The organism is Streptomyces sp. TRM68416 (assembly GCF_014596915.1).
Taxonomy (GTDB): Bacteria; Actinomycetota; Actinomycetes; order Streptomycetales; family Streptomycetaceae; genus Streptomyces.
The window spans coordinates 1-55,710 of record NZ_JACVWU010000039.1; the positions used below are offsets into that span (position 1 = coordinate 1).

Consider the following 55,710-nt stretch of genomic DNA (forward strand, 5'->3'; position numbering starts at 1 on the left):
CTGGGGCGACAGGGGCGACTGGGGACGGCCTACGACGGCTGAGGCGCGCCGGGGTGCCAGAGGTAGCGCACGTCCGGCTCCCGCTCCTCGTTCCCGCTGCCGTCCGTGTGCTCCACGGCGACGAAGCCGTGCCGCTCGTAGAAGCGGTGGGCCGGCTTGTTGACCTGGAAGGTCCACAGGTCGAGACCGTCGGGGCTGTGCCGCTTGGCGAGTTCGACGAAGCGGTCCCCGATGCCCCGGCCGCGCCAGGCGGGGTCGAGGTAGAGCTGGGAGAGGTGACCGCCGTCGAGCACCATCAGCCCGACGACACGGCCCGCGGCCTCGGCGACCCAGGTATCCCGCAGCGGCACCACCACCTCCCGGAAGTACGCCCGCACCTCGTCGTCGGTACGGGGCCGCACGACCGTGGGCAGCGCGGCCTCGAACGAGCGGAGCCAGACGTCGGCCGTGGCACCGGCGTCGGTCGCCGTGGCGCGGCGGAGGGCTACGGAGGTCATGAGCGCTCGTCCGGTACGGCCGCCGTCGCCGTGATCTCCACCAGCTGCCCGCGGTAACCGAGGCAGGCCACCCCCAGCAGGGTCGACGAGTGCGGACCCGCGCTGAGCCCGGAGGACTCGACCACCTCCCAGACGGCGGACAGCACCGAGGACTCGCCGCTCACGACGTACACCTCCGTCGTCAGCACATGCGCCAAGTCGCTGCCCACCGCCCGCAGTTGCTCCTCAAGGTTGGCGACCACCTGCTCGGCCTGCCGTACGGGGTCGCCTTCCCCGACGAGATTCCCCTCGGCGTCGAGCGGCACCGCCCCGGCGAGGAAGGCGATCCTGGTGCCGGCCTCGACGACGGAGGCGTGGGAGTAGGTCGGGGGAGGGAAGAGGGCGGGGCTGGTGACGCGGCGGATCACGGGGCCTCCCGAGCGCTGGACGGACGGACAACCTACTGATCATCCGGTCCCGCCCCCGGGGTCCGCATCCGAATATCCCCCGCGCCTACCACCCCCCGCGCCTACCACCCCCCGCTCCTGTCGCCTCCCGACCCGGCCGCCTTCACACCAGGGAGAGGCCGCCGTACGGGCTCTCCACGCGCCAGCCGCTCTCCCGTGCCACCCGTTCGAAGGCGCCGATCCGGTACGCGAGTCCTTCCGGCTCCCCGATGTCGCACGACCAGTGCGCCCGTGCCCATTCCTCCTTCCCGCGCACCAACGGCCGCCCGCGCACGGCCAGATGCAACGCCAGCGTCGCCCGTACATACACGCCTACGGCACCACCCTCCTCCGTCATACGTCCGTACCACTCCGTCTCCTTCAGCCGCAGCCGTCCGCCGCCGCTCCCGGCGACGAGGAGCGGCACCAACTCCCCCTCGCCGTCGGCCACCAGGAACGTCACCTCGTCCGCCGCGGTCTCCCGGACCTCGTACCGCGGCAGGTACGACAGCCGGGCGAACCCCAGGGCGTGCTTCCAGGACGTGACCCACAACCGGCGGCCGAGGTAGTAGCGGACGGTCGGCTGCCAGGTCCAGTGCGTCTCGAGGCGGAAGCCGTGCAGCCCCTCGGCGCGGCAGGCGTCGTGGACCAGGTCCAGCGCGGCCGAGGCGAGGCCCTGGCGCCGGGCGACGGGATGGACGTAGAGCGAGGAGACGCGCAGCGCGCCCGTGCCCGTCGGGCAGGTGTCGACGGCGACGGTTCCCAGGGGCCTGCCGCCGCCTCGGCCGTCCGGTGACCGGATCCAGTACCTCCTGCGCATGTCGTCGGCGTGCCCGTGCTCACGCCCGCTGTCGCGTCCGTCGGAGCCCAGCCGGAGCCGCCACCGCTTCTCGCTCGACACGGTGAGCGAGTCCGGGTCGAGGCACTCGCCGAGGGCGCCCTCGGCGAGTGCGGCGAGGTCCCAGAGGCGGAACCGGCGGCCCTCGCCGAAGGCGACGGGACGCAGTGCGGGGTGAGCCGCCAGGCGTTCGTGCACGCCGGTGACTTGATCATCCATCATGCGCCCGGAGCGTAGGGAGGCGTACGCGTGCCGGCCCGGCGTTCGGCGGCCTTCGCCCGGGCCTGTCATCCCGGGGGCGGACCGCACTGTTGTTCACTCAATCGACGTTCGCACTCCCGTGCGAGGTCGGGGTATGCCTTGGTGACGGCCGTGTAGATCCGGCGTCGCAGCAGTTCCTCGGCCGCCGCGCGTCCGGTGCGCCCGTGCAGTTCGTCGAGGATCTCGTCGTAGCGCGTGAGTCGGTGCCGCAGGTAGTCGACCTTCCAGCGGTCGAGCGCGCCCGGCTCGGCACCGTCGACCGTGGCCGGATCCGGGACATGACCCGGCCGCCGCAGTGCCCGCTCCGCGTCCAGCCGGTTGCGGTGCTCGACCGCCAGCTCCGCGAGCCTGTCCGGAGCCAGTCGCGGCACGTCGATGGGCTCCGCGGCGATCCGCGCCAGTACCTCCCGCCGCCGACGCAGAGCGGCGGCCCGTCCCACGGCGGACCGCCGTGCGGCAGCCGCCGCCACAGCCCGGAACTCCTCGCCCTGCTCGGCGGCCTCGACGCGCGCGACGAGATAGAGCCGGGCCCGCGGAGCGGACCGGAAGACCGGGTTCGTGCGCAACAGATCGGGCTCCCCCAGCAGTCGGCGCATCATGGCCGGAGTCCAGCCGCGCGCACGCAGACCGGCGGCGGAGAGGTACGTGTGTCCCGGCGGAGACTCTCCGCGCCCCGGGTCCTCCTGGTGCCGCCCATGCTTGATCGCCATCACTGATTCCCCCGTCGTCATTACTCTGAGTGACGACTTCATTGATAGCGCACGGCACTGACAATGCGGATCCTGCGGCACGGCGAGGACCGACGGTCCACGCGCCGTCAGCTCACGGCTGCGAGTCTCCGTAGCGGCGTGTCAGCCTTCACTGTCCCTCTGGGGCCGCGGGGGGGGGGGTGCCCCTTCCGGCGCCCTCGGCGGCCGAGGTGCGGGCAGGTCGATCAGATCGCTGACGTTCGCCACCTCCTGCAAGGTGCGGGCCAGGGACACGAGCGTCCGTCGGACCTCCGTGAGCTGCGCGCGCAGGATGTCGGCCTGCTCCCACTCCCGTTCCCATGCCACCGGGTCGTGCCCCTCCGGCCGCTGCGACTCGTAGGCCGTCAGCCGAGGGTGCCACTGGGCGAGCAGCGGGCGCAGGACGCGGTTGAGGACGGTCACCGCGAGGACGCCGAAGCTGACGTGGCCGGGGGAGAGGGGCGGGGCCACGTCGGGGCCGTAGCGGCGCAGGATCTCGCGGGTGGTGGTGAAGAAGGTGTAGAGGGAGGAGAGCGCCTCGCGCAGGAAGCCCTCCTCGGGGTCGAGCTCCTCGACCGACACGCGGGTGACGAGTTCGAGGTACAGCTCCCAGGCCGCACTGCGCTCCGCGTCGGCCGGCTCCCACGTACCCGTGAGGTCGCCGACGAACGGGATCGCCAGTCTGGCCGTGACCTGAGTCGGACCGCTCGGTCGACGCCGCCTGCGCTGCCTGTGTGCCATGATCGCCCTCCCCGGTACCCACAGTAGGGTAAGTCGCCGTGTGGGACGTCTTCCTCAGCTACAGCCGCGGTGATGTGGAGCGGGTCCGTCCGCTCGCGCGGGCGCTGCGCGACGGCGGTCTCCGGGTCTTCACCGACGAGACCGGCGTGGTGTCCTTCACCGGCATCAGCGCCACGATCCGGCGCGAACTGGCGCGTTCCAAGGCCCTGCTGGCCTTCTACTCCACCGGCTACCCGGAGCGCGAGGCCTGCCAGTGGGAGCTGACCACCGCCTATCTGGCCGGGCTCGGGGAGGGCGACCCGCGGCGACGGGTCATGGTGGTCAATCCCGAGCGGACGACGGACCACATCCATCCCGTGGAGCTGCGCGACGCCCGGCACGCCTCGGCCGAGAACCCCGCCGCCCTCGTCGCGGACGTCCGCGAGCACCTGGCCGGCCTCGACGCCCCGATGGCCATCGCGGAACCAGGCGCACGACGCTGGCGGCTCGGCACCCCGCGGCCGCGCCCGGAGTTCCTCGGCCGGCTCTCCGAACTCTGGCAGGTGCACTCCGCCCTGCACGCCCACACGGCCCCGCTGGTGACCGGCCGCGTCGTCGCGCAGGCCGTCCAGATCCGCGGCATGGCGGGCATCGGCAAGACGGCGCTGGCACAGGAGTACGCCCTCCGCTTCGAGGCCGCCTACCCCGGAGGCGTGTACTGGGTGAACGGGGAGGCCTACGACGCCGCCGTGCGTGCCCTGAGCACGGCGGCCGCGTCCGACGAACCGTTCCTCTGGATCGTCGACGCCGCCCCCACCGAACGCTTCTCCGCCCGCGAGATCGCCGCGCTCGCGGCACCGCACCCGCACGGCCACACCGTGTTCACCCTGCGCGGCCGCGCCCACGGCACGCTCGGCACGCCGATCGACCTGGGACCGCTCGACGCGCCCCACGCGCGCGTGCTGGCCGGCGGGGACGACGCCCTGGCCGAGGCGGTGGGCGGTCATCCGCTCGCCCTCGCCCTGCTGGGCAGGGCCGTCCGCGCGGGCCACCACCCCGCCGCCCTATACGACCGGCTGCACGCGCGCGGGAGGTCCCTCCTCGACATGCTCGCCGAGGAGGACGTGACGGGCGCGGTCGTCCGGGACGTGGACACGGAGGACGCCGCCGACGTGCTGCGCTGCGCTGCCGCGCTGCATCCGCTGCCCCTGACGGTGCAGGACGCGGAGAGCGTCCTCACCGCGGCCGACGCCGTTCCCCGCATCGTCGCGGCCCGGCGCGCGGCGAACGGCTTCCGCGAGCTGAGCGCCCGCGGCCTGCTGACACCGGCCGCCGACGAGCACTGGTCCCTGCACCCGGTGACCCTCCACGCCTGGCACCACCACGACCGGGCCCCGGCCCGCACCGAGACCCTGCGCCGCGCGAGCCTGCGCACCCTGTGCAGCCGCCGCGACCCGGTTACGCTGGCCTTCCCCGGCAGCCGGAGGGAGGCACCCATGGCAGCAACCAGCGAGTCGGAACGCATGGCCGCCTACGACATCCAGGTCGAACTGGTCACGCGGATCGGGGTGCAGGAGCTGGCGCCGGGGACAGGGAGCCTGCGCGAGGCCCTCACCTCGCTGAAGGCGCTGATCGACTTCACACGGGAGACGTTGCACACGTACAACATCGCCCTGGACGGGGGCGCCGACGCCCCGACGGTCCAGAAGCTCGCCTACGCCCTGATCAACGAGTCCATCCGCCCCTTCACGAGCACATGGCACCCGCGGCTGGCCGCCTACGAGGCGCGCTGTCCGGCGGACACGCCCCCGCTCGACCACGAGGCGGCCTGGCCGGAGGCGGACCAGATGCGCTCCGAACTGGCGGCCTTGCGCGGGCCGTTGCTGCGCATCGCGGAGGCGCTGGGCGGCATCTCGGGGGCGGACTTCGGGGTGGCGACAGGAGCTTAATCGCGTGGAAGCGCCGCATACGACTCCGTACCCTGCGCCCATGCCCTCCGCGTTCCTCGACCGCATCGCCGACCGCCTGGCCGCCCTCCCCACCGTCCGGGCCGTCGCCCTCGGCGGCTCCCGCGCCCAGGGCACCCACCGCCCCGACAGCGACTGGGACCTGGCGATCTACTACCGCGGCCCCTTCGACCCCGCCGACCTCCGCGCCCTCGGCTGGGACGGCGAGGTGTCCGAGATCGGCGGCTGGGGCGGCGGAGTCTTCAACGGCGGCGCCTGGCTCACGATCGACGACCGACGCGTCGACATCCACTACCGCGACCTCGACGTCGTGGAGCATGAGCTGACGGAGGCGCAGGAAGGCCGGTTCCACGTGGAGCCGCTGCTGTTCCACCTGGCCGGGATCCCCAGCTACCTGGTGGTCGCGGAACTGGCCGTCAACCAGGTCCTACGGGGCCAACTGCCGCGCCCCGCAACCTACCCCGAGAAGCTGCGCCGCACAGCAGCCGAACGCTGGCACGACACCGCCCGCGCCACCCTCGCCTACGCCCGCGCCAACCACGCTCCCGCGGGCCGCCTCACCGAAGCAGCCGGCGCCCTCGCCACAGCCGCCGTCCAGGCCGGGCACGGGGTACTGGCCGCCCGGGGCGAGTGGGTGACCAATGAGAAGCGGTTGTTGGAGCGGGCGGGGTTGCGCGAGATCGACGCGATCGTCGAAAGCCTGAGCCCAGCTCCGGAAACACTGACGGCAGCCGTCACCGAAGCCGCGGCGATCCTCGCCCGAACTGCGAAGACACCGGGACCGTGAGCAGCCGCGCGCCATCACCCTTCGGCGTGAACCCGGGCGAGGCGGGAGCCGGACCGGCGCTTCCCTGACCGGGGCCCGTGGGCCCGCGGGCGCACGGCTGACGGGTCGGTTGGTTCTGTTTGGGGGCCATTGGGCCTCTGTAAAGAGGGGCAAATGCGGATGGAGGGTGGATTACTGGCATTTCCCTCACTCTTGGAGGGTGTCATGAAGCCTTCCCTCCCCGTCACCCTGCTGCTCGCCGCCTTCGTCGGCCTCGGCGGTACCGCCGAGGCGGCTCAGGCGCCGCCGGCCGCGGAGGTCGTGCGCATCGTCGACGGCGACACCATCGAGATACGCGGCGACGGTCGCATCGTGCCGAAGGGCAGCGTCGTACGTGTCCGGCTGCTGGAGATCGACACGCCGGAGAACGGCGCCTGCTTCGCCCGGGACGCGACCGACCGCACGGCCGACCTGCTGCCCCCGGGCAGCACCGTCCGCATCCAGCGAGACGTCGACCTGACCGACCGCTACGGCCGTCATCTGCTGTACGTCTGGAACGACGAGGGCGTCTTCGTCAACGAGTCGCTCGTCCGCAGCGGTCACGCCGAGGCGGTGCTGTATCCGCCCAACGACAAGCACTGGCCGCGCATCTCCCGCGCCGAGAAGGCCGCCCGGCAGAGCGGGGCCGGTCTGTGGACCGCCTGCGCCGGGGCGCCCAGGACGTCCGAGGCTCCCGAGCCCGCGGCGCCCGACACCCCGGCCCGTCCCGGCCTGCCCGCCGGACCTCCCGCCGGTGTCCCCGACGTCGACTGCTCCGACCTGCCCGGTCCGGTCTGGGTCGGTCCGAACGACCCCCACCGGCTGGACCGCGACGGCGACGGCATCGGCTGCGACAGCAACTGACCGAACCGACGCCGCCGACGGGTTGCGTTCATAAAGAACCCGGCTTCCCGCTCGTCGTCACGTCGTCGAAATGCCGTCGTTCCATCTCCTCCAGGTCCGCGATCTATCGTGGAGTCACAACCGGCCAACATCCGGTCAGCATCCAGACACCCCGGCCACCGTCGTCCGGAGGCGCATCCCCGCCCCGACCGACAGGAGCCCTGTGTCACGCCCCGCGTTCAGCCTTCCGCCCTGGCTCGCTCATGCGCTGCGTGCGCAGCGGGGGCCCGTTCCGTGGAGCGCGGTGGTGCGGGGCGGGCTCGCCGCCGGGCCGTTGTTGCTGGTGGCCGTGGTCGCCGGCCAGGCGTCCGCGGGCGTCGTCGCCGCCATCGCCGCGATGCTCGCCGGGATCAACGACCGGCCCGGGAGCCGACGGGCGGCGGTCCGGCGGCTGGGGGTGCCCGCGGTCGCCGGGGCGGCCGGGATGGCCGTGGGGACGTATGCGGGGGAGTACGTCGGGGCGGTCGGGCTCACGCTGGTTCTCACCCTCGTCGGTCTGGTCGCCGGGAGCGTCAGCGCCGTCGGGCCCGTCGCCTCGGGGGCCGGTACGCAGTTGCTCGTCGCTTCTGCGATCGGGGCCGGGATGCCGCTGCCCGGGACGGGGTGGCAGCGGGCGCTCGCCTTCGTGGCCGGGGCGGGCTGGCTGCTCGCCCTGCGGCTGGTACTGCCGACGCCGGGGGCGCTCGCCGGTGACTACCGCTTCGACGGGGAGCGCCATGCCGTCGCCGCGGTCTACGACGCCGTAGCGGCGCTGCTGGATGCCGCGGGCACGCCGGACGCCACGGCCCGGCGGGTCGCGCTGACCGCCGCTCTCGATCATGCGCAGGACGCGCTCGCCGGGCCCCGGCTGCGGCGGTACGCCTCCTCCGCGGCCGAACGGCGCCTGCACGCCCAGTACGCGGCAGCCCTGCCGCTCGCCGAGGCCGCCACCGCGCTCGCGTGGACGGGGGAGGCCGAGTCCGGGCGGGGGGCCGAGGGGGCCCGGCGGCTCGCCGCCGCCGTACGCGGGAACACGCATCCCGGGCCGCTGCCCGCACCCGTGCGCACCGCTCCCGCGCTGCGCGCACTCGACGACGCCCTGCTGCAGGCCGCCGTGGCCTTCGACCGGGCCCCGGGCGGGGACCTGCACGCGCGCCGCCGTTCCCCGGGAGACCTCCTGCGGACGGCCCTCGGCGCCGGCGGGCGGGAGTACGGGCTGCGGGTCGCCCTGTGCTTCGGGGCCGCCGTCGCCCTCGCCCAGGCCCTGCACCACGCGCACTGGTACTGGCTGCCCGCCACCGCCGTCTTCCTCGTCAAGCCCGACCTCGGGCCGCTGGTCTCCCGGGTACTGTGCCGGGCCGCCGGGACGGTGCTGGGGGCGCTGCTCTTCGCCGGGCTCGCCGCGGTGCTGCCCCGGCCGGAGGGGCTGATCGTGCTCGTCGCCGTCAGCGGCGCCCTGATTCCCGTCGCCACCCGGCACTTCGCCGCGCAGACCGCCGTCGTCACCGTGCTCGTGCTCGCCCTGGTGATGGTCGGAGGCGAGCCGCAGGCCTCCGTCAGCCGGATCGGGGAGACGCTGCTGGCCTGCGCGATCGTCCTCGTCGTCGGGCACCTGCCGATGCCGGGGCAGCGGGGCGGGGGAGTGCGGGCGCGGCTCGGCGCGGCCGAGGGTGCCGCGCACGCCTACCTCGCCCACGTCCTCCGCGAGTCCGGCGACCGTGCCGCACGCTGGGCCCTCCGGCGCGAGGCCTACCGCGCTCTCGCCGAGGCGCGGTCCGCCATTTCCCTCGCCGCCGCCGAACTGCCCCCGCTCGCACGGCACTCCGAGGGCGCGGCAGAGGTGGCCGCCGTCCTGGAACGGCTCGTCGACACCACCACCGCCTGCGCCGTCCACCTCGACGACACGGGCCGACTCACCCTCCGGTACGCCGACCGACTCGCCGCTCTACTGGAGGAACTGGCCGCGCTTCGGGAGCGGAGCGCGTCCGGGGTGCCGGTGCCGGCCGCCCGGGGGAGCTGAGGGCTTCCGCAGAGGGGCCGGGGTCGGCCGCGGTCGGCTGGGGGGATGGCTGGGGGCGGCTGGGGATGGCTGGGACGGCTGGGAGCAGCCGCGGTCAGCCGGGTCAGCCGGGTCGGCCAGGGACGGCCGAGGCAGCCGGGTTGGTCGGCCGGGGCCAACCGGGGTCCGCCGGGGTCGGCCGGGGCAGCCCGGTTGGCCAGGGACGGTCGGGACCAACCGGAGCCAATTGGGGTCGGCCGGGATCGGCCAGGGGCAGCCGGGATCGGCCAGAGTCCGCCGGAGCCAATCGAGGTCGGCCGGGAACGGCCAGGGCCCGCCGGGGCTCGCCAGGGTCAGCCGGGGTCGGCCGGGGTCAGTCGGAGGCGGCCAGGAGAGTTCATCCGATCCGTACCCACACCGGCGCATGGTCCGAGCCCGGTTTGCCGCGTCGTTCCGACGGGTCCGGGCCGACCGACGGCAGGCGGAGGTCCGTTCCGTCGGGCAGGCCCGTGCCCGCCGCCGACAGTCTGCGGACCAGGCGATGGCTGACCAGCACGTGGTCGATCAGCTCGCGCCGCCCGGAGTTGATACGGGAGAACCGCCGCGCGGACGGGATGAGCGGGGCCACGTTCCACAGCCGGGCCGCGTCCCCCTTGTCGGGCGCTTCGAAACCGGCCGAGCCGATCTCCGAGCCGGGCGGGCCCAGCAGGATCTGCGTGGTGGCCGCCTGCACCTCGTCGTTCAGGTCGCCGAGGACCGCCACGTCCCGCTCCCGGCCGCCCCCCGCCAGCAGCTCGTCCGCGAGCGCCCGCAGGGACGCCGCCTCCGCGGCCCGCCGGTAGAGCGCGTACGCGCCGAAGCGGGCCCGCTCGCCCTCGTTGCGCGGTTGGAACCGGCCGCCCGGGTAGGACAGCAGCTTCGACTTCAGATGGCAGACCGCCACCCGCAGCGGCCCCGCCTCCGTCGCCGCCTCCACCGCCAGGAAGCCCCGGCCCGCCGAGGCCGTCTCACCGCTCGTGTCGTCGGTCTGCACCGGGCGCAGCTTCGGCGGGAACGCCGTCGTGTCGGCCAGCACCTCAAGCGGCACCCGGCTGAGGAAACCCACCCGTATGCCCCGGCCGTCGGCGTGCGCGGAGAGCGCGGTGTGCCAGCCGCCGCCCACCGTCCCGGCCAGGTCGCGCAGCGCCTGCGCCTCCCCGACCTCCTGCACACCGAGCAGGACGGGGTCCAGCTCCTTGAGGACGGCCGCGAGGGCGGCCAGCTTCGTCTCGTACGCGGCCTTGTCCCGGGGGCCGGACGGGCCGCCGGGCAGGAAGAGGTTCTCCAGGTTCCAGGTGCCGAGGATCATGCCGGGCTCCCGTCCGTCGCAGTGAGGTGAGGTCAGCGTGCTCGCCCGGGGCCCGGGGCGACAGAGCCGCGGCGACATGCACGGTTCGGCTCACACGAGGCCCGTACGAGGCCGTACGTTGGCGGGATGACGTCCTCCGCTGCCGCCTCCGCCGGTCAGGAAACCGCCGATCTCATCATCACCGGATGCACCGTCCTCACGCACGACGAACAGGAGCGGATCGGGTTCACGGAGGACGCCGCCGTCGTCGTACGGGACGGGGTCGTCGAGGCCGTCACCACCGCTGCCGAGGCGGCGGGCCGGGCCGCGGTCGAGCGGATCGACGCCCGTGGGCAGGTCGCCCTGCCCGGCCTGGTCAACTGCCATACGCACGCGCCGATGGTGGCGCTGCGCGGGGTCGCCGAGGACCTGCCCACCGAGGAGTGGTTCAACGACGTCGTCTGGCCGGTCGAGTCCAACCTCACCGAGCGGGACGTGGTGCTGGGGGCGCGGCTGGCCTGCGCCGAGATGATCCGCGGTGGTGTCACCTGCTTCGCCGACCACTACTTCGCGATGGACGCGGTCGCCGCCGTCGTCGCCGAGTGCGGGATGCGCGCGCACCTGGGCGAGGCGTTCTTCTCCTCCCAGGGACCCCAAGGGCGGGAGCGGTCACTGGAGTTCGCGCTGCGGCACCGCGGCGGCGCCGACGGCCGGATCACCACCGCGCTCGCCCCGCACGCCCCCTACACCGTCACCGACGACGACCTCGCCGCCACCGCCGACCTCGCCCGCGCGCACGGCCTGCCCGTGCATCTGCACGCCGCCGAGAACCGCGACCAGGCCGAGACCAGCCTCGCCCGCCACGGAGCCACCCCCATCGAGATCCTGAAGCGCACCGGGATCCTCGACACCGACGTCCTCATCGCGCACGGCACCGGCATCCTCGACCGTGACCTGCCCCTCCTCGAAGCCGCCGACGGCCTCACCGCCGTGGCCTCGGCGCCCCGCGGCTACCTCAAGTTCGCCTGGCCCACCACCACACCGGTGCGCGCCCTGCGCGAGATCGGCATCCCGGTCGGACTCGCCACCGACGGCGCCGCCTCCAACAACTCCCTCGACGTGTGGGAGTCGATGGCGCTGACCGCCCTGGTCCAGAAGTCGACCACCGGCGACCCCCGCTGGCTGACGTCCCGTCAGGCACTGCACCACGCCACGCTCCAGAGCGCACGGGCCGTCGGACTCGGCGACCGCGTCGGCGGCATCGCGCCGGGGCGGCGGGCGGACATCGTCCTCGTCGGCCTCGACGGACCGCACACCCAGCCCGTCCACGACCTCGCCGCCACCCTCGTGCACAGCGCCCGCTCCTCCGACGTACGCACCACGATCGTCGACGGCCGGATCCTGATGCGCGACCGGGAGCTGCTCACCCTCGACGTGCCGTCCGTCGTCGCGGAACTGCGGGAGCGGCTCCCGGGCCTCCTTGACCGCAGTCACGGCAAGCGGATCCAGGACTACGACACGTAGGGACACGTGGCGGAAAAAATCTAGGGGCCGAGCGATGAGTTCCGTCCCTCCCGTCGGTCACCCCCCTGAACGGACCGTTGCACAGGAGGGGCCCATGTCGCTTCCGGAGATCGTCTCGCGCGCCCAGTGGCGTGCGGCGCGCGAGGAGTTACTGGTCAAGGAGAAGGCGGCCACCCGCGCGCGTGACGCGCTCAACGCCGAACGGCGCAGGCTGCCCATGGTCGAGATCGACACCGAGTACGTCTTCGAAGGGGGCGACGGCAAGGCCACCCTGCTCGACCTCTTCGAGGGCCGGAGCCAGCTCGTCGTCTACCACTTCATGTTCGCGCCCGAGTGGGACGCCGGCTGCCGCAGCTGCTCGGCCTTCCTGGACCAGATCGGACACCTCGCGCACCTGCACGCGCGCGGGACGTCGTTCGCGGCGGTCTCCAGGGCGCCGTACACCCGGATCCTGCCGTTCAAGGCGCGGATGGGCTGGACGCTGCCCTGGTACTCGTCCTACGGCAGCGACTTCAACCGTGACTTCGAGGTGAGCCTGGAGCGCGCGGGGGAGCTGGTCGAGCGGCCCGGGGTGAGCTGCTTCCTGCGGGAGCGCGAGCGGGTCTTCCACACCTATTCGACGTACGAGCGCGGACTCGACGGACTGGGTTCGACCACCGGTTTCCTGGACCTGACCGCGCTCGGCCGGCAGGAGGAGTGGGAGGAGCCCAAGGGGCGGGCGTCGGCCCTCGGGGCGCCCGCGGGCAGTGAACGCGTGCGTTATCACGACGAGTACGAGGACTGAAGCGGAACGTAACCGAAAACCGGCCACCTCCGAGACGCGGCTCACACTTGGCGGTGGACGCGTGTCAACTATGTCTCAGTACCGTCACTTCGCGAGGCGTTCACCCTCCCTTCGGCGTTTAACTCATCGAGTACAGCGCGACATGGAGGTGCAGGGTGAACGGGCGAAAGGTGCTTGAGCGCTTTCCCGCCGGCGGGCCGCGTGGGTCCTGGCCGGCGGAGGAGTTCGCGCAGGCGCGGCGGTCTGAGGGCCTGCCCGCCGAGGTCGTGATGGACCTGGCGACGGACGCCTTTCTGGTCATCGTGCGCGGCGAGCTGGCCGCCGACGCGACCGCCTGAGCGGCACGGGACCGGGTGGAGTCTGCGGCTGCCGCCGCGTGGCCCACGGGCCCCCACGGGCCCCCACCGGCCCGCAGCCGATCACTGCGCCCCTCGGTGCCGACCGCTGCGCCGCTCGGTGGGGTGCTTACGCGCTGACGGACCGCGACCAGGAAGGCGTGGTGCCCAGCAGTCGGCACAGGGTCAGATACAGCGGGATGGGTGGCGTGTACGGCACCGTGTCGTCCGGGCGGTGGATCAGCCGCGGGGTGTCGTGGACGACCGCCCCCGTCGCGTACCGCACGGGCGCCGGCCACTCCAGCGCGTAGTCGGAGTCCGCCGGAACGATCCACCACCAGTGCGCGTCATCGGCGTAGACGCATCCCACGCGCGGGAGCCGCGGCAGTACCAGCGGGCCGAAGCGGGCGGGGACCGCGACCGCGTCGCAGCCGAGGGGGGCCGTCATGCCGTCCGGGACCGGCAGCCGCCTCGCTCTCGGTGTCCCCGGCGTGCAGGCCTCGCGCTGCAGGCGGACCAGGGTGTCCAGGCTCAGGACCTGGCCGGTGCTCACTCGGAACCCCGCGGGGCGAGGGTCCGGGCCTCCGCCTCGTCGTCCCCGTCCGAACCGTCGGCCGGGCCGGGCTTCGGGCGGGCTCCCCAGCCCAGGTCGTTGCGCGGGCCGGAGGCGTCCTCGCGGGGGGTGTCCGCCTTGCGGGGCAGTTCCGCCCAGACCAGCAGGCCCGGGCCGTGCTCATGGGCTCCCCAGGCGTGACAGAGGGCGTCGACGAGGAACAGTCCCCGCCCGTGCTCCTCGTCGGGGCGCTGGGCGGCGGGATGGGGTTCGCTCGGTGTGCAGCCCTGGTCACGCACGGCTATTCGCACCAGGTCCTCGCCGTCGTGCAGCTCGCAGACGATGTGCCTGCTCGCGGTGTGCACGATGGCGTTGGTGACGAGTTCGGAGACCACCAGGGCCGCCGTGTCGCACGTGTCCTCGCAGACGGCCCAACCGCTCAGCCGGCCCCTCGTCAGACGTCTGGCCTGCGCGGGAGAGCCCGGATGTGCGGCCAGCTCGAAGCGGAACCGGCGCTCGGCAGCAGCCCGCTGCGGGCCTACTCCCGGGGCCGCACCGAGGCCGAGCAGGCCTTCGGCGGCGTCTGTTCCTAAGGGCGCGGACGGAATCACGCTTGCCACTATCGCCCCGCCGTGAACACTTGGCAAGTGTCACTCTGAAAATTGCAGAGTGCTGTGTGACGCGGTGAGCAGCCGTGGCACACTGCTCGCAACAGCGTGTTGAGCGGCGCCACTTTGGGATCGTCGGAGGTCTGCCCGGATCTTCGAATGGGTCTTCGAATGGCGCCGCCGGGCTGTCAGGATTCCTTGTGGAGGTGGGAGCGTGAGCGAGCCGCGGTCCGCGCCGACGGTCGGCCAGGTCGTCCTCGGCCGGCGCCTGCTGGACCTGCGGGAACGCGCCGGGCTCAAGCGCGAGGAGGCCGCCCGTATCCTCCGGGTCGCCCCCGCCACCGTCCGCCGTATGGAGATGGCCGAGGTCGCGCTGAAGATCCCGTACCTCCAGCTGCTGCTGAAGGCCTACGGCGTCGGCGACGAGGAGGCCGATCTGTTCGTCCAGCTGGCCGAGGAGGCCAACCGGCCGGGCTGGTGGCAGCGGTTCCACGACATCCTGCCGGGCTGGTTCTCCATGTACGTCAGCCTGGAGGGCGCCGCCAGCCTCATCCGGTCCTACGAGCCCCACTTCGTGCCCGGCCTGCTGCAGACCGAGGACTACGCGCGCGGAGTGCTGCGCTCGGGGGCCATCGGCCAGACCAAGCCCGAGGACATCGAGCGCCATGTGGCGCTGCGCATGCAGCGCCAGGAACTGCTCACCCGTGCGGACGCCCCCCGAATGTGGGTCGTCATGGACGAGACCGTGCTGCGCCGCCAGGTCGGCGGCCCGGAGGTGATGCGTGCCCAGATCGACCGACTGCTCGAAGCCACGAAGCTGCCCAATGTGACGTTGCAGGTCGCCCCGTTCGAGAGCGGGCCGCACCCCGGTACGTACGGGCCCTTCGTGCTGTTCCGATTTGCCATGCCGGAACTGCCGGACATGGTCTACAGCGAGTACCTGACCGGCGCCGTCTACCTCGACGCGCGCCCCGAGGTGGCCACCCACCTGGAGGTCATGGACCGCATGGCGGCGCAGGCCGCTACGGCACATCGCACGAAGGAGATCCTCCGGGATCTCCGCAAGGAGCTGTGAATGGATCGCATCAAGCCGCGCATACCCGTCTACAACGGCATGCCCGCGCGGGAACTGGGCAGCGAGGGCTGGCACAAGCCGTGGAGCGGCGGCAACGGCGGGAACTGCCTGGAGGCGATGAAGCTGGCCGACGGCCGGATCGCCGTCCGTCAGTCGACGGACCCGGACGGGCCGGCGCTGATCTACACCACCGACGAGATGACGGCCTTCATCGAGGGGGCCAAGGCGGGGGCGGCCGACTTCCTGCTCTCGTGAGCCTTGTTTGCCGTTCCCCCTGCGTTCGCCCCGTGTCACCCCGCGCCCCCCTGTGTTCTCCTTGTACAGCTTGTACAGCGCTGAGTTGATGACTAATCACGGCACACACTCATGGAGTCCGAATGACCGGACAGCCCCGAGCCGAGATCGACACGACCAAGCCCCATTCCGCGCGCATGTACGACTGGTACCTCGGAGGCAAGGACAACTACCCCGCTGACCGGGCCATGGCCCAGCAACTGCTCGACCTCGACCCGCGCATCCCGGTGATGGCGCGGGTCAACCGCGCCTTCATGCACCGCAGCACCCGCTGGCTGGCCCACCAGGGCGTGGACCAGTTCCTGGACATCGGCACCGGCATTCCGACCGATCCCAACCTGCACCAGGTGGCCCAGGAGATCGTGCCCGGGGCGCGCGTCGTGTACTGCGACAACGATCCGGTCGTGCTGCTCGCCCATGCGGTCACCCTGCTGCGCGGCACGGACGCCGGGGCCACCGAGTACCTGCGGGCCGACCTGCGCGACCCCGAGACCATCCTGGACGTCGCGGGCAGGGTGCTCGACTTCGGCCGGCCCGTGGCGCTCTCCCTCGTCGCGCTGCTGCACTTCGTGCCCGACGAGGACGGTGCGCACGAACTGGTGGGCCGGCTGCTGTCGGCGCTGCCCTCCGGCAGCTTTCTGACGGCGACTCACGCGACCGCGGACTTCACTCCCGAGGAGTCGCGGATCGCCACGGAGAAGCTACGGGCCTCCGGGGTCACCCTGGCCCTGCGCTCCCGCGAGGAGTTCGCCCGCTTCTTCGAGGGGCTCGAACTGGTCGAGCCCGGCATCGAGGCGCCCCACCACTGGCATCCCGAGCTGGGCGACCCCGTGCCCGGTCAGGACGACGGGGTCATCCCCGGATACGCGGCAGTGGGGCGCAAGCCCTGACGGACCTCCGGGTCGGAGAACGGACCGCCGGGTCGTAGAACGGACCTCCGGGTCAGAAATAGGAGGCGATGCGCCGCGGGGCGTCCACCAGCCGACTGATCACGACCACCGGGAGCGGCGGCTGCTCGGCCTTGCTGGGGCTGAGGTTCAGGCCGTAGTAGATCTGCTCGATCGACGGCGGTCCGACCGAGAGGTTGCGCCGGACCGCCTGCGCGGAGGACTCCTCACCGGTCTGCACGAGATAGGCGGCGGCCATCGTGCCCGTACGGCCGACGCCCGCGCCGCAGTGCACGAACACCGGTCCTGACGCGTTCCTGACCACGTCGAACAGCTGCTGCACCTGGTGCGGCGTCGGCGTCTGGCCGTCGCGGATGGGCAGGCGCACGACGTCGAGACCGGCCTCGGTGGGTCCGGCGAGCTGGTGGGCGCTCAGGTCCTCGGCCCGCAGGTCGACGACGGTGGTGAAGCCCATGCCCGCCAGCGAGCGGTACCCGGCGGGGGAGGGGGCGGCGCCGCGCCACAGCTTCTGGCCGGCGTCGACGGGCTGGAAGTTGTGGACGCCCTGGACGGTGCGGGTTCCGGCGGGCGCCGGGGTCTCCGCCTTGGCCCAGAACGACAGGCCCAGGATGCCGCCGGCGCCGACGGCCCACAGAAGGAGGTAGCCGGCGAGGACGGTGACGGCGATCCGCAGGGCGCGTCTGGGGAGCGGACGCTTCCGCAGAGCAGGGGAGGGCAGTGTTGCGGTGAGAACAGCCATGAGCGACCCGGGGGACTAGGGGACGGTGGGCGCTTTTGCAGAGTACCCCGGGTTGATGATCGTCTAAGTCTTACGTCCTTTTTGTGCCCTATTTCTCAATTGTCATGCTCAATCGTCGTCGTCGGTGTCCGTGTCGCCGATGCCGACCACTGTCAGGTGCGCGCGTTCCAGGGTCGCGTCCTCCAGGCAGCCGCGCAGCCGCATCCGGTCGTGCTCGGTGAGGGCGGGCCGCACCACCCCGGCGTACAGGCCGTCCCCCAGGTCGCCGAGGGTGGCGTGGTTCAGCGGTACGGACGTGGAGTCCCGGCAGCGCTCCCAGACCTGCTGCGCGGCCAGCGACCGCCGCGCGTCCGTCATGTCCGCGCCGCGCAGATCGACCTGGAGGACCAGCGAGGTCGCCGCGCTCTCGTCCGCCTCCTCGTGCCGGGTCTGGGTGAGCTCGGCGAGCCCCACGACCAGCGCGGCGAGCAGGGCGGCGCCGACGACGCCGACCACGGCGGTCCGTGCCGTGCGGCCCCGGGAGGGGCGGGCGCCGATCGGCGGCAGGTCCTCCAGGTCGGCGGGTGCCGCCGGATCGGGCGCGGTGAGGACGGCCAGCCGCCCGGCCAGCCGCCGTTCCGCCGGTGTGGCCGTCTTCGACGCGATCCGCTGGACCAGCCAGGCGAGCCCGGACAGCGCCACTCCGGCGACCATGAGCACCGGCACGAAGACGTACGTCCGTTCCGCGGGCTCCTCCAGCCAGCGGAACCGTCCGCTCCCGCCGAGCTCCGGCTCGGGCGCGGAGCGCAGCCGGGCCAACGCGTCCTCCTGGCGCGCGGCCAGCTCGCGCTGGCGCCGGTCGGAGTCGCGCAGCCGCTCCTCGATGCGTGTCAGCCGCCCCAGCAGCACCAGCCCGAACAGCAGCACCTCGACGATCAGCAGCAGCACCCCGCAGATCATCGCCCGCTGCCACTGCCACCGGTACAGGTAGACGACCAGGTATGTGCCGGCGCCCGCGGCCGCCAGGCCCGCGAAGAGGTACGCGATCTTCCTCATGGCTCGGCTCCCAGCCGTACGTCACCGGCCGTGCCGTCCACGGTGAGGCGGGCGCCGACCGGGAACCGCCCTACGGCGTCCTCGGCCCCGACCACCGCGGGGAGCCCGAACTCCCGCGCCAGCACCGCGAGGTGGGACAGCGGGCTGCCGGTCTGCGCGACCAACCCGGTCAGTCCGGGCAGCAGCGGGGCGAGCGCCGGGTCCAGCGTGCGGACGACGAGCACCGCGTCCTCGGGCCTCGATCCCGTACCGTCCCAGGCCGTCCCGACCGCGCGCCCGCCGGAGACGCCCTGCACCCTGTCGCCCCGGCGGCCGGTCCGCTCGGCGACGACGGCTCCGCCCTCCGCCAGCCGGAACGCGTCCGGCAGCGGCGGCGAGGCCGCGGGCGGCATCCGTACGTCGAGGTCCGCGGGGAGCGCCTCGCCGTCGAGTGCGTTCACCAGTTCCCGCCAGCGCAGCAGGCCGATGCGGTCCGCGGGCAGGCCGAGCCGTCGGCCGGCGTCCCGGACGAGCCGTACCTGGAGTTCCTGGATCCAGCGGACGCGCAGCCGGAGGGCTTCCCGGGGCGGCAGGGAGGAGGGGGAGGCCGGTGTGCCGTCCCGGCCGGCGGGTGCCGTGGACGGCAGCCGCACACGCCCCCGCAGGGTCGGCGCCGTGAGGGCCAGGACCACCGGACGGTCGGCGATCACGCGCTCGTCGGGGGCGCCCCGCGCGCGTGCCGCCGCCAGGGCGGCCAGGGCCGTGCCCGCGGCGGTGCTGCCGGCCGCGCTGCCGCTGCCCCGATCGCGCAGCAGCGCACCCGCGAGGGCCTCCTGGGCGTGCAGGGACACCAGGACCGACCGAGTCCAGCGCAGTTCGTCGGCCAGGGCGGCGGCCGGGAGTCCGGCGGGTGCCGGGACCTCGGCCAGGTGGCGGTCCACGTCCGCCACCAGGTCCGTCGCCAGTCCGGGCAGCGCGGCCGTGAGCCTGCCCACCCGCCAGGCGGCCGCGAGCCGCCGCGCCCCCGGTGCCGGGTTGAGCAGCGACAGCCAGGGGTGCTTCGGCGGGACTGCGCCCAGCAGGCGCAGGTCACCGGCGGCGCGTCCGCCCACGGTCGTGACCACGGGCGCCGACCGCAGCAGCCGGCGCGGCGCGGTGCCGCCGATGTCCAGCGCGGCGGCCAGACCCCGGGCCATCGGCGTCACCCACAGGTCCTCCTCCAGCGGCTGGAGCTGGTCCGGCAGCGTCTCCGCGACCGGGCCGGGACCCAGCAGCCGCGCCCCACGCGGCGGCCGCCCTGCCATCGCCGTGATCGGGCGGCTCTGGAACAGCCACAGCCGCCCGTCCGCGTCGAAGCCGAACTCGATGTCCTGCGGCCCGCCGAAGACCTGCCGCGCCCGCCGCGCGAGCCGGGCGAGCCGACGCAGCTCACCCCGGCCGAGCAGGGCGCCCGTCTCCTCGGGCTCGGTGCGCAGGACGCGCCCCCGCCCGCTCAGCCAGTAGTTGGTGCCGGCCTGCTCGCCGCTGACCAGGCTGTCCGGCCCGCCGCGCACCGCGCTCACCAGCATCCGGTCGGCGCGCCCCTCCACGGGGTCGGCGCCGAACATCACGCCGCCGACCGTCGCCCGCAGCATCGGCTGCACCAGCACGGCCATCGGCGCCGTGGACCCGTCGGATCGGCGGGCCGATTCGATCACGGTCCGTACGGCCGCGTGGAAGTCGGCCCAGCCGCGCACGTCGAGCACGGAGGCGAACTGCCCGGCCAGCGAGGACTCCTCGGTGTCCTCCTGCGGCGACGAGGACCGCACGACCAGCGGGCGGGCGCCGCCGCCGGACACCTCCTGCCAGGCGCGGCGCAGGGCGTCGGGGTCGCCCTTCCCCTTGTACGGGATCACGAATCCGGGAAGCACCGGCAGACCGGCACCGGCCGCGCGGGCGAGGTTCGCCGCCTTGGAACCTGCGGTTCCGGGAACCGCGGCCAGGGGCTGCTCCAGCGGGACCGCGGCGGGGGCGTACTCCGCCACCAGGCCCAGGGCCGTCTCGCCCCGGGATCCTTCCCCTTTGTACGCGCCTTCTCCGTGACGTTCGTCGAGCGTCGTCATCAAGCACCCTCCAGGACCGGCCGCCAACAGGGGGGACGCGCTGGGGTGGCCCTGCGCCTGACGGCGGAACGAAGGATGGGGCGAACTGGCGCCTGCCCGCGGCCGAGGCCGACCCCGGACACGACGACGGCACGCCTCCTGTTCCGATGATCCCACCGCAGTGCCGATTCATGTAGCCCGTAAGCGACTTTTCGGGCGGCAGGCGGAGAATGGCCAAGAACTACGCCCGCGGCAGTACGGCGCACAGTGCGCTCAGGGCCGCCGCGTAGGCGTGTTCCGCGGGGGTCGCGTATCCGACGACGAGACCGTCGGGGGCGGGCGTGGCCGGCATCGGATGGTCCGGATGCCGGAATCCGGCCAGGCCTTCCAGGGCCACCCCCTGCCGTCCGGCCCGTGCGACGGCGGCCTCCTCGGTCCCCGGTGGCAGCCGCAGCACCGCATGCAGCCCGGCCGCGATGCCGGTGACCTCGATGTGCGGCGCCTGCGCGGCGAGCGCCGCGACGAGCCGGTCCCGGCGGCCGCGGTAGCGCTGCCGCATGCGCCGCACATGACGGTCGTAGGAGCCCCGGGCCATGAAGTCGGCCAGGCACAGCTGGTCGAGGACGCTCGCCCAGGCCTCCCGCTCGCCCTTGGCGGCGAGTACGCCCTCGACGTACCGCTCGGGCAGGACCATCCAGCCCAGCCGCACCGCCGGGGACAGGCTCTTGCTGACCGAGCCGATGTGGATCACCCGCTCGGGGTCGAGGGCCTGGAAGGCGCCGACGGGCTTGCGGTCGTAGCGGAACTCGGCGTCGTAGTCGTCCTCGACGATCACCCCGCCCCGCGCGCGTGCCCACTCGACCACGGCCGCCCGGCGGGTGGCGTGCAGCGGGCCGCCCGTCGGGAACTGGTGCGCGGGCGTGAGCAGCACGGCCCGCTCACGCCCCAGCCGGTCGACCAGCGCCCCGTCCTCGTCGAGGGGGAGCGGTACGGTCCGCACGCCCGCGTCGGCGAGCAGCTCCCGGTGGAAGGGCAGCCCGTACGCCTCCACCGCCAGCGGGCCGCGCAGCACGCCGCCGGAGAAGAGCAGGCGCAGGGCGTGGGCGAAACCGGAGCAGACGACGATCCGGTCCGGCTCGACGCGGACGCCCCGCGCGCGTGCGAGGTACTCCGTCAGCGCCTGCCGCAGCTCGACCCGGCCGGCCGGGTCGCCGGGACCGAACACCTCGTTGGGCGCCTGCTGCACGGCCCGCCGGTAGGAGGCGAGCCAGTCCGCGCGCGGGAACGCCGACACGTCCGGGGTGCCCTGCCGCAGATCGTGCCGCGGGCCACGCGCGCGTGGAGGGGCCGTTACGGGCGGTTGCCCGGCGTGTCGCGCCGGTTGCGGGGACGCCCGTTCCGCGACCCGGGTGCCCGAGCCCTGACGGGCGGTCAGCCAGCCCTCGGCGACGAGTTCCGCGTACGCGTCGGCCACCGTGTTGCGGCTGACGCCGAGATCGGCGGCGAGCGAACGGTACGGCGGCAGCCGGGTGCCCGGGGCGAGTCGCCCGTCGCGCACGGCCTCGCGCAGGGCACGGGCCAGCGCGGCCCGGCGCCCGCCCGGCCCGGACAGCTTCACATGCAGGTCGGCGCCGATCCGCTCCGCGGAATTGACCCACGATTCAGGCATGGAAATGCACCCTACAGCCGGTCTTTCGGACCCATAGATTGAGGGGCATGACGACGAACACGATGACGGCGAACGCGATCACGACGACGGACGCGCGGACGGCCCGGCTCAACTTCGCCACGACCGCCCCGAAGGTCTACCGGGCCGTCATCGGCTTCGACGCCGCGGCCCGTGAGGGGCTGGACCCGACACTGGTGGAGCTCGTCCAGATCCGGGCCTCGCTCCTCAACAACTGCGCGTACTGCCTGCACATGCACACCAACGACGCCCGCAAGGCCGGCGAGAGCGAGGACCGGCTGCACATGGTCGCCGTCTGGCGCGAGGCCCGGCACTTCTTCACCGCGCGCGAACAGGCCGCCCTCGCCCTGACCGAGGCGGTCACCCTGGTGTCCGACGCCGGCGTCCCGGACGGCGTGTACGCCGAGGCCGCGGCCCACTTCGACGAGGAGGAGCTGGCCCACGTCCTGGCCCTGATCCTCACGATCAACACGTGGAACCGCCTGGCGCTGTCGACGGGGAAGGTGGCGGGGACGGACGAGCGGGGCTGAGTCGGCTTCGAGGGGCCCTCGTCCGGGCCGGCCCCGCCGTCCTACACCGTCATCGGGCGGTCGTACGGCGATATCGGCGCCGGGAGCTGCGAGCTTCCCGTCAGGTGGCGGTCGACGGCCGCCGCCACCGCACGGCCCTCGGCGATGGCCCACACGATCAGCGACTGGCCCCGGGCGGCGTCCCCCGCGGCGAACACGCCGGGGACGTTCGTGGCGAAGCCGGAGTCCCGCGCGATGGTGCCGCGCGGTTCCAGCGCCAGCCCGAACCCGTCGATGAGCCCGTCCTCGCGGTCGGGTCCGGAGAAGCCCAGGGCGAGCAGCACCAGGTCGGCCGGGATCGCTCGTCCGGTGCCCGGCAGCGGGCGCCGCGCCGCGTCGACCTCCGTCAGGTGCAGGGCCCGCACCCGCCCGTTCGCGTCCCCGGTGAAGCGGAGCGTGGACGCCGCGAACAGGCGCGCGTCCGCGTCCGCCGCCGGTGCCGTCCGCAGGTCCCGCGCCTCCTCGTGCGCCGCCGACAGCCGGTAGATCTTGGGGTACGTCGGCCAGGGTTCGGCGTCCTCGTCGCGCTCGTCGCCGGGCCGCCCGTAGATGTCCAGCTGGGTCACGGACGCGGCGCCCTCGCGGACCGCGGTGCCCAGACAGTCGGCGCCGGTGTCGCCGCCGCCCACGATGACGACGTGCTTGCCGGCGGCGGACAGCGGTGACGTCTCCAGATCGCCCTCGCACACCCGGTTGGCCAGCGGCAGATACTCCATCGCCTGGTGGATACCGGCCAACTCGCGCCCCGGAACGTCCAGTTCGCGCCACGCGGTCGCTCCGGTGGCGATCACCACGGCGTCGTGGCGCGTACGCAGTTCGGCCGCCCCGACGTCCCGCCCGACCGCCGTGGACGTACGGAACTTGGTGCCCTCGGCCCGCATCTGCTCGATGCGCCGCTCCAGGTGGTGCTTCTCCATCTTGAACGCGGGGATGCCGTACCGCATCAGCCCGCCGATCCGGTCGTCCTTCTCGTACACGGCGACCGTGTGCCCGGCCCGCGTCAACTGCTGCGCCGCGGCGAGGCCGGTGGGCCCCGACCCGATCACCGCCACGGTACGGCCAGACAGCCGGTCCGGCGGGCGTGGTGGCGCGAAGCCCTGCGCCCAGGCCCGGTCGGCGATCGCGCACTCGACGTTCTTGATCGTGACGGCGGGCTGGTTGATCGCGAGCACACAGCCCGCCTCGCAGGGCGCCGGACACAACCGGCCGGTGAACTCGGGGAAGTTGTTGGTGGCGTGCAGCCGGTCCGCCGCCGCCCGCCAGTCCTCCCTCGACACCAGGTCGTTCCACTCGGGGATCAGGTTCCCGAGGGGACAGGCCTCGTGGCAGAACGGGATGCCGCAGTCCATGCAGCGGTCGGCCTGCTTGCTGATGACGGGCAGCAGCGCCCCGGGGACGTACACCTCGTCCCAGTCCCGGACCCGCTCCTCGACGGGCCGGCGGGGCCAGTCCTCGCGAGGCGTGGTCATGAATCCCTTGGGATCGGCCACGGCCGTCTCCCTTGCGTGCGCGTGCGACGGGGCCGTGCGTCATCGGGCGGCACTCTTCCGGACCCTTCCGGCCCTTTTCGGACCCTCCGGACCCTTCCGGCCACGATACGTCTCATCGGTCTCTTGCGCAGAGGTCCGACCGTGCGTCCCCGGCGACGCTCGCCCTCGTCAGGTGAGGGCCAGGGCGTACGAGAGCGCGGCGGCGGCCGAGGCGACCGTGCGAATGTGGTTCCAGGCCGTCCACTCGCGCACGTACGCGGTCCAGTACGAGGCCGCCGCCGGGGTGCCCGGCTCCAGCCTCGCCAGCGCGTCGTTGCGGGGCACGTTGGCCACCATGGTCACCCCGAACGAACCGAACAGGTACAGCGCGCTGCCCAGCAGCAACTCCACCGTCCCCTCCTCCGGCCACAGCACGAACGTCACCACGGCGAGCACGGCGCACAGCACCGCCGAGCCGACGAACAGGAACATGAAGGCGGGCGTCACCGCGGCCACGTTGATCGCCTGCATCGCCGCGACGCCCTGCGCGGGCGGCAGCGTGGCGAGCCCCTTCATCACGAAGGTCGAGAAGCCGTAGAACACCCCGGCCACCAGGGCGGTCCCCAGCACACCCAGCACGGTCAGTACGAAGTACGGCCCATCGATCATGTCAACGTCAACTCCCGCGTCCCGCCGAGATCTTGCCCGGCGCCTGTCGTCACCACAAGTGAAATCCCGCGGACGGACGGTGCCCATGGTCGAATCGCGCGGGGGCATGTGTGAGCGTCCAGGGGGTGGGGCCGGCGGGGCGGGGTGGTGTGGGTGGGGCTCGGGAGGCGTGGGTTGTGTAGCGTGGGTGGGGCCCGGTAGGCGCGGGTCGCCTGGCGTGGGTGGGGCCCGGTAGGCGCAGGTCGCCTGGCGTGGGTGGGGCCCGGTAGGCGCAGGTCGCGTGGCGGCGTTGCGCTGTCAGTCGGGGGCCGGCTCCGCCGACCGCCATCCCCCGATCACCGTCTCCACGAGCGCCGCGATCCGCCGCCGCGCCTCGTGCCGCGGCACCCCGCTCATCAGCAACTGGTCGTACGGCGTGTCCACATGCCGTACGGATGCCACGACCGCCGAGATCACCGCGCCCTCGGACAGCGCCCGCCCCGCGGCACTCCGGCCCACCCGTCCGCTGCCCCGAACCGAGGCGTGCGCGGCGATCGCCCGGGCCCGCTCCTCGGGGCACCCCGGGAACAGCCGCCGAATCTCCGCGGCGAACGCCTCCGCGAACCGCGTGTCCTCCGCCGCCCGCCGCCGCGCGTCCCGCGACCGGCGACGGCTTCTCGCCTCGGCGTCCGCGAGACAGCGCTCCTCGGCCCGGACGAGCCCCGCCTCCTCGACGAGGACGCCCTGCCGCTCGTAGCGCCCCTTGCGCCGGTTGAACCGGACCACCACCGCCGACAGCGCGCTCTCCTCCCGCGACCGCCGCGTCAGCGCGGTGTCCCCGCGCGCCAGGAAGACCAGATGCCCGAGATCGGCACAGTCGAGACAGCGCGGCGCCCCGTCCTCCAGCACGAGCAACGGCAACGGTCCGCGTCGGCACTCCGCGCAGTGCCGCCGCCGGACGGGCTGGAAGACGAGAAGTCCGGTACGGGGCGGGGTCGTTGAGGGGGACGCCATATGAGGGTCTTTCCCCTCGTGGGTGCGGGGCCCACGTGTCGTGCCGGGGCGGGTCGGCGGGTGGGGATGTCGTTCCGCCCCACCCGGCGAAAGCGCCGCGTGGCGCATGATGGGCCCTGTGCGACTCGAAGCGATCACCTGGGACCGGCTCGGCGAGAACCTGGCCGAACGGCTGCTCGACCTGAAGCCCGCCGACGGCGGTCCCTGGCCGCGCATCGCCTTCGACGGTGCGCCGGCGGCCCGCGCGGGCGACCTCGCCCAACGCGTCCACGAGGCGCTGCGCACCCGTGGCCGCCCTTCGCTCGTCGTCGGCACGGAGGGCTTTCTGCGCCCCGCCTCCCTCCGGCTGGAGTACGGCCACCGGGACGTGGAGGCCTACTACGACGGCTGGTTCGACACCGGCGCCCTGTGGCGGGAGGTCTTCGGGCCCCTCGAACCCGGTGGTGACGGCCGCGTCCTGCCCGACCTGTGGGACCCCGAGAGCGACCGTGCCACGCGTAGCCCCTATGTTCAACTCCCGCCCGGCGGAGTGCTGTTGCTCCATGGTCCTCTCCTGCTGCGACACTGGTTCCCCTTCGACCTGACCGTCCACGTCCTCCTCTCCCCGGGCGCCCTGCGCCGCCGCACCCCGGAGACCGACCACTGGACCCTCCCCGCCTTCGAGCGCTACGAGGACGAGACCGACCCGGCCGCCACCGCCGACGTCCTGATCCGCGCCGACGATCCACGCCATCCGGCCTGGAACGGCTGACCCTGCGCTGTTGGCCGGGGGCGGCGGCCGGGGCCCGGGGCCCGGGCCCCGGCCGCCCGGGGGCTTCGCGGGCTGAGGTGCGGTCCCTGACGGGCGCGGCGAGAATGAAGGGCGCCGGGACCAGCGGCGCACCCTGCGCCGTGCCGGCCGCCCGGTACCAGGAGGTATTCCATGACCACCGCCGGAGAGATCATGCACCGGGGCGCCCAGTGGATCCCCGCCCACGAGACCCTGGACCGCGCCGCCCAGCTGATGCGCGACCTGGGCGTCGGCGCCCTGCCCATCAGTGACCAGAACGAACGGCTCTGCGGCATCCTGACCGACCGCGACATCGTCGTCGGCTGCGTGGCCATGGGGCACGACCCGGCCAAGGTCACCGCCGGCGAGATGGCCCAGGGCACACCGCGCTGGATCGAGGCGGACGCCGACGTCAGCGACGTGCTCCGGGAGATGCAGGAGCACCAGATCCGCCGGCTCCCCGTCATCGAGAACAAGCGGCTGGTCGGCATGATCAGCGAAGCGGACCTGGCCCAGCATCTGACGGAGAACCAGATCGCCGGCTGGGCCGAGAGCGTCTACGCCGGTCCCCCCTCGCGCTGACCCGCGCCCCCGTCACAGCCAGCCGTTGCGCCGGAAGCCCCGGTACAGCGTCAGACACGCGACCGCTATCACGCCTATGACGAGCGGGTAGCCGAACTTCCCTTGCAGCTCGGGCATGTGATCGAAGTTCATGCCGTACACACCGCAGACCATTGTCGGTACGGCGATCAGGGCGGCCCAGGCTGTGATCCTCCGCATGTCCTCGTTCTGGGCGACCGTCACCTGGGCCAGGTGCGCCTGAAGGATCGAGTTGATCAGTTCGTCGAACGCGGCGATCTGCTCGGTGGCCCGCAGCAGGTGGTCGGCGACGTCACGGAAGTAGGCCTGTATCTCCGGGTCGACCACCCGGATCGGCCGGGTGGCCAACTCCGTCAGCGGGCGGGCCAGCGGTGCCGCCGCCCGTTTCAGTTCCAGGAGTTCGCGCTTGAGCTGGTAGATGCGCCCTGGGTCGACGCGCGCCCCGCTTTCCGCGAACACGTCCGTCTCCACCTGGTCGATGTCCGCCTGCACGGCGTCGGTGACGCTCAGGTAGTCGTCGACCACATGGTCCGCGAGCGCGTGCAGCACCGCCGCCGGCCCCTTGGCGAGCTGCTCGGGTTCCGACTCCAGTTCCTCGCGCAGGGGGCCGAGCGAGCCGTGCCTGCCGTGCCGGACGGTGATCACGAAGTCCTGGCCGACGAACACCATGATCTCGCCCGTGTTCACGACCTCGCTGGTCGCGGTGAGCTCCTCGTGCTCGACATAGTGAACCGTCTTGAACACGGCGAACAGCGTCTCGTCGTAGCGCTCCAGCTTCGGGCGCTGATGAGCCTCGATGGCGTCCTCGACGGCCAGTGGATGCAGGTCGAAGAGTTCGGCGATGCCCGCGAACTCCTCGTTCGTCGGCTCGTGCAGGCCGAGCCAGACGAAACCGTCGCCGCGCTTGCGCACCCGTTCCATGGTGTCGGCCAGGTCGCCGGTCGCGGGCACCCGGACGCCCTCGCGGTACATCACGCAGTTCACCACGGAGGAGCCCAGCGGGGAGCGGGCCGGGTGGCTCAGGTCGACGCGGGGGCGTCGCCGGGCCAGCCGTGCCACCTTGCGCAGGCCGCCGACCTTTCCGAGGCCCGTGACCTTCCGCAGATTGCCTGCCACATTGCCTGCCATGTTCCCCGCCGTGTTCCCCGCCGTGTTCCCCGCGATGTTCCCCGCCATGGGTATGTGGATCTCCTTGCGTGGATCTCCTCGCGCCGTGTTCCCGCGCTCGTCGCGTCAGTTTGCCAGTTCGCGTCGAGGGCCGGGGAAGGCTGTGGGAACAGGACGTTCCGCTTTGTTCCCGGCTGTGGACGAAGCCGTCGAGCCGTCCCGTCCGTGTTCCGGTTTGGGACAAGAGGGATAACTGGGATGATCACGGCATGACGCGATCCGACGGGTATCTCCTCGACAACCGACAGAGCGAAGCGGGTGAACGGTTCGCCGCCTTCGCCGCCCTCTTCGACCCCACGACCTTCCGGCACCTCGAAGCGCTCGGCGTCGGACCCGGCTGGCGTTGCTGGGAGGTCGGCGCCGGTGGCACCTCCGTGGTGTCCTGGCTGGCCAAGAAGGTCGGTCCGACGGGACGGGTGGTCGCGACGGACATCGACACCTCGCAGATGGCCGCGGCCGCCCGGCCGCCGGTCGAGGTGCGCGTCCATGACGTGGGGGCCGAGGAGCCGCCGGGGGACGGCTTCGACCTGGTGCACGCCCGGCTCGTCCTCGTTCATGTCCCGGACCGGGAGAGGGCGTTGCGGTCCATGATCAGCGCCCTGCGGCCCGGCGGCCGACTCCTGGTGGAGGACGCCGATCCCGCCCTCCAGCCCCTGACCTGTCCCGACGAGTACGGCCCCGAACAGCAGTTGGCGAACGGGCTGCGGCAGGGCCTTCGCAAGCTGCTCGCCGACCGTGGCGCCGACCTCTCCTACGGACGCAGACTTCCGCGCCTGCTCCGGTCGGCCGGCCTCGACCGGGTGGAGGCCGACGGGTACTTCCCGGTTGCCTCGCCCGCCTGCGCCGCGTTGGAGTCCGCCACGATCCGCCAGGTCCGCGACCGACTCGTCACCGCGGGCCTCGCCACGGACCAGGACATCGACCGCCACCTCGCGAACGTGGCCGCGGGCGGGATGGACCTGGCCACGGCCCCGATGATCTCAGCATGGGGCCGCAAGCCGTAGACACGGCCGACAAGGCGCGGAACATACCGTCACCGCGGCCGCACCGTCCCCACGGCCCGACCTCGCACCGCTGCCCGTCCGCACTGTCCCACCCCGGTCACCGACAGGGCGGACCCGCACCGGCCTCCAACGAGCGGCCCGGTCTGCGGGGGAGTGGGGCCGCCGATACCCCGGCGGAGCGAGTCAGCCGTACCCCGGCGGAGCGAGTCCGCCGGTACCCCGGCGGGGCGGCTCCACGCCGGTACCCCGGCGGGGCGGTCTACGCCGGTTTCCGGCGGGTGAGTCCGGTGTGTGGCGGGGTGAGTCCACTGGCTTTCCGGCCGGGAGGGTCCCCGCCGGTTTCCGGCCGGGAGGGGTCCTCGCTGGTTTCCGGTGAGGCGGGCTCGCACAGGTCCCTGGCAGGGCGGGTCCGTATGCGTCTCCGGCGGGGCGGTCTACGCCGGTTTCCGGCCGGGAGGGGCCCGCGTCGGTTTCCGGTGAGGCGAGCCCGCACCGGCCCTGGCCGGGTGGGGCCGCCCCCGGTCGCGGCGGAGCCGGTTCGTGTCGGTCAGTCCGCCGACGGCGGTCTGCCGCCCACCCGTTCCACTGCCAGGGCTCCCGCCCGGCAGCCTTCCCCCGCCGCCTGCTCGGGGTCGGCGCCCTGGAGCAGGGACGCGAGGAACGCGCCCGTGAACGCGTCGCCCGCCCCCGTGGTGTCCGTCGGGGTTGCCGGAGCGGACGGCACGTGGGCGTGCACCGCGCCGCCGCGGGCCACCAGGGCACCGTCTGCCCCCAGTTTGGCGACGACCAGAGGGACGCGGCGGCTCAGCGCGGCCGCCGCGTCCGCCGCATCGGGCAACCCCGTGAGCAGGCAGGCCTCGTCCCGACTGGGCAGCAGCACGTCGACCCCCTCGACGAGGGCCAGGGCGCGGTCGGCACCCAGCTCCGCGAGGAACCCGGCCGAGGCCGGATCCAGACTCACCGGAACGCCGCGCGCGCGTGCCGACTTCATGGCCACGGCCAGGAACGCCCGGCTCGGCTCGGAGAACAGCAGATAGCCCGACAGATGCAGCCGGGCGACACCGTCGAGCAGCTCGTCCGACCAGTCGGCGGGGTCCAGCAGCAGCGAGGCGCCACTGTCGGTGAGGAACGTCCGCTCGGCGGTGGCACCCGTGTCGACCAGGCAGATCACCGTCCCCGTCGGCGCGTCGGAATCGACGACGAGACGGGCCCGGACCCCGCGCGCGGCCAGCTCCCGCTCGTGCCAGACCGCCGCGTCCGCGCCGACCCGCCCGAGCAGGCGCACCTCCGCGCCACCCCAGTGCGCGGCCCAGCAGGCCACATTGGCGCCCGCGCCACCCGGCACCGTCCGGATCACCGCTGCCGTGTCCGTACCCGAGGCGAGCGGCCCACGGTGCCGGGCCACTACGTCGGTGATGACATCACCGACGACGAGCAACGCCCCGCCCGGACTCCCTCTCATGCCCCGGCCCACGCCGCGGCGATGCGCCCCGCCAGCCGTACATTGCCGCGCACGGCCGCCAGATTGGCTTCCAGAGAGGCCCCGTCGGTGTGTCGCACCAGGTAGTCCAGCAGGAACGGCGTGACCGCCTGGCCGGTGACGCCCTCCGCCTCGCACGTGCGCAGCGCGTCGGCGAGCACACGCGCGTGCAGCTCCGGATCCAACTGCTCGGCCTCCGGCACCGGATTGGCGACGATCAGCGCCGACTCCGGCCCGGCCAGCTCGTCCTGGGCCCGCATCACCTGCGCCACCTGCTCCGGCGACTCCAGCGTCCACTCCACCGGATGCCCCGAGTCGGACAGGTAGAAGCCGGGGAAGCGGTCGGTGCCGTATCCGGCCACCGCGACCCCCAGCGTCTCCAGCCGCTGCAGCGTCGCCGGCACGTCCAGGATCGACTTCACCCCCGCACACACCACCGTGATCCGCGTGCGGGCCAGCAGACCGAGGTCGGCCGACTCGTCCTGGGTCACCGTCCACTCCCGGTGCACCCCGCCGAGCCCGCCCGTCGCGAACACCCGGACGCCCGCCAGGGCCGCCAACAGGGCCGTCGCCGACACCGTGGTCGCCCCGCTCGCCCCCGAGGCCACCGCGAGGGGCAGATCCCGGTGCCCCAGCTTGCGGATCCCGTCCTCGTTCGCGATCCGTTCCAACTGCTCCTTGTCCAGGCCGACATGAGGCACACCGTCCAGCACGGCGATCGTCGCCGGCACGGCGCCCTCACCGCGTACGACGTCCTCCAGCTCCAGCGCCACCTGGAGATTGCGCGGGCGCGGCAGCCCGTGCGCGATGATCGTGGACTCCAGGGCAACCACGGGCCGACGCGCGTCGATCGCCGCCCGTACCTCTTCCGACACCACCAGCGCCACGCGCCTGCCTCCTGTCAGTCGATCAGTCGGTCTTCCTTCCCATCCCTGGCGGGCGCGGCAGCCCGTCAAACCACTTGCGGCCTGTGGGGCACGACACCAGCCTGGGACGCATGACCGACCACACCGCACGTCTCGACCACGTCGTTCTCTGGGTGCGCGACCCGATCGGCTCGGCCGAGTTCTACGAGAAGACGCTGGGCATGGAGCCCGTCAGGCTCGCCGACTTCGCCGCCGGCCAGGTGCCCTTCCCCTCGGTACGGCTCAACGAGGAGACGATCCTCGACCTCATGCCGCAGACCATGGCCGAACGCATGAAGATGCTCCCCGGCGCCGCGGAGAGCGCCGGACACCCGGTCAACCACGTCTGCATCGCGCTGCCGGGCGACGACTTCGACGCGCTCCGCGCCCGCCTGGAGGAGAGCGCCGTACCCGTCTCGGACATCGGATTCGACTCCTTCGGCGCCCGCGGCATGGCCAAGCGCAGCTTCTACTTCCGCGACCCCGACGGCAACGTCTTCGAGGCCCGGCACTACGACTAGGCACGCCCACGAGAGCCGGGTGTCCATGCGCGTGGACACCCCGTTCGGCCGGCCGCCGTGCTCAGAACAGCGGCTCGGGCAGGACCCCCTCCAGGGCCAGCAGCTTCCGCTTGGTCTCCAGACCGCCGCCGAATCCGCCGATGCCGCCGTCGCTCTCGACGACCCGGTGGCAGGGCACGACGACCGGCAGCGGATTGGCGCCCATCGCCGTACCGACCGCCTGGGCGGCGCCGGGCTGGCCCACCCGCCCGGCCAGGTCGCCGTAGCCGACGACCGAGCCGTACGGCACACCGGCCGCCAGCTCGCGCAGCACCTGCCGGTTGAAGCCCGAGATCAGCGACCAGTCCAGCGGCAGGTCGAAGTCGTGCCGCTCGCCCGCGAAATACGCCTTCACCTGGCGTATCGCCTCGGCGAGCAGTGGCGAGCCGGGTGCCTCGACGGGCTCGCGGCCCAGCCGGGACCCGAGCCGCTCCAGAGCCTTGTCGCGCACCGCGTCGGTGGCGTGGAACACGACGTTGACCAGACCCTCGTGGGTCGCGGCCAGCAACAGCGGACCGATGTCGGTGCCGACGACGGTCCACACGACCTGCTGCTCGTACTGCCCGTGGCTGTCCATGCGCCCCACCGTACGGCCGCCCACTGACAACGCCCGGGGCGCCGGCAGGAAGGCTGGGGCGCCCCGGGCGCTGATCACACTCCGTGCACGGCGTCCCGTACGACGTCGGGCTTGTTGGTGATGATGCCGTCGACGCCGTACCCGGTGACCAGCCGGGCGGTGTCCGCGTCGTTGACGGTCCAGGTGAAGACCTCCAGCGGCCTGCCGTGCGGTCCGCTGAACGCGTGCACGGCGGCGACGTAGCTCGTGGAGAGCGAGCCGTACGAGGGGTTGATCTGGTCGGCGAAGGTGGCGTACCCGGGCAGGTCCGACACGTCCGGGGTGCCGAGGAGCCCGGTCTTGACACCCGGTTCGAGGTCGTGGACGGTCCGCAGGCTCTCCGCGCTGAAGCTCTGCACGATCAGCCGGTCGGCCACATGCTGCCGGTCGAGCCAGCCCTCGTTGTCGAGCACCTTCAGGGTCTGCTGCTCGATGCCCGGGTAGAGGTCGGGGTTCTTGATCTCCAGGAGCAGCTTCTGGTGGTGGTGCTCGACCCGGCCCACGTACTGCTCCAGCGTCGGCACGCGCGCGCCCGCGTAGGCGGGCCCGAACCAGCTTCCCGCGTCCAGAAGGGCGATCTCGGCCGCCGTGAAGTCCCTGACCTTCCAGGGCGCCCGGTCGGGGAAGACCTCCTCGACGTCCGTGGTCCGCTTCAGATTGTCGTCGTGGATGACGACCAGTTCGCCGTCCCTGGTGCGCTGGACGTCGTTCTCGATCCAGTCGACACCGAGCTCCGCCGCCTTGTCCACGGCGGCCAGGGTGTTCTCGGGAGCGTAGGCGGAGGCGCCCCGGTGGGCGATGACCGTCGGAGGCTCGACGGCGATGCCGGCCCCGGCGTCGGAGGTGGGCAGCAGGAAGGCGGCGGTCCCCAGGAGTGCGGTGGCCATGGCGGCAACAGCGCGCGCGTGCATGCATACTCCTCGTGTCGAGCGTCACGGACAGTACAACTGTGGCAGCAGAGTGCCGCCGGGAGGGGATGGCCGGGCGGTCGTGGAGTGCACGGTGTGGCCCAAGTCCGTTCACTGGTGCCGCACAACTGGGGCAGAGGCGTGTTTCTTTGCCGGAAAATCGTTCGACCATTCCGGTGGGGGTCATACTCTCTGCCTCAGCCCTGACCGCGCGGGCGGTCCTGGGAGGGGGAGCATCTCAGTACATTCCCGGACACAAGAGGGCGGAAGGGCAGCCGCGCATGCAGGGCACGGTCGACGGATTCAGCTACGGCCTCGTCACACCGCTGGTGGCCTACCTCATGGCCTGCCTCGGTGGTGCCCTGGGCCTGCGCTGCACCGCCAGAGCGAGGGGCGTCGTCGGCCCCTGGCGCCCCGGCTGGCTCGCCCTCGGATCGGCGGCCATCGGCTCGGGCATCTGGACCATGCACTTCGTCGCGATGATGGGGTTCACGGTCGAGGAGACCGCCATCCGCTACGACAAGCCGATGACCTTCGCGAGCCTTGCCATCGCCATCGTCATGGTGGGCGTCGGGATCTTCGTCGTCGGCTACAGGGGCGCCAGAGGGGCGGCGCTGTTCACCGGCGGCACCATCACCGGCCTCGGCATCGCCTCCATGCACTACCTGGGCATGGCAGGCATGCGGCTCGACGGCAGGCTGGAGTACAACACCGTCACCGTCACCGCCTCCGTCGCCATAGCCATGGTGGCGGCCACCGCCGCCCTGTGGGCCGCCGGGCAGGTCAGGGGCTTCCTGTGGACCGTGGGCGCGAGCCTCGTCATGGGGCTCGCCGTCAGCGGCATGCACTACACCGGCATGGCGGCTCTCAGCGTCCACCTGCACGGCACGGGCGTCCCCGCCGAGGGCGACTCGCCCGCGGCCCTGCTCGCACCGATGATGGTCGGCCCGCTCGCCTTCCTGCTGCTCGCCAGCATCGTCGTGATGTTCGACCCGCTGATGGTCGCGGGCCGCCCCGAGCGGCTCCCCGTGGACGACAAGCCGGGCGTCCCCGCCCACACCGCCGCGACCCACTCCGCCCGCCGCCCCCAGCTGCGCACCCGCAGCCCCGAGCACCACGGCTCCCGCACCCCGCAGAACCGGTGATCCGGCCGCGTCGGCCGCATTGTCAGTGGGGGGCCGTACGGTGGATCCATGCGGCCCGTTTCCAGCATCGAACGCACGGTGGCGCCCTTCGAGGTCGTCAGCCCCTACCAGCCCAGCGGCGACCAGCCGCAGGCCATCGCCGAGCTCGCCCGGCGCATCGAAGGCGGTGAGAAGGACGTCGTCCTGCTCGGCGCGACCGGCACCGGCAAGTCCGCCACCACCGCGTGGATGATCGAGCGGCTCCAGCGCCCCACGCTCGTGATGGCGCCGAACAAGACGCTGGCCGCCCAGCTGGCGAACGAGTTCCGGGAACTCCTCCCGAACAACGCCGTCGAGTACTTCGTCTCGTACTACGACTACTACCAGCCCGAGGCGTACGTCCCCCAGTCGGACACCTACATCGAGAAGGACTCCTCCATCAACGAGGAGGTCGAGCGCCTGCGCCATTCCGCGACCAACTCGCTGCTCACCCGCCGTGACGTCGTCGTGGTCGCCTCCGTCTCCTGCATCTACGGCCTCGGCACACCGCAGGAGTACGTGGACCGCATGGTGCCCCTCAAGGTCGGCGAGGAGATCGACCGGGACCAGTTGCTGCGGCGCTTCGTGGACATCCAGTACACGCGCAACGACATGGCCTTCACCCGCGGCACCTTCCGCGTCCGCGGCGACACCATCGAGATCTTCCCGGTCTACGAGGAGCTGGCCGTCCGCATCGAGATGTTCGGCGACGAGATCGAGGCGCTGTCCACGCTGCACCCGGTCACCGGCGAGATCATCAGCGACGACCAGCAGCTGTACGTCTTCCCGGCCTCCCACTACGTCGCGGGACCCGAGCGCATGGAGCGGGCCGTCAACGACATCGAGAAGGAACTGGGCGAGCGCCTGGCCGAGCTGGAGCAGCAGGGCAAGCTCCTGGAGGCCCAGCGCCTGCGCATGCGGACCACGTACGACATCGAGATGCTCCGGCAGATCGGCACCTGCTCCGGCGTCGAGAACTACTCGATGCACTTCGACGGCCGCCTGCCCGGCTCCCCGCCCAACACCCTGCTCGACTACTTCCCGGACGACTTCCTGCTCGTCATCGACGAGTCGCACGTCACCGTGCCGCAGATCGGCGCCATGTACGAGGGCGACGCCTCCCGCAAGCGCACGCTCGTCGACCACGGCTTCCGGCTGCCCTCCGCCCTCGACAACCGCCCCCTGAAGTGGGAGGAGTTCCAGGAGCGCATCGGCCAGACGGTGTACCTGTCGGCCACTCCGGGCCAGTACGAGCTCTCGCGCTCCGACGGCGCCGTCGAGCAGATCATCCGCCCCACCGGCCTGGTCGACCCCGAGGTCGTCGTCAAGCCCACCGAGGGCCAGATCGACGACCTGGTGCACGAGATCCGCAAGCGCACCGAGAAGGACGAGCGCGTCCTCGTCACCACGCTCACCAAGAAGATGGCCGAGGACCTCACCGACTACTTCCTGGAACTCGGCATCCAGGTGCGCTACCTGCACAGCGACGTCGACACCCTGCGCCGCGTCGAACTGCTGCGCGAACTACGCGCGGGCGAGTACGACGTCCTGGTCGGCATCAATCTCCTGCGCGAGGGACTCGACCTGCCCGAGGTCTCCCTGGTGGCCATCCTCGACGCGGACAAGGAGGGCTTCCTGCGCTCCGGGACCTCCCTGATCCAGACCATCGGCCGCGCCGCCCGCAACGTCTCCGGCCAGGTCCACATGTACGCCGACAAGATCACCCCGGCGATGGAGAAGGCCATCGAGGAGACCAACCGCCGCCGGGAGAAGCAGGTCGCGTACAACAAGGCGAACGGCATCGACCCCCAGCCGCTGCGCAAGAAGATCAACGACATCGTCGCCCAGATCGCCCGCGAGGACGTCGACACCGAACAGTTGCTCGGCTCCGGCTATCGCACGGCGAAGGACGGTAAGGGCGCCAAGGCCCCCGTGCCCGCCCTCGGCGGCAAGGCGGCCAAGGCCGCGGGCGCGACCAAGGCCAAGGGCAAGTCCGGCGGGACCGTGCCGACGGACCGGCCCGCGGCCGAACTCGCCGAGCAGATCGAGGAGATGACCGCGCGCATGCGCGCCGCCGCCGCTGACCTCCAGTTCGAGATCGCGGCCCGGCTGCGCGACGAGGTCTCCGAGATGAAGAAGGAACTGCGCCAGATGAAGGAGGCGGGACTGGCCTGACAGGGCCAGTGGCGCCGGTCCCCGCTCCCGGGGGCCGGTGTCCGGCACGGCCGTGGTGACCTCGGCGTTCTACATACTGTGTTGCAAGACCGACACAAAGTGCGGACCGGGGTACGTCACTGTCGGTGCCCCTGCGTAGGGTTCTCGTCATCCGCGGACACCGCGGCAACAGGGGAAGTTCGAGAGGGGAATCAGCGCGTGACCGTCAACATGACCAAGGGTCAGGCCATCAGTCTGCAGAAGAACGACGGCGGCAGCCTGACCGCGGTGCGCATGGGTCTCGGCTGGCAGGCGGCCCCCCGGCGCGGCCTGTTCGGCTCGCGCACGCGGGAGGTCGACCTCGACGCCTCCGCCGTGCTGTTCGCCGACAAGCAGCCGGTCGACGTCGTCTTCTTCCGCCACCTGGTGAGCGACGACGGCTCGGTCCGTCACACCGGTGACAACCTGGTCGGCGGTGTCGGCCAGGGCGGCGACGACGAGGCGATCCTCGTCGACCTGGCCCGCATCCCGGTCCACATCGACCAGATCGTCTTCACCGTGAACTCCTTCACGGGCCAGACCTTCCAGGAAGTGCAGAACGCCTTCTGCCGCCTGGTCGACGAGACCAACGGCCAGGAGCTGGCCCGCTACACGCTCGCGGGCGGCGGCGCCTACACCGCCCAGATCATGGCCAAGGTCCACCGCAACGGCCCGGGCTGGACGATGACCGCCATCGGCACCCCGGCCAACGGCCGGACCTTCCAGGACCTGATGCCGGCGATCCTGCCGCACCTGTAAGGCCCGCGGGCGAGCAGCGCACGACACGACAAACGAACACGGCGACACAGGTACTCAGGGGGAGAAGGCGATGACGGCCGAGCTGGTGCGGGGACAGAACCACCCGCTCTCCCAGTCCCGTCTCGAGATCCGGGTCTCGGCCGGCACGCCGGTCGTGGCGGGCGCCACGCTCAGCGACGAGGACGGCAAGGTCCACGGCACGGAGTGGGTGGCCCACCCGGGCGCACCCACCCTGCCGGGACTGGAGGTCTCCCGGCAGGCGGCCGCCGACCATCGCCTCGCGGTGGACCTGGATGCCGTGCCGGCGGCCGTGCACCGGGTCAGCGTGCTGCTCGCCCTGCCCACCGGAGCGGGCGGCCCGGTCCGCTTCGGCGCGGTCGCCGCCCCCTTCGTCGCGGTCACCGGCCTCGACGGCACCGAGGTGGCGAGCTACACCATCACCGGCCTCGACGCCGAGTCCGCCGTCGTGGCCGTGGAGCTCTACCGCCGACAGGGCGCCTGGAAGGTGCGCGCCATCGGCCAGGGCTACGCGGGCGGGCTCGCCGAGCTCCTCGCCGACCAGAACCTGCCCGAGGCGGGGCTGCTCGCCAACGGCATCAACGAAGCGGTGGCCCAGGGCCTGGCCCGCTCGGTCGCCGCGCCGCCACGCACGGCGGACACCGACCGCTCACGCCAACCGGCCGCACCCGGCCCGGACCAGACCGGCCCGACGCCCCAGGGCACCCCGGGCCAGATCTCCCCCTACGGCACGCAGGGCGCCGTACCGCCGACCGCCGGTTCGCCCTACGGCGGCCAGGGCACCCCCGCCGCCGGAACCCCGCAGGCCGGACATCCGGGAACGCCGTCCGACCCGCCCGCCGCCCCCGCAGGCGGCCCGATCGACTACAGCCACCCCCGGCGGCGCAACACCACGCCGCCACCGCCCGCCCCGCCCGCGTCCCCGGCCCGGCCGGGGCAGCCCGGGCAGCCCGTCGCGGGGGACGCCACCGGCTGGTCCATGGACGAGCGGCTGTACAACCAGGTCTGGGGCATGTTCGAGGACCTGGCCCGGACGACGGCCGCCTACCGCAGCGCCGTCGACTTCGCCGACTCGCGCAGGGACAAGGAGCTCGACCAGGTCCTGTCCGACCCGCGCAGCCGGATCGGCGGCCAGGGCGACGCCGCGCGCGAGGCGGCCCAGACCAAGCACGCCCAGCTCGTCGACCAGGCCAGGGCGACGCTCGACCGGGACCTCGCCCAGCTCACCGCCGAGTCCGAGGTCGTCGAGCCCGCGCTGCCGTACGCGTACGCGCGCTGGGACAGTCCCGTCTGGCAGGCGTACCGCGTGCCCATGGAGACGCCCATGGCGCTGCGCCTGGGCGACCTGCACCTGCCCGAGAGCGATCCGCTGCGCATCCCCATGCTGGTCCGGCTGCCGCTGGAGCGTGGCCTGTGGATCGACAGCGGACCGTCCGCGTCCCTCGACGGCGACTTCGCCGACTCCTACGACCTGCGCCGCCTCGCGCTGGAGACAGCCGTGTCGCACGCGGCCCGGCTGCTCGCCGTCCACCCGGCCGGCGACTTCACGGTCCACGTCATCGACCCGGCCGGGGCCGGGGCGCAGGCGCTCGCTCCGCTGGCGCAGTCCGGCGTGCTCGCGGCTCCGCCTGCGGCGGGGGCGGCCGGGGTGACGGACGTTCTCGGCCGACTCACGCAGCGCGTCGACCTGGTGCAGATGGCCGTGCGCGGTGGCGCCTCGGAGTCCCTGCCGCCAGGCTTCGACACCTCCGAGCAACTGGTGATCGTCAATGACTTCCCGCACGGCTTCGACGACCGGGCGGTGAACCAGCTGCGCTACCTCGCCGACGAGGGCCCGGCCGTCGGCGTCCACCTGATGATGGTCGCCGACCGGGAGGATGCCTCCGCCTACGGCCCGTTGCTGGACCCGTTGTGGCGTTCGCTGCTGCGACTCACCCCGGTGCCCTCGGACCATCTCGCCGACCCCTGGGTGGGGCACGCCTGGACGTACGAGCCCCCGCTCGTGCCGCCCGGCAGTCAAGTGCTCCAGCAGGTGCTCGCGCAGGTCGCCGCGGCCCGCCGCGCCTGGAACCGCTGACCGTCAAGACCTTTACCAAGCATATGTAAAGTCCTCTGACCTTGGCTTTTGCCTTTTCTTTTGCTTCCCTCTTTACCAATCCTTGGTGATTGGGTACTCTCTTCCGTGCGGAGGGGAGTACTCCCTGTCTACTGCGGCGTACCCGTCAATACGGATCCGGTCGGATCCCGGGGCGTCGGCCCGTGCGCGGGTGGAAGAGACCTCCGGCAGCGACGACGCTGACATTTGCCGTTACGTACTGCCGGAGGCGCAGTGGATGTTTCCGTGACCCTGTGGGTCCTGACGGTCGTGGGCCTTGCCGCCCTGATCGCGGTCGACTTCTTCATCGGCCGCAAGCCGCACGACGTGTCCATCAAGGAAGCCGGGACCTGGACGGTCGTCTGGATCGTCTTGGCGGCCCTCTTCGGGCTCGGCCTGCTGTTCTTCGGCGGCGGACAGCCCGCCGGCGAGTTCTTCGCCGGCTACATCACCGAGAAGTCGCTGAGCGTCGACAACCTCTTCGTCTTCGTCCTGATCATGGCGAAGTTCGCGGTGCCCTCGCAGTACCAGCAGCGAGTGCTCCTCATCGGCGTGCTGATCGCCCTGGTGCTGCGCGCGATCTTCATCGCCGCCGGAGCCGCGATCATCGCGAGCTTCTCGTGGGTCTTCTACATCTTCGGGGCCTTCCTGATCTGGACCGCCTGGAAGCTCATCCAGGAGGCCCGGGCCGAGGAGGCGGACGAGGAGTTCGAGGAGAACAGGCTCCTCAAGGCGGCCGAGCGCCGCTTCGGTGTCGCCGACCGCTACCACGGCACCAAGCTGTGGATCCAGCAGAACGGCAAGCGGGTCATGACCCCGATGCTCGTCGTGATGCTCGCGATCGGCTCCACCGACGTCCTGTTCGCGCTCGACTCCATCCCCGCAATCTTCGGCCTGACCCAGGACCCGTACATCGTCTTCACCGCCAACGCCTTCGCGCTGATGGGGCTGCGGCAGCTGTACTTCCTCATCGGCGGCCTGCTGAAGAAGCTCATCCACCTCAGCTACGGCCTGTCGATCATCCTCGGCTTCATCGGCGTCAAGCTGGTGCTGCACGCGCTGCACGAGTCGGGGGTGCATGTCCCGGAGATCAGCATCCCGGTCTCCCTCGGCGTGATCTGCTCGGTCCTGATCATCACCACGGTCACCAGTCTGTGGGCCGCCAAGAAGCAGGCGGCGGCCGAGACGGCGCAGAGCGAGAGCGAAGGCGCTCCGAAGGACGACATCAAGGCCTGACGGCTCCGGGCGTAGGAACAACCATCACCGGGAGCGGTGCTCGGCGAATTGCCGAGCACCGCTCCCGGTGCTTGCTTGGTCCTGTACGCGTTCCCCGGCCCGGGGGCGCCCCGGCCGTCGGAGGCAGACATGAAGTTCGTACAGATCATCGACTTCACAACCGAGCGGCTCGACGAAATGGAGCAACTGCTCGAAGACGCGAGTCGGCGCACGGCGGGGCAGGAGGGCGGGCCCCAGCACCGCATCCTGCTGAAGGACCGGGACACGCCGGGACGCTACCTCGCCGTGATCGAGTTCGCGTCGTACGAGGAAGCCATGCGCAACAACGAGAACCCGGAGACGACCAAGCTGTCGGAGCAGCTGATGGCCCTGTGCACCCAGGAGCCACGCTTCACCAACTGCGACCTGCTGGACGCACGCGACCTCAAGTAGCCCGCACCGCACCGCCCTGATCAGCCCGGGCCTGCTGGGTCTGGCCCTGACGATCGCGCCGCGCTGCGGTCCGCCCGCCGCGACCGCGTGCAGACCAGCCTCAACCTCGCGCCCGCCCCGGCCTCGGCCCACCCACCTGGTGCTGCTCGCCCTGACCGTCGTGGTGAGCTCCCTGACGGTGGTTCCGGGCCGGGCCACGCTCCTCCAGGGAGGCGTGCACCTGGTGCTGCTCGCCGCGTACCTGGAACTCGCGATCAATCCTTGACCGGCGCCACCGCCCGCGCCGGGCGCGTCTCCGGCAGCAGCGCGAAGCACCCCAGGCTGAGCAGCGCGATGCCCGTCAGATACGCCCCCACGCCCCACGGCACCCGGCCGCCCTGCTCGGCGAGCGCGGTCGCCGCGATCGGCGTGAGCGCGCCGCCGAGCACCCCGCCGAGGTTGTAGCCGACCGCGGCACCCGTGCACCGCACCCGCGGCTCGTACAGCTCCGGCAGGTACGCGGCGATGACGGCGAACATCGTGATGAACGCGACCATCGCGCCCAGGAAGCCGACGAACATCAGCAGCGGCACACCCGTGGCCAGGAGGGAGACCATCGGGAACATCCACACCGCGGCCGCCGCACAGCCGGCCAGACACAACGGCCGCCGCCCGTACCGGTCCCCGAGCAGCGCCGCGAACGGGGTGAGCGACCCCTTCACCAGCACCGAGCCCATGATGCAGACCAGCATCACCGTACGGCTCACCCCGAGGCGCTCCGTCGCGTACGCCAGCGACCAGGTCGTCACGGCGTAGAAGATCGCATACCCGATCGCGAGCGCACCGGCGGTCAGCAGGACGAGCCGCCAGTGGTCGCGCACCACCTCGGCGAGCGGCACGCGCGCGTGGTCGTCGATTTCCAGGAACCGGGGACTCTCGGCGAGCGACGACCGCAGCCACAGCCCCGCCACGGCCAGCACGCCCGCCGCCCAGAACGGCACCCGCCACCCCCACTGCGCGAACTGCGCCTCGGACAGCATCGCCGCCAGCGCCAGGGTCACGCCGTTCGCGAGCAGGAAGCCGACCGCGGGCCCCATCTGCGGAAAGCTCGTCCACAGCCCCCGCCGCTCGGCGGGCGCGTGCTCGGCGGTCAGCAGCACGGCCCCGCCCCACTCCCCGCCGAGCCCGAGGCCCTGCAGGAACCGCAGGACGAGCAGCAGCACGGGGGCGGCCACCCCGATCGTGTCGTACGTCGGCACACAGCCGACCGCGACGGTGGCGGCACCCGTCAGCAGCAGCGAGACGACGAGGACCGGCCGGCGTCCGAGCCGGTCCCCGATGTGCCCGAACAGCACCGAGCCGAGCGGCCGCGCCACGAACCCGACCGCGAACGTCCCGAACGCGGCCAGCGTCCCCGCCACCGGTGAGAACGTGGGAAAGAACAGCGGCCCCAGAATCAGCGCCGCCGCGGTCCCGTAGACGAAGAAGTCGTAGAACTCGATGGCCGTCCCGGCGAGCGAGGCGGTCGCGAGCCGCAGCATGGAGGGTGCCCTTACGGTGCGTACGTCGTGCATGCCGCGTCAACCACCCACCGTGACCGCGGGTTACGGGGCGCGTGGAGGCGGAGGTTCCGCGTCAGTACGTGACGGTGATGCGCCGGGCCGGGCCGTCGACCCGTACGAGACCGCCGTAGGGGATGACCAGCTGCGGGCTGGTGTGACCGAAGTCCACGTCGAAGACGATCGGGGTGTCGGGGGCGTACGCCCGCATCGCGCGCAGGACCGCCTCGCGCTGTCCGGCGGCGTAACGGTCGGCCTCCTCCGGGCTGTTGGGGCGCTCGACGTCCAGGTCTTCGGCCGGCCCATCAGCAGCGCGGAGAAACGCTGGAGGAGCCCGCGTTCGCCCATGTTCCGCAGGGTGCGGAAGACCTCCTCGGAACTCGGCAGCTCTTCCGAGGTCTCCAGCAGCAGCACTCCGCCGTCGTACCGCGAGAGGTCGTGCGCGATCTCCCGGTCGGCCATCAGCAGCCACCCGAGGATCTCCAGGCACCCGCCCCAACTGCGGCCCTCCACCACCCGGTCGGCGTTCGTCCAGGTCCAGCCCGTGCCGGGCCGGCTCGGCGGTTCGGCCTCGAAGGTGGCGGGGTCCGCCCAGTCCCGGTCGACGTCGTTCCAGCGCTCGGCGGGCCTGAGTTCGTACTCGCCGGAGGTGAACAGCGCCGCCCGCAGGGAGTCCTGGGTCAGCGCGTCCATGGCCACCGGGCGCCCGAGGGCGGTCATCACGGTCGCACCGTGATAGCCGACGATCCCTGTGTTGTACAGATAGGCGAGCAGGTTCGTGTTGTCGCTCATCCCGAAGAACGGCTTCGGGTTCGCGCGGATCAACTCACGGTCCAGGAAAGGCAGCACGGTGAGCTGGTCGTCGCCGCCGATCGAGGCCATGACCACCTTGACGTCCGGGTCGGCGAAGGCGGCGTTGACGTCGGCGGCCCGGTCCTGGGGAGTCGCGCCCATCGTGCGGGTCGTCGGGTACTCGACCGGTTCGAGGCCGTACTCCTTGCGCAGCCGTTCCAGGCCCAGTTCGAAGGGGCGGGGGAAGAGTCCGGGCAGGCCCGCACCGGGTGAGATGACGGCTATGCGGTCGCCGGGCGACGGCTTGGGCGGGTACGAGATCGTCGTCATGCCCGGCAGCGTAGGGGCCGTCGCAGCGCCCGCGCACCGTGATAAACCGGGTCTGAGCAGCGGCCCTCCCCGGGCCGCGCCACCTCGAACGGACCGGAGGAACCGTGCCCCGCACCCTGGCCAACGCCCCGATCATGATCCTCAACGGCCCCAACCTGAACCTCCTCGGCCAGCGCCAGCCCGAGATCTACGGCTCCGACACCCTCGCCGACGTCGAGGCGATGTGCGCCAAGGCGGCGGCCGCGCACGGCGGCACGGTGGACCTGCGCCAGTCCAACCACGAGGGCCAACTGGTCGACTGGATCCACGAGGCGCGGCTGAACCACTGCGGGATCGTCATCAACCCCGGCGCGTACTCGCACACGTCCGTCGCCATCCTGGACGCGCTCAACACCTGCGACGGCATGCCGGTGTTGGAGGTCCACATCTCCAACATCCACCAGCGCGAGTCCTTCCGCCACCACTCCTACGTCTCGCTGCGCGCCGACGGGGTCATCGCGGGGTGCGGCGTACAGGGATACGTCTTCGGGGTCGAGCGGGTTGCGGCACTGGTGGGCGCGGCGCGGGGCGAGGTGTAGGGCCGGGGAGCAGCGGCAGGAGTACCGGCGGAGGTAAGGGGCGCCGTCCGTGGCGCGCGCTCCTTACCGGCGCGCGGGGCGGGCGCGCGCCGGGTCCAGCCGCCGGGGCTGCCGCGTGGCCGTCGTGTGGCCGCCGTGGGGGCGCGTCGCTCGAGCGCCCGGGCCGCCGGTCGAGGGCGGGGATGAGGAGACCGGCGGCCCGTACCGCGCAGGAGCCGTCTTCCTGTGCGGGCTGCTTCCAGTTGACTGCGCAACGACATGCGCCGGGAGCGCGCGCATGACGCCGGTGCGTGCGAAGGGTTCACACGGGGCGCGTGGACCGCGGAACGCTCCGGCGCGTGCGGGGGAGTGGGCGCGGGGCGCGCGCCGGGCTGCGTGTGGACCAGCTGCGGTGGGCGCCCCTGGCGGGCGCCCTGCGCGGGCGCTCAAGAGTGGCGCGCGCCGGGCGGGCAGAAACGGCTCCGCGCCGGGCGTACGGAAGAGGATCCGCGCCGGGCGTGCGCATGGGAGTGCGAGCCCGGCGCGTGGGCAGGGGTGCGCGCCCGGCGCGCACCCCCTCGTTCACCACCCCCGCGCGTGCCACTCCGGCAGATGCGGCCGCTCCGCGCCCAGCGTCGTGTCGTTGCCGTGTCCCGGGTAGACCCAGGTCTCGTCCGGCAGCACGTCGAAGATCTTCGTCTCGACGTCATGGATCAGACTGGCGAACGCCTCCGGATCCTTGCGGGTGTTGCCCACGCCGCCCGGGAACAGGCAGTCCCCGGTGAACACATGCGGATGCCCGTGCGGGTCGTCGTAGACGAGGGCGATCGAGCCCGGGGTGTGGCCGACCAGGTGGCGTGCGGTGAGTTCGACGCGCCCCACCCGGATGACGTCGCCGTCGTCGACGAGGACGTCGGTCGGCACGGGGATGCCCTCGGCGTCGGCGCGGCCGGCGTAGGTACGCGCGCGTGTGGCCGCGACGACCTGGTCGAGGGCCTGCCAGTGGTCGCCGTGCTGGTGGGTGGTGACGACGGACGCGATGCCGTCGTCGCCGATCATGCCGAGCAGGGTGTCCCCGTCGTTGGCCGCGTCGATCAGCAGTTGCTCGTCGGTGGCCCGGCAGCGCAGCAGATAGCAGTTGTTGTCCATGGGACCGACCGCGATCTTGGTGATCATCAGGTCCTTGAGCTCGTGCACGTCCGCCGGGCCGCCGACCGTCACCTGTCCGCTGTACGTCATGGTGGCAGCCTATAGCGGGGGGAGCTTCGGGAGCGGGCCGCCGACTGCGGTCAGGGCGGATCCGTCGCGCCGGCCGCAGAGCCAGCCGAGCAGGTCGGCCTGGCGGCCGCTGACGGTGATGGGGTCTCCCTCATGGCCACCGGTCGGGATCTGGCGACCGTCGTCCTCCACGATCATGACGGCGGGCAGCTCGGGGTGGCCCCGGAATCGGTCCGTCAGGAAGTTGATCTCGCGCTGCGTGAACTCCTCCGAAAGATCCTCCAGCTCGTACCCGATCCCGAGGTCCACGTGGTGCAGCTCCACCTCGACCCACCGCCGGAACGGCACCCGGGCCGCCACGTCGGTGACGCCGTTGCGCAACTCCACCGTGCGCGACCAGTCCGCGGGCGCGTCCGCGGCCTCCTGGAGGCGGGCCGCGCTCTCGCGCACGTCGGCGAGCTGGACGTCCAGCGGGCGCGGGGCGTCCCGCTCGATGTCGCCGTCGCGGGCCTCGGCGGAGACGTACATGGGGCGCCCCTCGAACACGTTCACCAGGGCGTCGGCGTTGCGGGCGAGGTGGGCGAGCACATGGCCGCGGGTCCAGCCGGGGAGCCGTGACGGCTCGGCGACCGAGGCGTTGTCCAGTTTGGCGACCGCGGCGAGCAGTCGGTCCGTCGCGTCACGTACAGAGGCCAGGTCATGAGCGTGATCAATCATGCTGCTGACCCTAGTCCCGCCACCCCTTCGGGTGAAGGTGGTGAAGTAGTGCCGTAAATCGAATGCACGTGCTATATGGTCGGACGTGGCGTCGGGCATGCTGGATGGCCGGGGATTGTTATGCATCCGGGAATCCGACCGGCGTTGTCAGTGGCTCCCCCTAGTCTGAGGAAGACGGGGGCCTCGCCCCTGTCACTTCTCTCAAGAAAGGTGCGGACCGGCGTGGCCGACCGTCTCATTGTCCGTGGAGCGCGCGAGCACAACCTGAAGAACGTCTCGCTCGACCTCCCGCGCGACTCGCTCATCGTCTTCACGGGCCTGTCGGGGTCGGGCAAGTCCTCGCTGGCCTTCGACACGATCTTCGCCGAGGGCCAGCGGCGCTACGTGGAGTCGCTCTCCTCGTACGCCCGTCAGTTCCTCGGCCAGATGGACAAGCCGGACGTCGACTTCATCGAGGGCCTGTCACCGGCGGTCTCCATCGACCAGAAGTCCACCTCGCGCAACCCGCGCTCCACGGTCGGCACCATCACCGAGGTCTACGACTACCTGCGCCTGCTCTTCGCGCGCATCGGCAAGCCGCACTGTCCCGAGTGCGGCCGCCCGATCTCCCGCCAGTCGCCGCAGGCCATCGTCGACAAGGTCCTGGAGCTGCCGGAGGGCAGCCGCTTCCAGGTGCTGTCGCCGCTGGTGCGCGAGCGCAAGGGCGAGTTCGTCGACCTCTTCGCCGACCTCCAGACCAAGGGCTACTCCCGCGCGCGGGTGGACGGCGAGACGGTCCAGCTCTCCAACCCGCCCACGCTGAAGAAGCAGGAGAAGCACACCATCGAGGTGGTCGTCGACCGCCTCACGGTGAAGGACTCCGCCAAGCGCCGCCTCACCGACTCCGTCGAGACCGCCCTCGGCCTGTCCGGCGGCATGGTCGTGCTCGACTTCGTCGACCTCCCCGAGGACGACCCCGAGCGCGAGCGCATGTACTCGGAGCACCTGTACTGCGCCTACGACGACCTGTCCTTCGAGGAGTTGGAGCCGCGCTCCTTCTCCTTCAACTCGCCCTTCGGCGCCTGCCCCGAGTGCACCGGCATCGGCACGCGCATGGAGGTCGACCCCGAGCTGATCGTGCCCGACGAGGACAAGAGCCTCGACGAGGGCGCCATCCACCCCTGGTCGCACGGCCACACCAAGGACTACTTCGGCCGCCTGATCGGCGCTCTCGCGGACGCCCTGGGCTTCCGGACGGACATCCCCTTCGCCGGTCTGCCGCAGCGCGCCAAGAAGGCCCTGCTCCACGGCCACAAGACGCAGATCGAGGTCCGCTACCGCAACCGGTACGGCCGCGAGCGCGTGTACACGACCCCCTTCGAGGGCGCCGTCCCCTTCGTCAAGCGTCGGCACAGCGAGGCCGAGTCCGACGCCAGCCGTGAGCGCTTCGAGGGCTACATGCGCGAGGTGCCCTGCCCCACCTGCGAGGGCACGCGCCTGAAGCCGATCGTCCTCGCGGTCACGATCATGGGGAAGTCGATCGCCGAGGTCTCCGCGATGTCCATCAGCGACTGCGCGGACTTCCTGGGCGAGCTGAAGCTCAACGCCCGTGACAAGAAGATCGCCGAACGGGTGCTGAAGGAGGTCAACGAGCGGCTGCGGTTCCTGGTCGACGTCGGCCTGGACTACCTCTCGCTCAACCGCGCGGCCGGCACGCTCTCCGGCGGCGAGGCCCAGCGCATCCGCCTGGCCACCCAGATCGGCTCCGGTCTCGTCGGTGTCCTCTACGTCCTCGACGAACCGTCCATCGGTCTGCACCAGCGTGACAACCACCGGCTGATCGAGACCCTGGTCCGGCTGCGCGACATGGGCAACACGCTCATCGTCGTCGAGCACGACGAGGACACCATCAAGGTCGCCGACTGGATCGTGGACATCGGCCCCGGCGCGGGCGAGCACGGCGGCAAGGTCGTGCACAGCGGCTCCCTGAAGGAACTGCTCGCCAACACCGAGTCGCAGACCGGGCAGTACCTGTCCGGCCGCAAGGCCATCCCGCTGCCCGACATCCGCCGCCCGCGGGACCCCGCCCGGCAGCTCACGGTGCACGGCGCCCGCGAGAACAACCTCCAGGACATCGACGTGTCCTTCCCCCTGGGTGTGTTCACCGCGGTCACCGGCGTCTCGGGCTCGGGCAAGTCCACCCTGGTCAACGACATCCTGTACACGCACCTGGCGCGCGAGCTGAACGGCGCCCGCAGCGTTCCGGGACGGCACACGCGTGTGGACGGCGACGACCTCGTCGACAAGGTCGTGCACGTCGACCAGTCGCCCATCGGCCGCACCCCGCGGTCCAACCCGGCGACGTACACCGGCGTCTTCGACCACATCCGCAAGCTGTTCGCCGAGACCACCGAGGCGAAGGTCCGCGGATACATGCCCGGCCGCTTCTCCTTCAATGTCAAGGGCGGCCGCTGCGAGAACTGCGCGGGCGACGGCACCATCAAGATCGAGATGAACTTCCTCCCGGACGTCTACGTCCCGTGCGAGGTCTGCCACGGCGCCCGCTACAACCGGGAGACGCTGGAGGTCCACTACAAGGGCAAGTCCATCGCCGAGGTCCTGAACATGCCGATCGAGGAGGCGATGAACTTCTTCGAGGCGGTGCCCGCGATCTCCCGCCATCTCAGGACGCTCAACGACGTCGGCCTCGGCTACGTCCGGCTCGGCCAGTCCGCGACCACCCTGTCCGGTGGCGAGGCGCAGCGCGTGAAGCTCGCCAGCGAGCTGCAGAAGAGGTCCACCGGCCGCACGGTCTACGTCCTGGACGAGCCGACCACCGGTCTGCACTTCGAGGACATCAGCAAGCTGCTGAAGGTCCTGGGCGGCCTGGTCGACAAGGGCAACACGGTCATCGTCATCGAGCACAACCTCGACGTGATCAAGACCGCCGACTGGATTGTCGACATGGGCCCCGAGGGCGGCGCGGGCGGCGGACTCGTGGTCGCCGAGGGCACACCGGAGGAGGTCGCCGGGGTGCCCGCCAGCCACACCGGCAAGTTCCTGCGGGAGATCCTCGGCGCCGACCGGATCAGCGACGCCCCCGTGCCCGCGGCGCGCAGGAAGACGGCGGCGCAGAAGACGGCAGCGAAGAAGACGGCCACGAAGGCAGTCGCCAAGACCGTCGCCAAGACGGCCACCAAGGCGGCCACGAAGACCGCCACCAAGGCGGCCGCGAAGAAGACGACCAGGTCGGCCAAGGCCTGACCGCAGAACGCCGCGCGCCCCACGGGACCTGCCGTGGGGCGCGCGGCGTATCAGTCCCCGTCAGTCGGCCTTCGGCTCCACGAACTGCATGTCGAGCTGGATCTTCACCACGTCCCCGAGCAGACCGGGCGCGAAGTCCAGGCCGAAGTCGGTGCGCCGGATCTCGCCCGTAGCCTCGAACCCGGCATGCCGAGCGCCGTTCATCGGCACGTCGACCAGTCCGCCGAACTCCACGGCGAGCGACACCGGCCGGGTCACGTCGCCGATCGTCAGCTCACCCTCCATCGTCCAGTCCTCGCCCTCGCCGTACACCCGGGTCGAGCGGTACGTCATCGTCGGGCGCTTCTCGACGTCCAGCAGATCCGACGCCCGCACGTGTGCGTCGCGGTCGGGGTTCCCGGTGTCGATCGAGGCCAGGTCGACGGAGGCGGACACCCGGACGTCCGCGGCGGTCTCACCGACGTACAGCTCGGCCCGCACCGAGGCGAAGCGCCCGCGCACCTTGGCGATGCCGAGGTGGCGGATGGTGAAGTTCACGGCGGAGTGCAGCGGGTCGAGGGCCCAGTCGCCCGGGGCGAGCGGCAGGGCGGTGGCAGCGGCAGCGGTGTCATTCGTCATGCCCTCCACCCTGCGGGTCCGGCGCCCGGCGAGGGAGACCGGCTCGAGCCTGGTAGTCGCAGGGACACCCTGTGGCGCGCGGCCGTTGGTACGTTCGACGGCGTGAGCGACAACGAGCTGGGCACCTATCTGCGCACCTGGCGCGAAGCAGTCACCCCCGCCGAGGTCGGGCTGCCCGCCGGACCCCGTCGCCGTACCCCGGGGCTGCGCCGCGCCGAACTGGCCACGCTCGCCGGCATCAGCGTCGAATACCTCACGCGGCTCGAACAGGGCCGGGACCGCAACCCGTCCGCGCAGGTGCTCGGGGCCCTCGCCGACGCGCTGAACCTGACGCTCAGGGACCGCCTGCTGCTGCGCCGGCTGGTCAAGGAGGCGGACGGCGGCGATCCGCTGGTCTGCGCCGCGGCCCCGCCGCTCAGCCGCGCGGCGCGCCCGACCGTACGGGCCGTCCTGGACCACCTGGAGCCCGCGCCGGCCGTGGTGCTCAACTGGATCGGCGACGTCATCGCCCACACCACCGGCTACGCGCGGCTGTTCGGTCCGATCGGACTGCTCGACGCGGAACGCCCCAACCTGGTCCGGTACGTGTTCACCGACGCCCGTGCCCGCACCGCCTACCCCGACTGGGAGCGGGTCGCCGACGACCTGGTTGCCCGGCTCCGGCACGACGTGCCCCTGCGCGATCCGTACGTCGCCGAACTGGCGGAGGAGCTGACGGTGACCGCGGGGGCGGAGTTCACCGGCCGGTACGTCGACCTGGCCGTGACACCGCGCCAGGTCGGTTCCCAGCAGGTCGAGCATCCGCAGGCCGGTCCGCTGCGGCTGCTGCACGAGACGCTCGCGCTGCCCGACGACGGCCAGCGGGTGATCGTGCACCTGCCCGCCGACGAAGCGACGGCCGCCGCCCTGGACAGCCTCAGCGGCCGCCGCCCCGGAGCCCTGCGGGCCGTGGAAACCGCCCGCTGACCGGCCCCTCCGCCCCGCGGGCGCACGCCGGCCCCGCCCTTCGATGACCTCCGGCTGGCGGTATCAGCCCTCCAGCTCATGCGCGTACGGCGGCTCCGCCCCGGCCCGGGAGCAGGTGATCGCCGCCGCGCGGGCCGCGAACCGCAGCAGCCGTGTCCAGCCGTCGGCGCCCAGCGCCGCGAGTGCCTCGGCGGACAGGGCGTTCTGGGCTGTGAGTCCGTGCAGCAGGGCCGCGTTCACGGTGTCGCCGGCCCCGATCGTGTCGACGACGTCGACCTTCTCGCCCGGCACGGAGTACTCCGCGCCGTCCCGGGTGAGGACGGTGAGCCCGTCGCCGCCGTGCGTGACCACGACGGCCGAGGGGCCCGCGGCCAGCCATTCGTGCGGGGCGTCGCCCAGCCATTCCGCGTCCTCCGCGGAGAGCTTCAGCAGCGACACCGACGGCAGCCAGCTCCTGAACCTGGCCCGGTAGGCGTCCGGGTCCGGGATCAGCCCCGGCCGGATGTTCGGGTCGAGGGCCGTGAACACGCCCTGTGCGGCGGCGGTCCGCATCAGCTTCTCGTACGCGCTCGCACCGGGCTCCAGCACCAGCGAACAGGTACCGAAGGACACCGCGCGGGTTCCGGCGGGCAGCGCGTCCGGAGCCGCGAACAGGCGGTCGGCGGTGCCGTCGACGTAGAACGAGTAGGAGGCCGAGCCGTTCGCGTCGAGGGTGGCGACCGCGAGGGTCGTCGGCTCGGGCCCGCGCTGCACGCCCGACACGTCCACGCCCGCCCGTCGCAGCCCGTCCAGCAGGGCCGTGCCGAAGGCGTCGTGGGAGGTGCGGGAGCAGAAGGCGGTGGGGGAGCCGAGGCGGCCGAGGGCCACGGCCGTGTTGTAGGGACCGCCGCCGAGCGCCGGCTTCAGGTCCGCGAGGGCGCCCGTGCCCTGCGGTACCAGGTCGATCAGGGCCTCACCGGCGACGACGATCACGAGGCGGTTCCTCTCTCGGACTTCGGGTGCTGTTCGGGGCAGCCGCACGACGTGCGGTGGACGAAGGCGCAGTCGAGGCGCACGGTCCGGGAGGGCCGGTCCGGCGTGGCGAGACGGTCCAGGAGCACGCGTACGGCCTGGGCTCCGATCTCCTTGCTGGGCTGGGCGACGGCGGTGAGCCGGGGCGAGAACAGGTCGGCCCAGGCGAAGTCGTCGAAGCAGCACAGCGCGATGTCGTCGGGCACGGACAGGCCGCGGTCGCGCAGGGCGCGCAGCGCGCCGATGGTCATCGCGTTGTTGGCGGTCACCAGCGCGGTGGGCGGGGCGGCGAGGGACAGCAGGGCGGCGGTGGCGCGTTCGGCGCCGGCGGACTCGGAGTCGCCGTGCACGACGAGACGCTCGTCGTAGGGGAGACCGGCGTGGGCGAGGCCGTGCCGGTAGCCGGTGATCCGCTCGCCGGTGGTGCTGAGCCCCGGGCGGCCGGCGACCAGGGCGATCCGCCGGTGGCCGAGGTCGGCGAGGTGGGTGACCAGCCGGGCCGTCGGTGCGGCGCTCTCGGCGCAGACCTGGTCGAAGTGCGGCGCCGCCTCGTCCACCAGCCGGTCGAGGAAGACCGTCGGTACCTGGTGGCGGCGGAGGTAGGCGAGCAGGTCCCGCGGGTCCGCCGAGGGCGCGACGATCATGCCGTCCACGCGTCGCTCGTGCAGCAGTTGGACGACCTTGCGCTCGTGTTCGGGATCGTCGTGCGGATCGGCGATGAGCAGGCTGTAGCCCTGTTCCAGGGCGGCCGCCTCGACGCCCTGGAGGATCTCCGTGAAGTACGGGTTGCTGATCGCCGACACCGCGAGCCCGATGGACCGGGTGCGTGCGGTCACCAGTGAGCGGGCGAGGGTGTTGGGCGTGTAGCCGAGCCTGTCGATGGCGTCCAGTACGGCCTGGCGGGTGTGGGGCAGTACCGGCCGGGTGTCGTTCAGCACGTGCGAGACGGTCGCCACGGAGACGCCCGCGCTGCGCGCGACATCGGCCATGGTCGGCATCGTGCCCCTCCTCGGTCGGTCCGCCGGCCCCTGCCGGTCTCCTCTGGCCGGGAACGTATCCCATCCGACAGCCGACGTAAACGCTTGCGCAAGCGTTTACGTCGGCCTGCCCCGCCCCCGCCGACCGCCGACCGGGCCGATAAGGTCACCCTGCACATCCCCTGACCAGTGGAGACCCCATGTCCGGCCGCCCCGCCCCGAGCCGTCGCACCGTCCTCCGAGGGGCAGCCCTCGCACCCGTCGCCGGACTCGGCGCGGCCGCGTGCTCACCGGGCGGCACCACGACGGACGCCACGCCGACCGCGCCGGTCGACCTGGGGGCGGAGAGCGAGATCGCGAAGGGCAGCGCCCGGCTGTACCGGGATCACAACGTGGTCGTCAGCCGGGCGGAGGACGGCACCCTGAAGGCGTACAGCACGATCTGCACGCACGCGTTGTGCCCCATCAACAAGCTGGAGGGGACGAAGCTCGTCTGTCCCTGTCACGGCAGCGAGTTCGACGCCACGACCGGCGAGGTGCTGCAAGCGCCCGCCACGGTGGGGCTGAAGGAGCTGTCGGTCGAGGCCAAGGGCGGCCGGATCGTGGCGGGTCCGGCGGCCTGAAGCGGCTGCCGGGGGCCTCCGGGCCGCCCGTTCGGTGCCGTCGCGGGCCGGGCGGCCCGAATCAGCCGCCGGGCGGACCCCGGCGGCGCCCGCTCACTGCCAGTCCCACCCGATCCCCACGATCCCCGAGCGCACCCGCGGCTCGACGAGGTGCACAGAGTGGTGTCGTCCGCTCAGCCGGAGCTCGTGGCGGCCGCTGCGCGGGGCGGCCGCCGAGTGCTGGGCGAACCGGTGGCAGCGCACCGGCAGCGCCTGCTCGTCGAAGCGGACCTGGAGCGCGTACTGGCCGCCCGCGAGGCCGAACCCGCGCGCGTACTCGCCGGAGACTCCGGCGGTGCCGTCCTCGACGCCGTAGCGGAAGAGGAACGTGTCGCCGGACCGCAGCCGGGTGTCGAAGAGCAGTTCGGCCACCAGGACGCCGGTGGCGTGGTGCTGCCGTACCCGGCCGGCCCGGCAGTTCTCCAGGGCGTGCAGGCGCATGCGCGCGGGCGTGCAGCCGGGGTCGCCGTGGTGCACGGCGACGAAGCGGTCGACGCCGTCGCGGTGGGCGCGCACGATGTGGTGCGCCTCCCGGTCGGCCAGCTCGCGGCGCGGACCGATCCGCACCCGCTCGTGGAGCCCGAGGAGGTGCAGCCCGCCGTCGGCCGTCGCGTCGAGCTCGGCCAGCAGCCGCTCCAGGACGTCGGTGGCCTCGACCAGGGAGCGGTAGGAGCGGGTCGCGGGCCGCTGCGCGCCCGTGTGCTCCTCGCTCTCGGCGAGCAGGCGTATCAGCGACTCCTCCGGCAACTGGAGGATCTCCTCCAGGGCCCGTACCGCGCGCAGCGACTCGGCGCGCTGCGGCCGCCGGGCGCCCTGCTGCCAGTAACTGAGGCTGGTGACGCCGACCTTGACGCCGTAGCGCGTCAGATGGTGCTGGACGCGCTGGAGCGGCAGTCCGCGCGCGGCGATCGCGGCGCGCAGCGCCACATGGAAGGGGCCTCCGCGCAGGGTGGCCGCCAGTTCCGCCTCCGGTCCGGCGTGCGGTTCCACGTCGGAGACGGCGGCGACATCCGCGTGCTCTCGGGCATGCAGCATGCAGGGGGCCTTTCTGTGACATGTTCACAACGGCTGGTCAGACCGTTCGCGCGGGCGGTCGGGGCCGCCCTGTCGGCGCCGGGGCGTCTTCACATCCGTACGCCGTCGTTCACGACCCCGAGTTCCCCCGCATTGAAGCGTGTTGACCAAGCCCCGACAACACCTGATACCCGGATCGTTCTCGCCGCCCACCGCGCTGTCAGCCCTCGCCAGTAGGGTGTGGAACATGGCAGACCCCTCCAGCTACCGCCCCAGGCCGGGACAGATCCCGGACTCTCCCGGGGTCTACAGGTTCCGTGACGAGCACCGCCGGGTGATCTACGTCGGAAAGGCGAAAAGCCTGCGCCAGCGCCTGGCGAACTACTTCCAGGACCTGGCGAACCTGCACCC

53 protein-coding genes and 2 pseudogenes (1 of these 55 only partly in view) are annotated in these 55,710 nt (G+C 72.4%); 27 read left to right on the forward strand and 28 right to left on the reverse strand.

Going from position 1 to position 55,710, the window contains the following annotated elements:
• Positions 1-29: 29 nt before the first annotated feature.
• The 5 genes from ICC28_RS38340 to ICC28_RS38360 all read right to left on the reverse strand — a co-directional run bounded on the left by ICC28_RS38340 (position 30) and on the right by ICC28_RS38360 (position 3,490).
• Positions 30-497, reverse strand: a complete 468-nt coding sequence (locus tag ICC28_RS38340; RefSeq protein ID WP_188293488.1) for a GNAT family N-acetyltransferase — start codon at positions 495-497, stop codon at positions 30-32.
• Positions 494-904, reverse strand: coding sequence for a RidA family protein (locus ICC28_RS38345; protein WP_188293489.1), 411 nt, complete (start codon positions 902-904; stop codon positions 494-496). Before ICC28_RS38345 ends, ICC28_RS38340 begins: the two co-directional genes overlap by 4 nt.
• Positions 905-1,046: 142 nt before the next feature.
• On the reverse strand, positions 1,047-1,982 hold the full coding sequence (locus ICC28_RS38350) for a GNAT family N-acetyltransferase (RefSeq protein WP_188293490.1): 936 nt from the start codon (positions 1,980-1,982) through the stop codon (positions 1,047-1,049).
• A gap of 65 nt (positions 1,983-2,047) precedes the next feature.
• The gene (locus tag ICC28_RS38355) at positions 2,048-2,731 is read right to left on the reverse strand and encodes a hypothetical protein (protein WP_223190659.1); all 684 of its coding nucleotides are present in this window, start codon (positions 2,729-2,731) and stop codon (positions 2,048-2,050) included.
• Between the two features lie 141 nt (positions 2,732-2,872).
• Complete coding sequence (locus ICC28_RS38360; RefSeq protein ID WP_188293491.1) at positions 2,873-3,490, reverse strand: hypothetical protein; 618 nt, start codon at positions 3,488-3,490, stop codon at positions 2,873-2,875.
• A gap of 38 nt (positions 3,491-3,528) precedes the next feature.
• Here ICC28_RS38360 and ICC28_RS38365 point away from each other — a divergent pair, with 38 nt between their 5' ends.
• From ICC28_RS38365 to ICC28_RS38380, 4 genes are all read left to right on the forward strand, one after another.
• Complete coding sequence (locus ICC28_RS38365) at positions 3,529-5,418, forward strand: toll/interleukin-1 receptor domain-containing protein (RefSeq protein ID WP_188293492.1); 1,890 nt, start codon at positions 3,529-3,531, stop codon at positions 5,416-5,418.
• Positions 5,419-5,458: 40 nt separating this feature from the next.
• A complete protein-coding gene (locus ICC28_RS38370) occupies positions 5,459-6,223 on the forward strand; it encodes a nucleotidyltransferase domain-containing protein (RefSeq protein ID WP_188293493.1) in 765 nt (254 codons plus the stop codon).
• A 204-nt stretch (positions 6,224-6,427) separates the two neighbouring features.
• Positions 6,428-7,105, forward strand: a complete 678-nt coding sequence (locus ICC28_RS38375; RefSeq protein WP_188293494.1) for a thermonuclease family protein — start codon at positions 6,428-6,430, stop codon at positions 7,103-7,105.
• Positions 7,106-7,307: 202 nt separating this feature from the next.
• Entirely contained in the window at positions 7,308-9,143 is a 1,836-nt protein-coding gene (locus tag ICC28_RS38380) for an FUSC family protein (RefSeq protein WP_188293495.1), read from the forward strand.
• Between the two features lie 376 nt (positions 9,144-9,519).
• Here the strand turns inward: ICC28_RS38380 and ICC28_RS38385 are convergent, their stop codons facing one another.
• A complete protein-coding gene (locus tag ICC28_RS38385; protein ID WP_188293496.1) occupies positions 9,520-10,470 on the reverse strand; it encodes an endonuclease/exonuclease/phosphatase family protein in 951 nt (316 codons plus the stop codon).
• Positions 10,471-10,596: 126 nt separating this feature from the next.
• Here ICC28_RS38385 and ICC28_RS38390 point away from each other — a divergent pair, with 126 nt between their 5' ends.
• The 3 genes from ICC28_RS38390 (at position 10,597) to ICC28_RS38400 (ending at position 13,095) form a co-directional block, all read left to right on the forward strand.
• On the forward strand, positions 10,597-11,973 hold the full coding sequence (locus tag ICC28_RS38390; RefSeq protein ID WP_188293497.1) for an amidohydrolase: 1,377 nt from the start codon (positions 10,597-10,599) through the stop codon (positions 11,971-11,973).
• A 94-nt stretch (positions 11,974-12,067) separates the two neighbouring features.
• Positions 12,068-12,757, forward strand: a complete 690-nt coding sequence (locus ICC28_RS38395; RefSeq protein WP_188293498.1) for a DUF899 domain-containing protein — start codon at positions 12,068-12,070, stop codon at positions 12,755-12,757.
• A gap of 155 nt (positions 12,758-12,912) precedes the next feature.
• Positions 12,913-13,095 (forward strand): hypothetical protein, encoded by a 183-nt coding sequence (locus ICC28_RS38400; protein ID WP_188293499.1) that lies wholly within the window; start codon positions 12,913-12,915, stop codon positions 13,093-13,095.
• Positions 13,096-13,222: 127 nt separating this feature from the next.
• Here ICC28_RS38400 and ICC28_RS38405 read toward each other — a convergent pair whose 3' ends face one another.
• Together ICC28_RS38405 and ICC28_RS38410 are read right to left on the reverse strand one after the other, a co-directional pair.
• On the reverse strand, positions 13,223-13,645 hold the full coding sequence (locus ICC28_RS38405; RefSeq protein ID WP_188293500.1) for a hypothetical protein: 423 nt from the start codon (positions 13,643-13,645) through the stop codon (positions 13,223-13,225).
• On the reverse strand, positions 13,642-14,142 hold the full coding sequence (locus ICC28_RS38410; RefSeq protein ID WP_223190671.1) for an ATP-binding protein: 501 nt from the start codon (positions 14,140-14,142) through the stop codon (positions 13,642-13,644). Before ICC28_RS38410 ends, ICC28_RS38405 begins: the two co-directional genes overlap by 4 nt.
• A gap of 325 nt (positions 14,143-14,467) precedes the next feature.
• Between ICC28_RS38410 and ICC28_RS38415 the strand changes: the two genes are divergently transcribed.
• The 3 genes from ICC28_RS38415 (at position 14,468) to ICC28_RS38425 (ending at position 16,512) form a co-directional block, all read left to right on the forward strand.
• Positions 14,468-15,328, forward strand: a complete 861-nt coding sequence (locus ICC28_RS38415; protein WP_188293502.1) for a helix-turn-helix transcriptional regulator — start codon at positions 14,468-14,470, stop codon at positions 15,326-15,328.
• Positions 15,329-15,583, forward strand: a complete 255-nt coding sequence (locus tag ICC28_RS38420; RefSeq protein WP_188293503.1) for a DUF397 domain-containing protein — start codon at positions 15,329-15,331, stop codon at positions 15,581-15,583.
• A gap of 122 nt (positions 15,584-15,705) precedes the next feature.
• A complete protein-coding gene (locus ICC28_RS38425) occupies positions 15,706-16,512 on the forward strand; it encodes an SAM-dependent methyltransferase (RefSeq protein WP_188293504.1) in 807 nt (268 codons plus the stop codon).
• Positions 16,513-16,564: 52 nt separating this feature from the next.
• On the opposite strand, the gene ICC28_RS38430 is transcribed toward ICC28_RS38425, so the two are convergent.
• The 4 genes from ICC28_RS38430 to ICC28_RS38445 form a co-directional block, all read right to left on the reverse strand.
• The gene (locus tag ICC28_RS38430) at positions 16,565-17,269 is read right to left on the reverse strand and encodes a fused DSP-PTPase phosphatase/NAD kinase-like protein (protein WP_188293505.1); all 705 of its coding nucleotides are present in this window, start codon (positions 17,267-17,269) and stop codon (positions 16,565-16,567) included.
• Between the two features lie 108 nt (positions 17,270-17,377).
• On the reverse strand, positions 17,378-18,304 hold the full coding sequence (locus ICC28_RS38435; protein ID WP_188293506.1) for a hypothetical protein: 927 nt from the start codon (positions 18,302-18,304) through the stop codon (positions 17,378-17,380).
• Positions 18,301-20,385 (reverse strand): PEP/pyruvate-binding domain-containing protein, encoded by a 2,085-nt coding sequence (locus tag ICC28_RS38440; RefSeq protein ID WP_188293507.1) that lies wholly within the window; start codon positions 20,383-20,385, stop codon positions 18,301-18,303. Before ICC28_RS38440 ends, ICC28_RS38435 begins: the two co-directional genes overlap by 4 nt.
• A gap of 220 nt (positions 20,386-20,605) precedes the next feature.
• The gene (locus tag ICC28_RS38445) at positions 20,606-22,033 is read right to left on the reverse strand and encodes a PLP-dependent aminotransferase family protein (RefSeq protein WP_188293508.1); all 1,428 of its coding nucleotides are present in this window, start codon (positions 22,031-22,033) and stop codon (positions 20,606-20,608) included.
• Between the two features lie 47 nt (positions 22,034-22,080).
• On the opposite strand from ICC28_RS38445, the gene ICC28_RS38450 reads away from it, so the two are divergent.
• A complete protein-coding gene (locus ICC28_RS38450; RefSeq protein ID WP_188293509.1) occupies positions 22,081-22,581 on the forward strand; it encodes a carboxymuconolactone decarboxylase family protein in 501 nt (166 codons plus the stop codon).
• A gap of 41 nt (positions 22,582-22,622) precedes the next feature.
• On the opposite strand, the gene ICC28_RS38455 is transcribed toward ICC28_RS38450, so the two are convergent.
• The 3 genes from ICC28_RS38455 to ICC28_RS38465 all read right to left on the reverse strand — a co-directional run bounded on the left by ICC28_RS38455 (position 22,623) and on the right by ICC28_RS38465 (position 25,751).
• On the reverse strand, positions 22,623-24,110 hold the full coding sequence (locus ICC28_RS38455; RefSeq protein WP_188293510.1) for a glutamate synthase subunit beta: 1,488 nt from the start codon (positions 24,108-24,110) through the stop codon (positions 22,623-22,625).
• A 168-nt stretch (positions 24,111-24,278) separates the two neighbouring features.
• Positions 24,279-24,758, reverse strand: coding sequence for a DUF1772 domain-containing protein (locus tag ICC28_RS38460; RefSeq protein WP_188293511.1), 480 nt, complete (start codon positions 24,756-24,758; stop codon positions 24,279-24,281).
• 297 nt (positions 24,759-25,055) lie between these two features.
• The gene (locus ICC28_RS38465) at positions 25,056-25,751 is read right to left on the reverse strand and encodes a DUF2293 domain-containing protein (RefSeq protein ID WP_188293512.1); all 696 of its coding nucleotides are present in this window, start codon (positions 25,749-25,751) and stop codon (positions 25,056-25,058) included.
• A gap of 109 nt (positions 25,752-25,860) precedes the next feature.
• Between ICC28_RS38465 and ICC28_RS38470 the strand changes: the two genes are divergently transcribed.
• Both ICC28_RS38470 and ICC28_RS38475 read left to right on the forward strand, forming a co-directional pair.
• Positions 25,861-26,502 (forward strand): uridine kinase, encoded by a 642-nt coding sequence (locus ICC28_RS38470; RefSeq protein WP_188293546.1) that lies wholly within the window; start codon positions 25,861-25,863, stop codon positions 26,500-26,502.
• 171 nt (positions 26,503-26,673) lie between these two features.
• Positions 26,674-27,102, forward strand: a complete 429-nt coding sequence (locus tag ICC28_RS38475) for a CBS domain-containing protein (RefSeq protein ID WP_188293513.1) — start codon at positions 26,674-26,676, stop codon at positions 27,100-27,102.
• A gap of 12 nt (positions 27,103-27,114) precedes the next feature.
• Here the strand turns inward: ICC28_RS38475 and ICC28_RS38480 are convergent, their stop codons facing one another.
• Positions 27,115-28,296 carry a magnesium and cobalt transport protein CorA gene (locus ICC28_RS38480; protein WP_411158644.1) on the reverse strand — a complete coding sequence of 394 codons (1,182 nt, stop codon included), beginning with the start codon at positions 28,294-28,296 and terminating at the stop codon, positions 27,115-27,117.
• A 200-nt stretch (positions 28,297-28,496) separates the two neighbouring features.
• Between ICC28_RS38480 and ICC28_RS38485 the strand changes: the two genes are divergently transcribed.
• Positions 28,497-29,291: a methyltransferase gene (locus tag ICC28_RS38485; protein ID WP_188293514.1), complete on the forward strand. Its 795-nt coding sequence runs from the start codon at positions 28,497-28,499 to the stop codon at positions 29,289-29,291.
• 547 nt (positions 29,292-29,838) lie between these two features.
• On the opposite strand, the gene ICC28_RS38490 is transcribed toward ICC28_RS38485, so the two are convergent.
• Both ICC28_RS38490 and ICC28_RS38495 read right to left on the reverse strand, forming a co-directional pair.
• Positions 29,839-30,753, reverse strand: coding sequence for a carbohydrate kinase family protein (locus tag ICC28_RS38490; protein ID WP_188293515.1), 915 nt, complete (start codon positions 30,751-30,753; stop codon positions 29,839-29,841).
• Positions 30,750-31,658: a pseudouridine-5'-phosphate glycosidase gene (locus ICC28_RS38495; protein WP_188293516.1), complete on the reverse strand. Its 909-nt coding sequence runs from the start codon at positions 31,656-31,658 to the stop codon at positions 30,750-30,752. Before ICC28_RS38495 ends, ICC28_RS38490 begins: the two co-directional genes overlap by 4 nt.
• A gap of 110 nt (positions 31,659-31,768) precedes the next feature.
• Here ICC28_RS38495 and ICC28_RS38500 point away from each other — a divergent pair, with 110 nt between their 5' ends.
• Positions 31,769-32,197, forward strand: coding sequence for a VOC family protein (locus ICC28_RS38500; RefSeq protein WP_188293517.1), 429 nt, complete (start codon positions 31,769-31,771; stop codon positions 32,195-32,197).
• Positions 32,198-32,258: 61 nt separating this feature from the next.
• On the opposite strand, the gene ICC28_RS38505 is transcribed toward ICC28_RS38500, so the two are convergent.
• Complete coding sequence (locus tag ICC28_RS38505; protein ID WP_188293518.1) at positions 32,259-32,813, reverse strand: methylated-DNA--[protein]-cysteine S-methyltransferase; 555 nt, start codon at positions 32,811-32,813, stop codon at positions 32,259-32,261.
• 74 nt (positions 32,814-32,887) lie between these two features.
• On the reverse strand, positions 32,888-33,763 hold the full coding sequence (locus ICC28_RS38510) for a glycerophosphodiester phosphodiesterase (RefSeq protein ID WP_188293519.1): 876 nt from the start codon (positions 33,761-33,763) through the stop codon (positions 32,888-32,890).
• A 278-nt stretch (positions 33,764-34,041) separates the two neighbouring features.
• On the opposite strand from ICC28_RS38510, the gene ICC28_RS38515 reads away from it, so the two are divergent.
• From ICC28_RS38515 to ICC28_RS38545, 7 genes and pseudogenes are all read left to right on the forward strand, one after another.
• Positions 34,042-34,905 (forward strand): MHYT domain-containing protein, encoded by an 864-nt coding sequence (locus tag ICC28_RS38515; RefSeq protein WP_188293520.1) that lies wholly within the window; start codon positions 34,042-34,044, stop codon positions 34,903-34,905.
• A 48-nt stretch (positions 34,906-34,953) separates the two neighbouring features.
• Positions 34,954-37,098 (forward strand): excinuclease ABC subunit UvrB, encoded by a 2,145-nt coding sequence (uvrB, locus tag ICC28_RS38520; protein WP_188293521.1) that lies wholly within the window; start codon positions 34,954-34,956, stop codon positions 37,096-37,098.
• A 198-nt stretch (positions 37,099-37,296) separates the two neighbouring features.
• Positions 37,297-37,875: a TerD family protein gene (locus ICC28_RS38525; RefSeq protein WP_188293522.1), complete on the forward strand. Its 579-nt coding sequence runs from the start codon at positions 37,297-37,299 to the stop codon at positions 37,873-37,875.
• Between the two features lie 70 nt (positions 37,876-37,945).
• Entirely contained in the window at positions 37,946-39,970 is a 2,025-nt protein-coding gene (locus ICC28_RS38530; RefSeq protein WP_188293523.1) for a TerD family protein, read from the forward strand.
• 252 nt (positions 39,971-40,222) lie between these two features.
• Complete coding sequence (locus ICC28_RS38535; RefSeq protein WP_188293524.1) at positions 40,223-41,224, forward strand: TerC/Alx family metal homeostasis membrane protein; 1,002 nt, start codon at positions 40,223-40,225, stop codon at positions 41,222-41,224.
• 129 nt (positions 41,225-41,353) lie between these two features.
• Positions 41,354-41,656, forward strand: coding sequence for a hypothetical protein (locus tag ICC28_RS38540; protein WP_188293525.1), 303 nt, complete (start codon positions 41,354-41,356; stop codon positions 41,654-41,656).
• Positions 41,657-41,701: 45 nt separating this feature from the next.
• Positions 41,702-41,921, forward strand: a pseudogene (locus tag ICC28_RS38545) (ionic transporter y4hA); the annotation flags it as partial.
• On the opposite strand, the gene ICC28_RS38550 reads toward ICC28_RS38545, so the two are convergent.
• Entirely contained in the window at positions 41,911-43,209 is a 1,299-nt protein-coding gene (locus ICC28_RS38550) for an MFS transporter (protein WP_223190664.1), read from the reverse strand. The pseudogene ICC28_RS38545 and the gene ICC28_RS38550 sit on opposite strands and share 11 nt — an antisense overlap.
• Before the next feature lie 61 nt (positions 43,210-43,270).
• A pseudogene (locus ICC28_RS38555) lies at positions 43,271-44,316 on the reverse strand (S66 peptidase family protein).
• A gap of 104 nt (positions 44,317-44,420) precedes the next feature.
• On the opposite strand from ICC28_RS38555, the gene aroQ reads away from it, so the two are divergent.
• On the forward strand, positions 44,421-44,894 hold the full coding sequence (aroQ, locus tag ICC28_RS38560; RefSeq protein ID WP_188293526.1) for a type II 3-dehydroquinate dehydratase: 474 nt from the start codon (positions 44,421-44,423) through the stop codon (positions 44,892-44,894).
• 561 nt (positions 44,895-45,455) lie between these two features.
• On the opposite strand, the gene ICC28_RS38565 is transcribed toward aroQ, so the two are convergent.
• Positions 45,456-46,112, reverse strand: coding sequence for an MBL fold metallo-hydrolase (locus ICC28_RS38565; protein WP_188293527.1), 657 nt, complete (start codon positions 46,110-46,112; stop codon positions 45,456-45,458).
• 9 nt (positions 46,113-46,121) lie between these two features.
• Complete coding sequence (locus ICC28_RS38570) at positions 46,122-46,808, reverse strand: maleylpyruvate isomerase family mycothiol-dependent enzyme (RefSeq protein WP_188293528.1); 687 nt, start codon at positions 46,806-46,808, stop codon at positions 46,122-46,124.
• 222 nt (positions 46,809-47,030) lie between these two features.
• On the opposite strand from ICC28_RS38570, the gene uvrA reads away from it, so the two are divergent.
• Positions 47,031-50,051 carry an excinuclease ABC subunit UvrA gene (gene uvrA / locus ICC28_RS38575; RefSeq protein WP_188293529.1) on the forward strand — a complete coding sequence of 1,007 codons (3,021 nt, stop codon included), beginning with the start codon at positions 47,031-47,033 and terminating at the stop codon, positions 50,049-50,051.
• 60 nt (positions 50,052-50,111) lie between these two features.
• On the opposite strand, the gene ICC28_RS38580 is transcribed toward uvrA, so the two are convergent.
• On the reverse strand, positions 50,112-50,669 hold the full coding sequence (locus tag ICC28_RS38580) for a YceI family protein (protein WP_188293530.1): 558 nt from the start codon (positions 50,667-50,669) through the stop codon (positions 50,112-50,114).
• Positions 50,670-50,771: 102 nt separating this feature from the next.
• Here ICC28_RS38580 and ICC28_RS38585 point away from each other — a divergent pair, with 102 nt between their 5' ends.
• The gene (locus tag ICC28_RS38585; RefSeq protein WP_188293531.1) at positions 50,772-51,635 is read left to right on the forward strand and encodes a helix-turn-helix domain-containing protein; all 864 of its coding nucleotides are present in this window, start codon (positions 50,772-50,774) and stop codon (positions 51,633-51,635) included.
• Positions 51,636-51,698: 63 nt separating this feature from the next.
• Here ICC28_RS38585 and ICC28_RS38590 read toward each other — a convergent pair whose 3' ends face one another.
• Together ICC28_RS38590 and ICC28_RS38595 are read right to left on the reverse strand one after the other, a co-directional pair.
• The gene (locus ICC28_RS38590) at positions 51,699-52,607 is read right to left on the reverse strand and encodes a carbohydrate kinase family protein (protein WP_188293532.1); all 909 of its coding nucleotides are present in this window, start codon (positions 52,605-52,607) and stop codon (positions 51,699-51,701) included.
• Positions 52,604-53,644, reverse strand: coding sequence for a LacI family DNA-binding transcriptional regulator (locus tag ICC28_RS38595; RefSeq protein ID WP_188293533.1), 1,041 nt, complete (start codon positions 53,642-53,644; stop codon positions 52,604-52,606). The genes ICC28_RS38590 and ICC28_RS38595 overlap by 4 nt, the downstream gene beginning before the upstream one ends.
• 179 nt (positions 53,645-53,823) lie before the next feature.
• Here ICC28_RS38595 and ICC28_RS38600 point away from each other — a divergent pair, with 179 nt between their 5' ends.
• Complete coding sequence (locus ICC28_RS38600) at positions 53,824-54,246, forward strand: Rieske (2Fe-2S) protein (protein ID WP_188293534.1); 423 nt, start codon at positions 53,824-53,826, stop codon at positions 54,244-54,246.
• A gap of 93 nt (positions 54,247-54,339) precedes the next feature.
• On the opposite strand, the gene ICC28_RS38605 is transcribed toward ICC28_RS38600, so the two are convergent.
• Entirely contained in the window at positions 54,340-55,320 is a 981-nt protein-coding gene (locus tag ICC28_RS38605; RefSeq protein WP_188293535.1) for a hypothetical protein, read from the reverse strand.
• A gap of 226 nt (positions 55,321-55,546) precedes the next feature.
• On the opposite strand from ICC28_RS38605, the gene uvrC reads away from it, so the two are divergent.
• Positions 55,547-55,710: the 5' end (the start) of an excinuclease ABC subunit UvrC gene (uvrC, locus tag ICC28_RS38610; protein ID WP_188293536.1), read on the forward strand. It continues 1,996 nt past the right edge of the window; 164 of the gene's 2,160 nt are visible here — the first part of the coding sequence; its start codon is at positions 55,547-55,549; its stop codon lies beyond the right edge, outside the window.

Excerpts from the sequence above, each read along its gene's own strand:
- ICC28_RS38340 (WP_188293488.1), bottom strand. The coding sequence starts at position 497 with ATGACCTCCGTAGCCCTCCGCCGCGCCACGGCGACCGACGCCGGTGCC.
- ICC28_RS38350 (WP_188293490.1), bottom strand. The coding sequence starts at position 1,982 with ATGATGGATGATCAAGTCACCGGCGTGCACGAACGCCTGGCGGCTCAC.
- ICC28_RS38355 (WP_223190659.1), bottom strand. The coding sequence starts at position 2,731 with ATGGCGATCAAGCATGGGCGGCACCAGGAGGACCCGGGGCGCGGAGAG.
- ICC28_RS38360 (WP_188293491.1), bottom strand. The coding sequence starts at position 3,490 with ATGGCACACAGGCAGCGCAGGCGGCGTCGACCGAGCGGTCCGACTCAG.
- ICC28_RS38370 (WP_188293493.1), top strand. The coding sequence starts at position 5,459 with ATGCCCTCCGCGTTCCTCGACCGCATCGCCGACCGCCTGGCCGCCCTC.
- ICC28_RS38375 (WP_188293494.1), top strand. The coding sequence starts at position 6,428 with ATGAAGCCTTCCCTCCCCGTCACCCTGCTGCTCGCCGCCTTCGTCGGC.
- ICC28_RS38385 (WP_188293496.1), bottom strand. The coding sequence starts at position 10,470 with ATGATCCTCGGCACCTGGAACCTGGAGAACCTCTTCCTGCCCGGCGGC.
- ICC28_RS38390 (WP_188293497.1), top strand. The coding sequence starts at position 10,597 with ATGACGTCCTCCGCTGCCGCCTCCGCCGGTCAGGAAACCGCCGATCTC.
- ICC28_RS38395 (WP_188293498.1), top strand. The coding sequence starts at position 12,068 with ATGTCGCTTCCGGAGATCGTCTCGCGCGCCCAGTGGCGTGCGGCGCGC.
- ICC28_RS38420 (WP_188293503.1), top strand. The coding sequence starts at position 15,329 with ATGGATCGCATCAAGCCGCGCATACCCGTCTACAACGGCATGCCCGCG.
- ICC28_RS38425 (WP_188293504.1), top strand. The coding sequence starts at position 15,706 with ATGACCGGACAGCCCCGAGCCGAGATCGACACGACCAAGCCCCATTCC.
- ICC28_RS38430 (WP_188293505.1), bottom strand. The coding sequence starts at position 17,269 with ATGGCTGTTCTCACCGCAACACTGCCCTCCCCTGCTCTGCGGAAGCGT.
- ICC28_RS38435 (WP_188293506.1), bottom strand. The coding sequence starts at position 18,304 with ATGAGGAAGATCGCGTACCTCTTCGCGGGCCTGGCGGCCGCGGGCGCC.
- ICC28_RS38440 (WP_188293507.1), bottom strand. The coding sequence starts at position 20,385 with ATGACGACGCTCGACGAACGTCACGGAGAAGGCGCGTACAAAGGGGAA.
- ICC28_RS38445 (WP_188293508.1), bottom strand. The coding sequence starts at position 22,033 with ATGCCTGAATCGTGGGTCAATTCCGCGGAGCGGATCGGCGCCGACCTG.
- ICC28_RS38450 (WP_188293509.1), top strand. The coding sequence starts at position 22,081 with ATGACGACGAACACGATGACGGCGAACGCGATCACGACGACGGACGCG.
- ICC28_RS38460 (WP_188293511.1), bottom strand. The coding sequence starts at position 24,758 with ATGATCGATGGGCCGTACTTCGTACTGACCGTGCTGGGTGTGCTGGGG.
- ICC28_RS38465 (WP_188293512.1), bottom strand. The coding sequence starts at position 25,751 with ATGGCGTCCCCCTCAACGACCCCGCCCCGTACCGGACTTCTCGTCTTC.
- ICC28_RS38470 (WP_188293546.1), top strand. The coding sequence starts at position 25,861 with ATGGGCCCTGTGCGACTCGAAGCGATCACCTGGGACCGGCTCGGCGAG.
- ICC28_RS38475 (WP_188293513.1), top strand. The coding sequence starts at position 26,674 with ATGACCACCGCCGGAGAGATCATGCACCGGGGCGCCCAGTGGATCCCC.
- ICC28_RS38480 (WP_411158644.1), bottom strand. The coding sequence starts at position 28,296 with ATGGCGGGGAACATCGCGGGGAACACGGCGGGGAACACGGCGGGGAAC.
- ICC28_RS38485 (WP_188293514.1), top strand. The coding sequence starts at position 28,497 with ATGACGCGATCCGACGGGTATCTCCTCGACAACCGACAGAGCGAAGCG.
- ICC28_RS38490 (WP_188293515.1), bottom strand. The coding sequence starts at position 30,753 with ATGAGAGGGAGTCCGGGCGGGGCGTTGCTCGTCGTCGGTGATGTCATC.
- ICC28_RS38500 (WP_188293517.1), top strand. The coding sequence starts at position 31,769 with ATGACCGACCACACCGCACGTCTCGACCACGTCGTTCTCTGGGTGCGC.
- ICC28_RS38505 (WP_188293518.1), bottom strand. The coding sequence starts at position 32,813 with ATGGACAGCCACGGGCAGTACGAGCAGCAGGTCGTGTGGACCGTCGTC.
- ICC28_RS38510 (WP_188293519.1), bottom strand. The coding sequence starts at position 33,763 with ATGCACGCGCGCGCTGTTGCCGCCATGGCCACCGCACTCCTGGGGACC.
- ICC28_RS38515 (WP_188293520.1), top strand. The coding sequence starts at position 34,042 with ATGCAGGGCACGGTCGACGGATTCAGCTACGGCCTCGTCACACCGCTG.
- uvrB (WP_188293521.1), top strand. The coding sequence starts at position 34,954 with ATGCGGCCCGTTTCCAGCATCGAACGCACGGTGGCGCCCTTCGAGGTC.
- ICC28_RS38530 (WP_188293523.1), top strand. The coding sequence starts at position 37,946 with ATGACGGCCGAGCTGGTGCGGGGACAGAACCACCCGCTCTCCCAGTCC.
- ICC28_RS38540 (WP_188293525.1), top strand. The coding sequence starts at position 41,354 with ATGAAGTTCGTACAGATCATCGACTTCACAACCGAGCGGCTCGACGAA.
- ICC28_RS38550 (WP_223190664.1), bottom strand. The coding sequence starts at position 43,209 with ATGCACGACGTACGCACCGTAAGGGCACCCTCCATGCTGCGGCTCGCG.
- ICC28_RS38565 (WP_188293527.1), bottom strand. The coding sequence starts at position 46,112 with ATGACGTACAGCGGACAGGTGACGGTCGGCGGCCCGGCGGACGTGCAC.
- ICC28_RS38570 (WP_188293528.1), bottom strand. The coding sequence starts at position 46,808 with ATGATTGATCACGCTCATGACCTGGCCTCTGTACGTGACGCGACGGAC.
- ICC28_RS38580 (WP_188293530.1), bottom strand. The coding sequence starts at position 50,669 with ATGACGAATGACACCGCTGCCGCTGCCACCGCCCTGCCGCTCGCCCCG.
- ICC28_RS38595 (WP_188293533.1), bottom strand. The coding sequence starts at position 53,644 with ATGCCGACCATGGCCGATGTCGCGCGCAGCGCGGGCGTCTCCGTGGCG.
- ICC28_RS38600 (WP_188293534.1), top strand. The coding sequence starts at position 53,824 with ATGTCCGGCCGCCCCGCCCCGAGCCGTCGCACCGTCCTCCGAGGGGCA.
- ICC28_RS38605 (WP_188293535.1), bottom strand. The coding sequence starts at position 55,320 with ATGCTGCATGCCCGAGAGCACGCGGATGTCGCCGCCGTCTCCGACGTG.